General features: G+C 45.7%; 43 protein-coding genes and 2 CRISPR repeat arrays (1 of these 45 running past the window's edge). Of the genes, 20 read left to right on the forward strand and 23 right to left on the reverse strand.

Annotated elements, in window-relative coordinates; all coding sequences use genetic code 11:
- The first annotated feature begins 39 nt into the window (after positions 1-39).
- The 4 genes from RIC07_RS17515 (at position 40) to RIC07_RS17530 (ending at position 3,973) form a co-directional block, all read left to right on the forward strand.
- Positions 40-300, forward strand: a complete 261-nt coding sequence (locus RIC07_RS17515; RefSeq protein WP_446395648.1) for a hypothetical protein — start codon at positions 40-42, stop codon at positions 298-300.
- 3 nt (positions 301-303) lie between these two features.
- Positions 304-1,659 (forward strand): inorganic phosphate transporter, encoded by a 1,356-nt coding sequence (locus tag RIC07_RS17520; protein WP_446395649.1) that lies wholly within the window; start codon positions 304-306, stop codon positions 1,657-1,659.
- Between the two features lie 325 nt (positions 1,660-1,984).
- A complete protein-coding gene (locus RIC07_RS17525; protein WP_446395650.1) occupies positions 1,985-3,376 on the forward strand; it encodes an AAA family ATPase in 1,392 nt (463 codons plus the stop codon).
- Positions 3,377-3,973, forward strand: coding sequence for an RloB family protein (locus tag RIC07_RS17530; protein ID WP_446381944.1), 597 nt, complete (start codon positions 3,377-3,379; stop codon positions 3,971-3,973).
- Between the two features lie 315 nt (positions 3,974-4,288).
- Here RIC07_RS17530 and RIC07_RS17535 read toward each other — a convergent pair whose 3' ends face one another.
- The 4 genes from RIC07_RS17535 to RIC07_RS17550 all read right to left on the reverse strand — a co-directional run bounded on the left by RIC07_RS17535 (position 4,289) and on the right by RIC07_RS17550 (position 8,401).
- Complete coding sequence (locus RIC07_RS17535) at positions 4,289-4,906, reverse strand: hypothetical protein (protein ID WP_446395651.1); 618 nt, start codon at positions 4,904-4,906, stop codon at positions 4,289-4,291.
- 66 nt (positions 4,907-4,972) lie between these two features.
- Positions 4,973-5,968 (reverse strand): protein-methionine-sulfoxide reductase catalytic subunit MsrP, encoded by a 996-nt coding sequence (gene msrP / locus RIC07_RS17540; RefSeq protein ID WP_446395652.1) that lies wholly within the window; start codon positions 5,966-5,968, stop codon positions 4,973-4,975.
- A 678-nt stretch (positions 5,969-6,646) separates the two neighbouring features.
- On the reverse strand, positions 6,647-7,363 hold the full coding sequence (locus tag RIC07_RS17545; protein WP_446395653.1) for a DUF2259 domain-containing protein: 717 nt from the start codon (positions 7,361-7,363) through the stop codon (positions 6,647-6,649).
- Positions 7,364-7,471: 108 nt separating this feature from the next.
- Positions 7,472-8,401: an alpha/beta hydrolase gene (locus RIC07_RS17550; protein ID WP_446395654.1), complete on the reverse strand. Its 930-nt coding sequence runs from the start codon at positions 8,399-8,401 to the stop codon at positions 7,472-7,474.
- Between the two features lie 266 nt (positions 8,402-8,667).
- Here RIC07_RS17550 and RIC07_RS17555 point away from each other — a divergent pair, with 266 nt between their 5' ends.
- The gene (locus RIC07_RS17555; RefSeq protein WP_446395655.1) at positions 8,668-9,798 is read left to right on the forward strand and encodes an ADP-ribosylglycohydrolase family protein; all 1,131 of its coding nucleotides are present in this window, start codon (positions 8,668-8,670) and stop codon (positions 9,796-9,798) included.
- Positions 9,799-10,003: 205 nt separating this feature from the next.
- The gene (wecB, locus tag RIC07_RS17560; RefSeq protein WP_446395656.1) at positions 10,004-11,116 is read left to right on the forward strand and encodes a non-hydrolyzing UDP-N-acetylglucosamine 2-epimerase; all 1,113 of its coding nucleotides are present in this window, start codon (positions 10,004-10,006) and stop codon (positions 11,114-11,116) included.
- Between the two features lie 277 nt (positions 11,117-11,393).
- Positions 11,394-11,947: direct repeats of the CRISPR family, unit length 35 nt; unit sequence CTTTCCAAACACACTTCCCCGAAAGGGGATGGAAA.
- 485 nt (positions 11,948-12,432) lie between these two features.
- Here wecB and RIC07_RS17565 read toward each other — a convergent pair.
- The 3 genes from RIC07_RS17565 to mfd form a co-directional block, all read right to left on the reverse strand.
- Complete coding sequence (locus tag RIC07_RS17565; protein ID WP_446395657.1) at positions 12,433-13,074, reverse strand: hypothetical protein; 642 nt, start codon at positions 13,072-13,074, stop codon at positions 12,433-12,435.
- Entirely contained in the window at positions 13,074-13,706 is a 633-nt protein-coding gene (locus RIC07_RS17570; protein ID WP_446395658.1) for an AAA family ATPase, read from the reverse strand. The genes RIC07_RS17565 and RIC07_RS17570 overlap by 1 nt, the downstream gene beginning before the upstream one ends.
- A gap of 160 nt (positions 13,707-13,866) precedes the next feature.
- Positions 13,867-17,460 carry a transcription-repair coupling factor gene (gene mfd, locus RIC07_RS17575; protein WP_446395659.1) on the reverse strand — a complete coding sequence of 1,198 codons (3,594 nt, stop codon included), beginning with the start codon at positions 17,458-17,460 and terminating at the stop codon, positions 13,867-13,869.
- Between the two features lie 98 nt (positions 17,461-17,558).
- On the opposite strand from mfd, the gene RIC07_RS17580 reads away from it, so the two are divergent.
- Together RIC07_RS17580 and RIC07_RS17585 are read left to right on the forward strand one after the other, a co-directional pair.
- The gene (locus RIC07_RS17580; RefSeq protein ID WP_446395660.1) at positions 17,559-17,744 is read left to right on the forward strand and encodes a hypothetical protein; all 186 of its coding nucleotides are present in this window, start codon (positions 17,559-17,561) and stop codon (positions 17,742-17,744) included.
- A 35-nt stretch (positions 17,745-17,779) separates the two neighbouring features.
- Positions 17,780-19,111 carry a hemolysin family protein gene (locus RIC07_RS17585; protein WP_446395661.1) on the forward strand — a complete coding sequence of 444 codons (1,332 nt, stop codon included), beginning with the start codon at positions 17,780-17,782 and terminating at the stop codon, positions 19,109-19,111.
- Positions 19,112-19,171: 60 nt separating this feature from the next.
- Here the strand turns inward: RIC07_RS17585 and RIC07_RS17590 are convergent, their stop codons facing one another.
- From RIC07_RS17590 to RIC07_RS17610, 5 genes are all read right to left on the reverse strand, one after another.
- Positions 19,172-20,560, reverse strand: coding sequence for an amidohydrolase family protein (locus RIC07_RS17590; RefSeq protein WP_446395662.1), 1,389 nt, complete (start codon positions 20,558-20,560; stop codon positions 19,172-19,174).
- A 138-nt stretch (positions 20,561-20,698) separates the two neighbouring features.
- On the reverse strand, positions 20,699-20,995 hold the full coding sequence (locus RIC07_RS17595; RefSeq protein ID WP_044207192.1) for an Mpo1-like protein: 297 nt from the start codon (positions 20,993-20,995) through the stop codon (positions 20,699-20,701).
- A gap of 152 nt (positions 20,996-21,147) precedes the next feature.
- Positions 21,148-22,728 (reverse strand): mechanosensitive ion channel family protein, encoded by a 1,581-nt coding sequence (locus RIC07_RS17600; protein ID WP_446395663.1) that lies wholly within the window; start codon positions 22,726-22,728, stop codon positions 21,148-21,150.
- Between the two features lie 249 nt (positions 22,729-22,977).
- Positions 22,978-23,802, reverse strand: a complete 825-nt coding sequence (locus tag RIC07_RS17605; protein WP_446395664.1) for a M90 family metallopeptidase — start codon at positions 23,800-23,802, stop codon at positions 22,978-22,980.
- Between the two features lie 126 nt (positions 23,803-23,928).
- Complete coding sequence (locus RIC07_RS17610; RefSeq protein ID WP_446395665.1) at positions 23,929-24,291, reverse strand: hypothetical protein; 363 nt, start codon at positions 24,289-24,291, stop codon at positions 23,929-23,931.
- A 52-nt stretch (positions 24,292-24,343) separates the two neighbouring features.
- On the opposite strand from RIC07_RS17610, the gene RIC07_RS17615 reads away from it, so the two are divergent.
- Positions 24,344-25,093, forward strand: coding sequence for a hypothetical protein (locus RIC07_RS17615; protein ID WP_446395666.1), 750 nt, complete (start codon positions 24,344-24,346; stop codon positions 25,091-25,093).
- Between the two features lie 27 nt (positions 25,094-25,120).
- Here RIC07_RS17615 and RIC07_RS17620 read toward each other — a convergent pair whose 3' ends face one another.
- The 3 genes from RIC07_RS17620 to RIC07_RS17630 all read right to left on the reverse strand — a co-directional run bounded on the left by RIC07_RS17620 (position 25,121) and on the right by RIC07_RS17630 (position 27,691).
- Positions 25,121-25,570: a hypothetical protein gene (locus RIC07_RS17620; protein WP_446395667.1), complete on the reverse strand. Its 450-nt coding sequence runs from the start codon at positions 25,568-25,570 to the stop codon at positions 25,121-25,123.
- Between the two features lie 252 nt (positions 25,571-25,822).
- Positions 25,823-27,217 (reverse strand): MBL fold metallo-hydrolase, encoded by a 1,395-nt coding sequence (locus RIC07_RS17625; RefSeq protein ID WP_446395668.1) that lies wholly within the window; start codon positions 27,215-27,217, stop codon positions 25,823-25,825.
- Between the two features lie 21 nt (positions 27,218-27,238).
- A complete protein-coding gene (locus RIC07_RS17630; protein WP_446395669.1) occupies positions 27,239-27,691 on the reverse strand; it encodes a beta-lactamase hydrolase domain-containing protein in 453 nt (150 codons plus the stop codon).
- Between the two features lie 721 nt (positions 27,692-28,412).
- On the opposite strand from RIC07_RS17630, the gene RIC07_RS17635 reads away from it, so the two are divergent.
- A complete protein-coding gene (locus tag RIC07_RS17635) occupies positions 28,413-29,579 on the forward strand; it encodes an RRXRR domain-containing protein (protein ID WP_446395670.1) in 1,167 nt (388 codons plus the stop codon).
- Positions 29,580-29,633: 54 nt separating this feature from the next.
- Positions 29,634-30,269, forward strand: coding sequence for a hypothetical protein (locus tag RIC07_RS17640; protein WP_446343037.1), 636 nt, complete (start codon positions 29,634-29,636; stop codon positions 30,267-30,269).
- Positions 30,270-30,383: 114 nt separating this feature from the next.
- Here RIC07_RS17640 and rsgA read toward each other — a convergent pair whose 3' ends face one another.
- The 4 genes from rsgA to RIC07_RS17660 all read right to left on the reverse strand — a co-directional run bounded on the left by rsgA (position 30,384) and on the right by RIC07_RS17660 (position 37,690).
- Positions 30,384-31,445, reverse strand: a complete 1,062-nt coding sequence (gene rsgA / locus RIC07_RS17645) for a ribosome small subunit-dependent GTPase A (protein ID WP_446395671.1) — start codon at positions 31,443-31,445, stop codon at positions 30,384-30,386.
- Positions 31,446-31,978: 533 nt separating this feature from the next.
- Positions 31,979-34,762, reverse strand: a complete 2,784-nt coding sequence (locus RIC07_RS17650; protein WP_446395672.1) for a GAF domain-containing sensor histidine kinase — start codon at positions 34,760-34,762, stop codon at positions 31,979-31,981.
- A gap of 343 nt (positions 34,763-35,105) precedes the next feature.
- Positions 35,106-35,936, reverse strand: a complete 831-nt coding sequence (locus RIC07_RS17655) for a prepilin peptidase (RefSeq protein ID WP_446378150.1) — start codon at positions 35,934-35,936, stop codon at positions 35,106-35,108.
- 203 nt (positions 35,937-36,139) lie between these two features.
- Positions 36,140-37,690 (reverse strand): glycosyltransferase family 39 protein, encoded by a 1,551-nt coding sequence (locus RIC07_RS17660; protein ID WP_446395673.1) that lies wholly within the window; start codon positions 37,688-37,690, stop codon positions 36,140-36,142.
- Between the two features lie 1,071 nt (positions 37,691-38,761).
- On the opposite strand from RIC07_RS17660, the gene dndE reads away from it, so the two are divergent.
- From dndE to RIC07_RS17675, 3 genes are all read left to right on the forward strand, one after another.
- Positions 38,762-39,142 carry a DNA sulfur modification protein DndE gene (gene dndE / locus RIC07_RS17665; RefSeq protein WP_446395674.1) on the forward strand — a complete coding sequence of 127 codons (381 nt, stop codon included), beginning with the start codon at positions 38,762-38,764 and terminating at the stop codon, positions 39,140-39,142.
- A gap of 1,683 nt (positions 39,143-40,825) precedes the next feature.
- On the forward strand, positions 40,826-40,987 hold the full coding sequence (locus RIC07_RS17670; protein WP_446395675.1) for a hypothetical protein: 162 nt from the start codon (positions 40,826-40,828) through the stop codon (positions 40,985-40,987).
- Between the two features lie 587 nt (positions 40,988-41,574).
- Positions 41,575-46,323, forward strand: coding sequence for a hypothetical protein (locus RIC07_RS17675; protein ID WP_446395676.1), 4,749 nt, complete (start codon positions 41,575-41,577; stop codon positions 46,321-46,323).
- A gap of 423 nt (positions 46,324-46,746) precedes the next feature.
- On the opposite strand, the gene RIC07_RS17680 is transcribed toward RIC07_RS17675, so the two are convergent.
- Positions 46,747-46,920, reverse strand: a complete 174-nt coding sequence (locus RIC07_RS17680; protein ID WP_446395677.1) for a hypothetical protein — start codon at positions 46,918-46,920, stop codon at positions 46,747-46,749.
- A 134-nt stretch (positions 46,921-47,054) separates the two neighbouring features.
- A CRISPR array of direct repeats spans positions 47,055-47,592; the repeat unit is 37 nt; unit sequence GTTTCAATCCCTGATAGGGATTTATGGGAATTTAGAC.
- Between the two features lie 558 nt (positions 47,593-48,150).
- Between RIC07_RS17680 and RIC07_RS17685 the strand changes: the two genes are divergently transcribed.
- The 4 genes from RIC07_RS17685 (at position 48,151) to RIC07_RS17700 (ending at position 53,867) form a co-directional block, all read left to right on the forward strand.
- Positions 48,151-50,472, forward strand: a complete 2,322-nt coding sequence (locus tag RIC07_RS17685) for a heavy metal translocating P-type ATPase (protein WP_446395678.1) — start codon at positions 48,151-48,153, stop codon at positions 50,470-50,472.
- Between the two features lie 84 nt (positions 50,473-50,556).
- Positions 50,557-50,793: a hypothetical protein gene (locus tag RIC07_RS17690; protein ID WP_446395679.1), complete on the forward strand. Its 237-nt coding sequence runs from the start codon at positions 50,557-50,559 to the stop codon at positions 50,791-50,793.
- 122 nt (positions 50,794-50,915) lie between these two features.
- Complete coding sequence (locus RIC07_RS17695; RefSeq protein ID WP_446395680.1) at positions 50,916-51,479, forward strand: HAD-IIIA family hydrolase; 564 nt, start codon at positions 50,916-50,918, stop codon at positions 51,477-51,479.
- A 390-nt stretch (positions 51,480-51,869) separates the two neighbouring features.
- Positions 51,870-53,867 (forward strand): glycoside hydrolase family 10 protein, encoded by a 1,998-nt coding sequence (locus RIC07_RS17700; protein ID WP_446395681.1) that lies wholly within the window; start codon positions 51,870-51,872, stop codon positions 53,865-53,867.
- 18 nt (positions 53,868-53,885) lie between these two features.
- Here the strand turns inward: RIC07_RS17700 and RIC07_RS17705 are convergent, their stop codons facing one another.
- The gene (locus tag RIC07_RS17705) at positions 53,886-54,134 is read right to left on the reverse strand and encodes a hypothetical protein (protein ID WP_446395682.1); all 249 of its coding nucleotides are present in this window, start codon (positions 54,132-54,134) and stop codon (positions 53,886-53,888) included.
- Positions 54,135-54,199: 65 nt separating this feature from the next.
- On the opposite strand from RIC07_RS17705, the gene RIC07_RS17710 reads away from it, so the two are divergent.
- Together RIC07_RS17710 and RIC07_RS17715 are read left to right on the forward strand one after the other, a co-directional pair.
- Positions 54,200-54,772 carry a Uma2 family endonuclease gene (locus RIC07_RS17710; RefSeq protein WP_446395683.1) on the forward strand — a complete coding sequence of 191 codons (573 nt, stop codon included), beginning with the start codon at positions 54,200-54,202 and terminating at the stop codon, positions 54,770-54,772.
- A gap of 157 nt (positions 54,773-54,929) precedes the next feature.
- The gene (locus RIC07_RS17715; RefSeq protein WP_446395684.1) at positions 54,930-55,517 is read left to right on the forward strand and encodes a Uma2 family endonuclease; all 588 of its coding nucleotides are present in this window, start codon (positions 54,930-54,932) and stop codon (positions 55,515-55,517) included.
- Positions 55,518-55,612: 95 nt separating this feature from the next.
- Here RIC07_RS17715 and RIC07_RS17720 read toward each other — a convergent pair whose 3' ends face one another.
- Positions 55,613-56,761 carry a hypothetical protein gene (locus RIC07_RS17720; RefSeq protein ID WP_446395685.1) on the reverse strand — a complete coding sequence of 383 codons (1,149 nt, stop codon included), beginning with the start codon at positions 56,759-56,761 and terminating at the stop codon, positions 55,613-55,615.
- Between the two features lie 195 nt (positions 56,762-56,956).
- Positions 56,957-57,671, reverse strand: the 3' end of a protein-coding gene (gene cobA, locus RIC07_RS17725; RefSeq protein WP_446395732.1) for a uroporphyrinogen-III C-methyltransferase. It continues 815 nt past the right edge of the window; 715 of the gene's 1,530 nt are visible here — the last part of the coding sequence; the start codon falls outside the window, past its right edge; it ends in the stop codon at positions 56,957-56,959.

Genomic DNA, 57,671 nt, shown 5'->3' on the forward strand with positions numbered 1-57,671 from the left:
TCCTAGCAAAGTCGAGTTAATTAAGAGAAATAACGGCTTATGTGTAGCGTAAAAAATTGGATGCCTCCATTCTTCCGGCATCCCGCTATACCTCCTCGCCCTACGAGAGTTGAGGGCGAGGATTCCCGCGAATATGTTGAAGGGGATATCACTCAGTTAAGCGTCGATGCGATTGTCAATGCGGCAAACGTTTTGGAAGAAAAGACAACCATCGAACAAGTGATTTTTGTTTGTTTCTCTAAGCCATCCTATAACTACCATCGGCAAGCCATGCAGGACATTATCACAAATAAGGAATAACGAGTGATTTCAATAGCTCTAATTCAACTCAGTTTAACTGCCATTCTTGCCTTCTATGTCGCTTGGAATCTAGGTGCCAATGATGTAGCGAATTCCATGGGAACGTCAGTTGGCTCAAAAGCGGTTACTCTACGGCAAGCGCTAATTATTGCAGGTATTTTGGAGTTTACGGGTGCGGTTTTATTTGGTCAAGGGGTGGCGACAACGTTAGCAACGAGAGTGATTGATCCAACGTTATTTGCCCAAACGCCACAGGTGTTACTACTGGGGATGATGTCTGTATTACTGGCTTGTGGTTTATGGTTACAAATTGCTACCAGTCTCGGATTACCTGTCGCATCATCTCATGCTGTAGTTGGCGCGATCGCCGGATTTTGTTGGGTGGCGATTGGGGTGCAAGCGGTAGATTGGGGAACCTTGGGGCGTATTTCGTTAACCTGGATTATTACACCTGTTGTTAGTGGTAGTTTAGCCGCCGGATTTTATAGTATTATCAATACGTCAATTTTAAGGCAAAGGAATCCGATGGTTCAGCTACGAGAATGGATTCCTTGGCTAAGTGCGATTCTTTTGAGTATCTTTGGCGCGATTGTCATGCCAAGTTTATTTAATCGTCCGCTATTTGATGCTTTGCCCATTCCTACCCATGATTTACCGATTATTACAGTTTCGATTGCGGCTATTGTCCTGAGTCTGATTAGTTGGCGTCAGTTGGAACGTAGCCCCTTAATTCTACCTGTTAATCCTGAAGAATCGAAAGTTCAATCTATTCGCCGCTGGGCAACTGGAGAAGCGGAAATTGAAGCGAATATTGCCCCACCCCCTAATGCTGTGTCTCCCTTTCCCTCAGCGATTGAGCAACAACTGGCGCGGTTTCAAGTTATCAGCGCTTGCTTTGTGGCATTTGCTCACGGTTCCAACGATGTCGGGAATGCGATCGCTCCCTTAGCTGCGATCGCGTATATTGTTGCAACGGGTACGGTTCCACTCACCGCATTTAATATTCCGTTGTGGATTCTCCTCATTGGTGGTGCTGGTATCGTTGCAGGATTAGCTGTTTGGGGTAAAAAGGTGATTACTACCGTTGGGGAAAATATTATCCCTTTACAACCCAGTAGTGGATTTTGTGCCGAAATTGCCACAGCTACAACTGTTTTACTCGCCTCCCGCTTTGGTTTTCCGGTTTCAACGTCTCATGCTTTAGTTGGTGGTATTGTGGGTATTGGATTGATTCAAAATTGGCGCACGGTTCGCTTTCAAACCCTTAAATCCATTGCTCTGGCTTGGTTGATTACGCTACCTGCTGCCGCTAGTTTAGGGGCGATTATCTTTATTAGTTTACGTGGGATTTTTCTTTAGGCTCTTAAACAAGGGCGGGTTTTGTTGATCATTTATCGGCTCTTAATTAGCCTTAGTCCATTTTTGGTAAGAATAAGGTTCGACTCACCGCATTTAATAGTCTTGGGTGGATTATCATTATCGGTAGCGCTGGTGTTGTAGCCGATTTAGCCGTGGGGCAAACAGGTGCTATGGCAAGAGTGTGTATTGGGGTTGTTATGCCAAGCCTTCTACACACCCATCCTGACCAGGAAAGAGAAAATATCTCTATTGAAATACATAATATACTATAATCAGGCATAGCTTGTGTCAGAGAAAGATATTTTTGCCCGGATGGGTACTCACTATGCTAATTCGTTTTCGTGCAGAAAATATATTGTCTTTCCAGGAGCAAATTGAGTTCAGCATGATTCCATCCTTACAAAGGATTCATGCTCATCAGGTTTTTCGGACAAAGAAGAGAAGTGAAGTTAGTTTAACCCGTTTCGCTGCTATATATGGTGCTAATGCTTCTGGTAAATCAAATTTGGTCAAAGTAATTAAGTTTGCTCAGAATATGGTTGTGCATGGGCTAAAGCCAGAAGCTAAAATTCCCGTCCAACGTTTTCGCCTCAATCAGGATTGTCTCCATCGCCCTGCTCGGTTTGAAATTGAATTCAAGATGGGGAGGCAAATGTATGAATATGGATTTGAATTAGATTCTCAGTTTATTCACACTGAATGGCTGCAAACGTTTACGCGCCGAGCTGATACACTGCTTTTTCGTCGCACTACAGATAAGAATGGTAATGCACAGCTAGAATTTGGGGAATTTGCTGACAAAATTAGCAGCGAAGAAAATTTGTTTCTCCAGTTTGTTGGTAAAGGTACGCGACCCAATCAACTATTTTTACGTGAAAGTATTGAAAGAAATGTTAAATATTTTAGAGCCGCTTATGATTGGTTTCGTAAAGTTTTGACAATTATTGAGCCAATGTCAGAATATATTCCAGTTGAACTGCAAATGAATGAAGATGAAGCGTTTTCAGAATTTCTGGGTAAAGTTTTACGAGAGGCTGATACTGGGATTACATCGATTCAAGCTGAGGAAATTGCTCTGGATGATCTTGATCTTTCAGAAGAAGCATTAGAATTTATAAAAGAAGGATTATCGAATGCAGATGGAGTTTTCTTGAAACTAGCCAAATTGCGTTTAACTGCAATTAAAAAAGATGATCAAATTCGTGTATTGAAATTAGTACCTATTCATCAAACCTCTAATGGAAATGAAAAAGCTGTGTTTGAGATTCATGAAGAATCGGATGGAACCCAGCGATTAATCGATTTCGCCCCTTTGTTACATGAGTTACTCCTAGGAGAAGATGAACGTGTTTTTATTGTCGATGAATTTGATCGGAGTTTGCATCCTAAACTATCTCGAATGATTGTTGGTATTCATCTTGATGAGGCGAATGCTACCAAGCCAAGTCAACTGATTGTGACAACACACGAAACCACTATTCTGGACTTAGATTTACTGCGTCGAGATGAAATCTGGTTTGTTGAGAAGAAGCCGGAAACGGGAGCAGCCGATCTTTATTCTTTGCATGATTTTAAACCCCGTTACGATAAAGATGTCCTCAAAGACTACCTCTATGGTCGATATGGAGCAATTCCTTTTCTGGGAAATGTTCGTGCGTTACGATTAAGTGCAGCCAAAGATCAATCTTCTGGGATAGCTGAAGGTTCAGAGGTTTAAATGTCTAAGGGAAAACGTTCCTTCAAAAGACCTTCGCCAAAGCGTGAACTAGAGAAGGTTTATATTGTAGCAACTGAAGGTGAAAAAACGGAAAAAATATACTTTGAGTTCTTTAATGGTGTAGAGTATCGAAAGAAAATTCAAGTTAAAGTCCTACCCACCAAAAAAGGAAAATCCTCACCAAAAGCCGTAATTCAACGTCTCCAAGACTATGCTAAAAAAACCCGCTTAAAGCCAAAGGATGAATTATGGGTTGTTATTGATGACGATGAACGTCCCAAAGAACAGCTTCAAGCTGTAGCGAATGAGTGTAAGCAGAAGGACAATTATTTCCTTGCTATAAGTAATCCATGTTTTGAACTCTGGCTGCTATTGCATCAGGAGAATCCGAAGACGCCTCATAATGCTCATCTTTGTGAACAAGAACTAACCCGATTACTGGGTCATAAATATAACAAAAGTGATTATGATCTGAGCAAATTGACACCCCATATTAAAACAGCAATCCGTCATGCTAAACGATTAAATACTGAAGAAATTCCCAGTTCAGTCGGTACTCGCGTATATCTATTGGTGGAAAAGCTGAGCCAAAAATAGCCATTTCGATAGACTGAAAAATTTATCGCCCCCTTAGCTGCGATCGCGTATATTATTGCTACGGGTATAGTTCCCCTCAGTTTCCGTTGGATTTTTCTTTAGGCTCTTAAGCCAGGGCGGGTTTTGTTGATCATTTATCGGCTCTTAATTAGCGTTAGTCCCTAAACCGAATGCCACTGAGTTTAGAGTTTGTAGTAAGCGCTTTAGCGCTTCTGGCACTAAAGTGCCTACTACGAACCCAGCTTAAGTCAGTGACATTCTCCCTAAACCCGCCCCTACAATTGTCCATTTGATTGACTTGATTCGAGGGAATGCTTATTCCTTAAACGTTTCGGCGATATAACCAATCCGGTCAACAATATCGGCAATATTACTAATGTAATAATTATTTTCATTAACCGAGAGGGTCAGGTTTTCTAGCAATAAAAACGACCAGATTTCCCCATCTGTGATAATGCCGTAGACTTGATCTTGCTGGAACTTCTTTAGCGTCGCATACATTTCCGCGACACATTGCCCTAACCCATCAGATAGACTACTTTTTTTTACTTCGACGACTGAAATAATCGGCGAAATAAAATCAATCTCATCAAGACTTAAAGCGCAATCGTATTTGCCATTTAATGGGTGAGGTAAACCCGGTGTTTCCTCTGGATTAATATCAACGGGTGGTTCAAAAAAGATACCGAGATTATAAGTGTCGCTAGCTTCCCACAAAATATGAGATACTAAGAGACTGCCTCGGGTTGCTTCGTTATCCGATTTGGACAGGCTAATGCGAGACTTCATCTTTTTTACGGCTACCTGCAAATCAGGATAAGACTGATCTGTGGGGTGAAAGTTGCTAAATAAATTAGCGTCTTTCAATAGTGTGATATTAAAGATAGCTTTTAATTCAGCGGCTGAGTATTTTCTATAGTCACCAAAAGACATAATGTGCCTTCAGAGTTATTTGACACTCCCCGCTCTTGCATAGACGGGGATACTTTCTTCTCCAATTTAAGTGCGGGAGGTGGAATACAACTGTGCTACATATTCCCCATACCCGTTATAGGGAAGCGTTTCCCGTCTTTCCCAGGAAAAATTGGGTCCTTTACCAACAAACTTTTCCGTCGCTTGAGACCAACGTGGGTGCGGCACATCTGGATTGACATTTGCCTCAAACTTGTACTCAGAGGGAATTAACGTATTCCAAAATGTCGCGGGTTGAGTCTCAACAAATTCAATCTTGACAATAGACTTAGCCCCCTTAAACCCATATTTCCATGGCACAACCTCTCGAATTGGTGCTCCATGCTGTTTCGGCAGAAAATGACCGTAAATCCCCACGGCAAAAAATGCCAAATCATTCGCCATTTCCTCTATCGTTAATCCTTCGGTATAGGGCCACGGTAGTTTACCACTGAATGACCACGCTGGACCGATTCTAATTTGAGGATCATCGAAAGACGTAAACCGGACAAATTTGGCTTTAGATGTGGGTTCCACCTCTTCCATTAATAATCGCATCGGAAATCCTAGCCATGGCAATACCATTGACCAGGCTTCGACGCAACGGAAGCGATAGATACGTTCTTCGAGGGGGAATCTTTTGCGTAAATCGTCTAAATCGTAGGTGCGGGGATTTTTCACCAATCCGGTGACTTCAACCTTCCACTCATCTGTCGGTAAGGCTTGGGCGGCTTGCCATATCGATTTGCCACTGCCAAATTCATAGAAGTTATTATATTGTCCCGCCAGTAACTCATTGGTGATAGGGCGGTCAACATTCGCAAATGCGCGATTGGTGTTAAGGGATTTGACCGTTGGTTGATTGAGGGTAGCGGCTAGGGCTTTATTGGTTTCCGAGTCAGAGGAGGCTTGACATCCCAGGATGGGGAGAATACTCGCACCGACTAGGGTTTTGAGAAAGCGACGCCGATTGAAGTAAACGGCTTCAGGCGTGATTTGGTTTTCGGGAATTTCCCAGGATTGGGGAACGCGGATAAGGGTCATTGGGAAACAAGGTTGACGGCTGATGCAGCGGCGTGAATTGAAAGAACGCCTGTATACAAATCTTAACCTGTTTCCAGTCAAACGCTAAATAAGTGTTGAGGGTGAGGAGAGGGAAGGGGGAACAGGGAGCAGGGGAAGCTGGGGAAGCTGGAGGAGCAGGGAAATCAGTTGGTGGAAATCACCTCAATCTTATGAAGTTATATTAACAACCCTCAAACCCTTACAAATGACGAATGACAACCCCCACCTTTAACTTTAATTGTCCCAACCTACTTATACATAACAACAACACTCAACCTGCTCTCTGAGTGACTTCCTCTCAATAATCAATCCTAAATAGAGTTGCTCTAAATTCGGTGATTCAGATGCATTGCTCCCTACATTTCTAGTTGGAGGATGTATCAGTCTTCGCGTTGAGTGTTGTTGTTAGAAGTTTGGTCTCGGATAAGACAGATATTAGATTTAACAGAGTCTTAGCTTTCCCTCCTTTCTGGATTTTCAAGTGACATTAATATCTGTCATTGAAGCTTTCTCTTTCGCTTCAATTACTAATTTACTACTCTCTCAGAAAAGTACAACCCTTTGCAATATTTTTTAATGTTTCTTTTCTTTCCCTAACTTATAGACACATAACTTTAAATTGGTGAGAGTAGCGACTCTAGTCTGGATTCACTATGACTAATTCTCAAACGGCTGCAAAGAAAAGCTTTGCACTAACGTGGTTTTGACGACATCCTCGTGAGTCGGTTTCAGCATATCTAGCAGAACTACGATATTACTACGGTTAGGAGATAGCCGCACCTCTCGTATCCGATAGCCTTTCACGGCATCTCGATAGTTATTCAGACTACCCAGAGTCAAGCGCTGATTCTGATAGTTTATGATTAAGCGCATAGACGCCCGTTCGACTGGAGACGTGCCTCCCGATAACACGGAGGGGATACGCCTTTGTTCTAGACGCAGTTGTAACGGCTGGTTGTTTAAGCGAAATGTAACAGTTTCGCTGTCATCTGGCTGACGGGTGCTATCGATGACAGGAAGTTTAATACCAACTTTCAGCCGATTTAGTCCTAAATCTTGTCGGAGGGTTACTGTGTCTTGCAGCAAGTCGTTTTCAGCCGCTTGATTGCTGAGACTGTAAGCATCGCGATTATAGTCTGTTCGCAGACAACCATTTCTGACACAGGAATTATTGGGGATATTGATAATTTGCAGATGAGCTGTGGGAACTTCTGTGACTGAATCCCGGTAACTTTCTAGATGAATATAATGACGATTATCCGGGGAGAATCCGGCTAAGCGAACCGAGGTGTTGAGTATGGCTGCATATCCGGGGTTGAGGAACAGGATCACACTGGCTGCGATCGCGGGAGACACGAATGATGCTATTTTCATAACCAGAAGGTAAGTAGGTGGGGACAATTGAAGTTAACGGCGGGGATTGTCATTTGTCATTCGTCATACTCGTGAAGCGCCAAGCCAGCTAGATTTATGTAAGGGTTTTTAATGGAACTGAGACTGGAGGGCGACGGCGGCTTCAGCTAGGGCTTCTCGACCTTGATCTAGAACGTATGCCATGCCAACAAAGCCGTGAATTGTACCATCATAGCGAGTCATTCTCACCGATACTCCGGCTTTTTGCAAGCGCATCCCATAGGCTTCTCCTTCATCTCGCAGGGGATCATATTCAGCGGTGAGAATCAAAGCTGGGGGTAAATTACTCAAATCGTCCGCCAGTAAGGGTGAAGCTTGGGGATTTTGTCCGTCGGCGGCTGATGGGAGGTAATGATGCCAAAACCAAATTAATAACTCTGTGGTTAACAAGTAATCTTTGCCATTTTGCCGATGGGAGTCGGTGTCAAAGCCATACTGAGTTGCGGGATAGAATAGCACTTGATAACTTAGGGAGGGGAAATTGCGATCGCGTGACAGTAAGGCGACAACGGCGGCTAAGTTTCCTCCGGCGCTATCTCCACCAACAGCAATGCGTTTCGGATCACCATGGAATGACGCCGCATTTTTAGCCACCCATTCTGTGGCGGTATACGCATCCTCTACAGCGGCGGGAAATTTATGTTCGGGTGCGAGACGGTAATCCACAGAAACGACAATACAATCGGCTTGATTTGCCAAGGTGCGACAGATACTATCCACCGCATCCAAGCTACCGATAACCCAACCACCACCGTGGAAAAATACCAGAATCGGAAAGGGTGGGTTTCCGGCTGGTGTATAAATTCGGATCGGAATATCTACTGTAGAACCAGGAATGATATGATTCTCTACTCTGGCGACAGGTTCAGGTTTATGGGAAAATTGATCCGCTTGCGCTGCTTGTTCTCTCGCCGGGATGGGGTCAAGTTCATTTAGGGGAGGTAGTCCTAATTCTTTGATTTGGTTTAATATTAGTTGGGTTTGGTCATTCAATGGCATAATTAATTGGCTATTAAATTGGATATACTGATGATTAAAGGCAGGTTTTGTTGTTCAGTTATTGGCGATAATCAGGGCGGGTTTTGTTGTTTGGTTATTATCCGGACAAGTTCTTGACGATAATCAGGGCGGGTTTTGTTGTTTAGTTATTATCCGGACAAGTTTTTGACGATAATCAGGGCGGTTTTTGTTGTTCAGTTATCACTTGACGAGTTACTTCTGTCCCTAAACCCGCCCCTACAATCCGACAATAGGATGTCTTATTGATGACACAGTATCCTCAAAATTTCAATAACAATACTCAACTGTTGTATTGGCTGTTTAGAACAGAGAAAATTGACTTAAGTTGGGGACGTTTATTTGAACAGAAACCGATTCCTTTACCGCCAGCAATGAACTGGAATCGGATTGAAGGCATGATCTTAGGACTAGCCATTGGTGATGCGTTAGGGAATACTACAGAAAGTTTAACACCGCAACGACGCCAAATCCAATACGGAGAAATTCGGGACTATTTACCCAATCGCTATGCCAATTACCGTCCGGTTGGTTTACCCTCGGATGATACCCAATTAGCTATCTGGATGTTAGAGGAATTGAATGGGAATCACGGACTTAATCCAGACTGTCTGGCGCAGCGCTTTACTCAGGGACGTATTTTCGGCATCGGCTCAACGATGAAGGGGTTTTTACGCCATTACAAAAGTGGATTACCCTGGTTTAAATCGGGTCTTAAATCGGCGGGAAATGGTGCATTGATGCGAATTGCGCCCATCGTAATTCCCCATCTGCGTTCTCAAACGAAAGCACTCTGGGTTGATACAGCTTTGGCTGCTATGTTAACTCATAACGACTCGGCATCTAATGCAGCATGTTTGGGATTTGTGGCAATGCTGTGGCAACTTTTCACCCGATCAACTGTACCTGAACCAAACTGGTGGCTGGAAACCTATATCCAGTTCACTCAGGATTTGGAGATTGACTCATCCTATCGTCCGCGTGGTGGTACTTTTACTGAGGATAGAGGATATCTGTGGCAATTTGTGGAACGACGAGTGAGTCAAGCTTATCAGCAAGGATTGTCAGTTCGGGAGGCGTGCGATCGCTGGTATTCTGGTGCTTATCTTTTAGAGACAATACCCAGCGTTCTTTATATCCTGATGCGATATGCCGATAATCCAGAAGCGGCAATTGTGCGAGCGGTTAATGATACCAAGGATAATGATACCATTGCCGCCATTGTCGGAGCGGCGGTGGGAGCGTTACATGGAAAAGACGCCCTACCTCAACGCTGGCAAGTGGGACTATTGGGTCGAACGGCTGAACGTGATGATGGTACACTCTGGAGAGTTCTAGAGACAGCTGATCAGATCTGGTGGCATCATCAGGAATCATAAATTATGGAATTGTTTTCTCATGACCAAGCATAAATTATCTCAGAATCAGGGTGGGTTTTGTTGATACGTTATCGGTGAGGGAGGGCGGGTTTTGTTGAGGCGTTATTGGTGAGGGAGGGCGGGTTTTGTTGAGACGTTATTGGTGACAAGTTAATCGAGTTCCTAAACCCGCCCCTACAAGTGACTGACTGATGATTTATGAATTATGTATAAACCAACAATCTGTATTACATTAGGTACTCGCCCAGAGGCGATTAAACTTGCACCCGTGATCCAACAGTTTCAAGCCTGTGATCTGTTTAAGACTCAGGTGATTTTGACGGGTCAACATCGGGAAATGGTGGATCAGGTGATGCGGCTATTTCAACTAAAAGCTGATCGCGATTTAGAAATAATGCAAGTCAAGCAAACGCTGACCGATATTACCTGTCGAAGTTTGCGGGGATTGGAGGCGTTATTTGCTGATATTAACCCACAGTTGGTGATTGTACAAGGGGATACGACGACAGCATTTGCGGCGACTTTAGCGGCATTTTATCAAAAAATTCCTGTGGGTCATGTAGAAGCAGGGTTACGAACGGATGATTTGTTTAATCCTTATCCCGAAGAAGCAAATCGACGGTTGATTTCTCAGTTAGCCCAACTGAATTTTGCACCGACAGCTAAGGCGGTGGAAAATCTGAAAACGTCGGGGATTGTGGGGGAGATTCACCAGACGGGAAATACGGTGATTGATGCGTTACTGACGGTAGCTAAGCAGGAACCCCAATGTCCGGTTCCGGGATTAGAGTGGGACAAGTATCGGGTATTGTTAGCCACGGTTCATCGGCGAGAAAATTGGGGTAAACCTTTAGAAGATATTGCCCAAGCTTTTATTCAACTGTTGGATCAGTTTACGGATACGGCGTTATTGTTACCGTTACACCGAAATCCTACGGTTAGAGAACCCCTGAAACAAATCTTGGGTAATCATCCGCGAGTCTTTTTGACCGAACCTTTAGATTATGCCGAATTAGTGGGCGCGATCGCACGGTGTTATCTGTTGCTGACGGATTCGGGGGGATTGCAGGAGGAAGCGCCGAGTTTAGGGAAACCGGTGTTAGTGTTGCGGGAAACTACGGAACGCCCAGAGGCGATAGAAGCGGGAACCGCGAAGTTGGTGGGAACGAATCCGAGTCAAGTTGTCGCCGTCGCCAGTGAATTACTCGGAGATGCTAAGGCGTATCAGGTGATGGCTACTGCTGTTAATCCCTTTGGGGATGGTTACGCCGCCGAACGGATTTTGGCAATTGTCAAAGGATATTTGCTCAAGGGGTGACAATCGGGGATGGCGTTTTCAGCCGTTTTCGTGTATATTAATTACGATTAGAACCTTGACAATTCCATAATGTGGGAATTTTGTCGATCCGACTAATCGACACCAGTTGGCAAATCGCTGAAACTCTATAGTTTCCGTTAAGTGGTGTCGATGCCTGACTGGGAGAGGGTTTGAGCGATAGGTTTTGCTCAATTTTGGGCAGGATAAGGTGGGATTTTATGGGTGGTGTCGATTCGGCGGCTGAAACCCAGTCCCTGTATGGTTTCCTGAGCGAACTCTTTCCAAACACACTTCCCCGAAAGGGGATGGAAACTATGATAGTACGGAAACTCCTCTGACACAAGTGTCAGTCTTTCCAAACACACTTCCCCGAAAGGGGATGGAAACCGAACATGTCATCGTAAGCCATAACTATGCCTCAAACTTTCCAAACACACTTCCCCGAAAGGGGATGGAAACCCCAACTCGCCGGTGTGTTGTACAGAAAAAGTTACTTTCCAAACACACTTCCCCGAAAGGGGATGGAAACGCTACACAGACAGCTACTAGTTTTAATTCGTCTTTCATCTTTCCAAACACACTTCCCCGAAAGGGGATGGAAACTTAACCCTCCAAGTCCAAATAATAAGCGAACCTTCTGTAGACTTTCCAAACACACTTCCCCGAAAGGGGATGGAAACTTTTGTCCCGTTTATCGCGGAAATTTCTTCAATTTCCTGAGGCTTTCCAAACACACTTCCCCGAAAGGGGATGGAAACTCTTGGATTTTAACGTTTACCTTTGTACCCGTTTTCGACTTTCCAAACACACTTCCCCGAAAGGGGATGGAAATAAGAGAAAATTTTATATGCCGTAGGGTGGGCATTGCCCACCAGCCTTAAAGCTGTGTCTATCTACTCCTCGACATTTTCCCCCTCATCCCCTAACCCCTTCTCCCACCCTGGGGAGAAGGGGAACCGGATTCTCTTGCTCCCCTCTTCCCATTCCCCCCATGCAAAAAAAAGCGAAGCATCTGCTGGTCTCCCCCTTTTTAAGGGGGACGGAAGGGGGATCAAAAGGGGGACGGGAGGGGGATCAAAAAGGGGGACGGAAGGGGGATCTAATCGGGAGACGGAAGGGGGATCTAATCGGGGGACAAAATCCGGGTTAGCTACCCCTGTTATAACTCAGTCCGCGCAGGCGGACTTTGTTTGTGTAGCAGCGATTTCAATCGCCGTGGCTTTGTTTGTGTAGCAGCGATTTCAATCGCCGTGGCAAAAGGGGGTAATAAAGGCTGATTTGGTATTAAACGATGGGAACTTGGCAAAACCAAACCATCACAGTAACCAAGTCTTATTCGCAAAATCCGCAGGCTTTTCGCTATCCTTTTGAATTGGTCGTCCGAGAGGGCGGGCGGGAGATCTAGCGGGAGGACGTTTGGTTTCAACGGGTGGCGTTGGTTCTATCGGTCGCTTTTGAGTGGCTTTAAGCGATTCATTCTCTTGTTTCAAACTCTCCGCTTCTTGCATCAATTTCTCATTGGCTTGAGCGAGTTGAACAGCGGCTTTTTTGGCATCCTCAAATTCACTCTTTAAATGGTCGAGTTTCTTTAACTCACTTTGTAAGTTTTCAACGGATTCTTGCTGATGCTGTAATTGGGTTTCTAAGTCCGTAACTTGTTCCTTTAACTGCTGTTCTCGTTTCTCCGTTTGGGCTAAACTATCCTTTAAATTAACGATAGTGGTTTCTTGTTGTTGGGCTTCTTCGAGTGCCTGTCTCAATTCCGCAACCGTAGCTTCAAGGTCAGCTTTGGTGGGAGTTGAAGATTTACTGGTACTGGTTCTTCGGCGGGTTGCCATAGTTGATTCGTCCTCTGTTTCTGTATTCGGTTCGTTAGTATCTTCAATAGGTTGCTGATTGGAAGATGGCGATTTTTCTACCTCTTCCCGCAGCAAATCAGTTAACTTCTTTTTGGTCATTAGCACCCCCAATGATGGTGTAGTTCATCCGCCACCCGGCGATAATCAGCTTGGGCTTCACGGGCATTTTCTCCGCCCAATTGAGTAATCGGTATCCCCTGCAATGCGGCGCGTTCGTGGGCTTTGTATGTCCGAATAAAGGTTCGGAATGCGGGAACACCGAGTTCTCGGAGTGTGGTTTGCGCCTCTAACGCTTCCCGACGACTGCGAGAATCTACCCGAGTTAACAATACCCGATGGGTGGTTCCTACTGGTGCGATCGCACGCCGTACTGTTTCCATTAAAACCGCTAAGTCCATCGGTGCCGGAGGTGTGGGTAAAATAATATAATCTGCGATCGCGACTACAGCAGTCAAGGCGTCTGAACGCAGGGCGGGGGGTGTATCCACAACGGCTATTTCGTAATCTTTCAAGGTTTGTAGACGACTCAAGAGTTGAGGATTGGTTTCTTGGGCGATATCAAACCTGATTTCTCCCTCACTTCGTTCTACCCACCAACTGGCTGAACCTTGAGGATCAGTATCTACTAACAAAACCTGTTTTTTTTCCGCAAGTACGGCGGCTAAGTTGACTGAGGTTGTGGTTTTGCCAACACCTCCCTTTCCATTAATAATAGCGATTATATTGGTCATTCGTCATTTGTCATTCGTCATTTGTCTTATGTCATTTGTCTTATGTCATACTCGCGAAGCGAGAAGCAAGCTACGTCTTATGGTCAGGGCGGGTTTTGTACAAACGTTATCATCAATAGCGAAACGTGATTTCCTAAACCCGCCCCTACACATTCAACATTTATACCGCTTCCGGTAAGGCTCCTCGCATTTTGCTTAACCAGTCAATTAAATTCTCTAACTGTTTATTGGCTTTGAGAACCCCTAATCCCCGTACTGTTACTTTACCAGGAGAATAGACAAAGCGCGATCGCAAATGTTCGGGTAGGTTCTCTTTCAATAGCTTCCAGGCGGGTTCCTCCATGGGCGTTTCTAGGGCGATGTGCTGTTTACCCTCTGGTTTAATCCGACTAAATCCGAGAGATTTCGCCACCTGCTTCAGTTCCACAATCCGCAATAATTGTTCAACGGGTGCGGGTAAAGGACCATAGCGATCATGCCAATCTGCGGCAATTTGGACTAATTCAGACCGAGAATTCGCCGCCGCTACTGTCCGATAGGCACTCATCTTTTGATCCAAATCAGGAATATAATCAGCCGGGATAAAGGCGGTAAGATTTAAGTCAATTTGGGTATCATCCACTTGGGGAATTTCTTGTCCCTGAATCTCGCGAATGGCTTCTTGTAACATTTCCATATACAAATCAAAGCCAATCACATCCATTTGTCCCGACTGTTCCGCCCCGAGGAGATTTCCCACGCCTCGGATTTCCATATCCCGCGTCGCCAGTTGATACCCAGAACCCAATTGGGTAAACTCCTGAATCGCCCGTAATCGCTTGCGGGCGGCGTCAGATAGGGTTTCTTGTTTGGGATAAAATAACCAAGCGTGTGCCTGTACGCCGGAACGCCCGACTCGCCCCCGCAGTTGGTAGAGTTGGGCTAACCCAAAGCGCTGGGCGTCTTCAATCAGGATAGTATTCACACGGGGAATATCTAACCCGGATTCAATAATTGTGGTACAAATCAGGATATCCGCTTCCCCGCTACTAAAAGTAAGCATGGTGGCTTCTAATTCCCCTTCGGGCATTTGTCCATGGGCAATTGCCAGTCTCGCGCTAGGTATCATTTCCCGCAGTTTCGTGGCGACTTCTTCAATTCCCTCGACACGGGGAACTACATAAAACACCTGTCCGCCGCGATCTAATTCGGTGCGAATTGCCGTGCGAACGGCTTCTGGATTATAGGGGGCTAAATGGGTTTTAATCGAACGCCGAGAGGGAGGGGGAGTGGTAATTAAACTCATTTCCCGCACACCAGAGAGGGACATATATAAGGTACGGGGAATCGGTGTGGCGGTTAAGGTGAGGACATCAACTTGTGTTTTTAGGGTTTTAATTTTCTCCTTTTGATTCACGCCAAAGCGCTGTTCTTCATCGACGACTAACATGCCTAAGTCGCGGAATTTGACGCTTTTGCCTAAGAGTTGATGGGTGCCAACAACGACATCTAGTTCTCCAGTAGAAAGGCGGCGCTGAATTTCTTTCCGTTCCTGGGCGGTGCGGAAACGGTTGAGTAATCCCACATGAATCGGATAGGGGGCAAAGCGTTCTTTTAGGGTGTGGTAATGTTGTTGGGTAAGAATGGTTGTCGGGGCGAGAAAGGCGACTTGTTTGCCAGAGGTAATCACTTTAAAAATTGCCCGCAAAGCTACCTCAGTTTTACCAAACCCCACATCCCCACAAACCAAGCGATCCATGGGGCGATCGCTCTCTAAATCTCGCTTTACGTCTTGCACGGCTTTGAGTTGGTCGGGCGTGGGTTGGTAGGGGAAGGATTCCTCTAATTCGTCTTGCCAGGATGAATCTTCGGGAAAGGCATAACCGGATCGTTGACTACGTTGGGCATAGAGTTTAAGTAAATCAACTGCCAGTTTTTTAATGGTTTTGCGAACCCGATTTTTGGTCTTTTCCCAGGCTTTGCTGGACATTTTATTCAGTTGCGGCGCACGGCTATCGGCACGGCGATAGCGTGATAAAACCCCTACCTGATCGGCGGCAACTCGTAATAAGCCATCGGCATATTTGATGACTAAATATTCACGGGTTTGATGGTTAAGAGTGAGACTTTCTAGCTTGACAAATTGACCAATTCCGTGGTTTTTATGCACCACATAATCCCCAGGAGTTAACTTATTCGGGTCAACTTGTTTGGATGCCGCACGGCGTCGCTTCCGCACATAACTGGGAGTGGCGAGCGTATGCTGTCCAAAAAACTCGCGATCGCTAATTACAACCAAGCGGAATGTGGGCAGGATAAAGCCTTCCAATTCCGCTAATCCGGAATATTTTACCGCCACAGGTGTTTTCTGGCTTTGTAGTTTATCAATCGCCGGATAATCGCGGGGATTGGGAACAAACTGGGCGGGACAATCATGTTCCTGTAACAGAGACACCGAACGACTCGGTTGAGCCGAAACCAGCCAAACCGAAAACTTGCGATCGCGTTCACGGCGGACAATTTCTGCAAGTTTGGCAAATTGGTGGGGTGTGGCGGGAATCGGGCGGCTGGCTAAATTCACCGCCGTCTCATTTGTCGCTTCTGCTAGTTCCGATAAATAGAGTAAGGTTTGGGTGTGTAGGGGCGGGTTTAGGGATTGTTGTTTTGATGTTGATGATAACGTTTCATCAACACCCGCCCTGACTGCGGTTTGCGTGTTGAATAATTCAGCATATTGACGATGCAGAGGGGGAAGAGGATGGGCTAACGTATCTAAATGATCTTGAGCATGTTCCACCCAGCGATCGCAATGAGCGCGACATTGTTCAGGTTCATCAATAGCAATAACCGTATTATCGGACAAATACTCCAACACAGAAGCAGGTTGATCAAACGCAATCCCCAAGAAGCGACGACTCCCTTCCAGATGTCCCCCCGCTTGCCAGAGTGCCTGTTCCTCTTCCTGTAGATGGATTTCCACCTGTTGGGCTTGGGTATCACTGAGGGCATCAGTAATAATGGGGCTAAAATCAGTAGGGGTGAGTACCAGTTGCTCAATTTTATCTAGAGAGCGTTGGGTCGCGGGGTCAAATTCGCGCAATTGTTCGAGTTCATCCCCGAACCACTCCAAACGCACGGGTAATTCGGCAGCAACCGGGAAAATATCCACAATATCACCGCGCCGACTCCACTGACCTTCCATTTCAACCAGTGGCACTCGATCATAACCCAAGCGTGCTAATTGTTTATCGATTTCTTTCGTATCCCAACTTACGCCTCGGTTGATTGTCAGGCAGTAGGATGCAAAGGCGGCGACTGGTGGTAAATGGGGTTGGAGTGCCGCATGAGTGGCGACAATTGCCAGTTGTCCGTTGGGCTTTGTCTGTCCATTGTCCGTTGAAGTTTGTGGGTTACCCTGATCAGGATTTGACGAATGATCAATCACCAAATCGGCTAATACCTGCATTTGTCCCCAAGTCATTTCCGATTCTGGGTCAAAAGGTTCGTAGGGTGACGCTTCTGAGGTGGGATATAAATGAACCGTTTGCCAGTTCATGGCTTCCAGTTGCACCGCCCAGCGACTGGCTTCCTCCAACGTGGCGCAGATCACCAAAAGATTGCGCCCGGCGGCTTGGGCGATGGCAGATGAGACTAATCCCTTAGGTAGACGGGCAATCCCATTCAGGTGTAAAGACGACTGACGATTCAGTTTAGAGAGGAGTTCACCCGTCAGGGGCGATCGCTCCAGAGTCCGAATGATAGAAGAGAATGCCATGATTCACCGCACGTTATTAGAAATAGACAACCCAAGCCGCCATCCATCGGCTTATCTCATTGTAGAAGCCTTGCTCACCTGAGAGGGTGACAAGGGATTTGAGGGTACTACTGGGTGTCGGGTGTCGGGTGTCGGGTGTCAGGTGTCGGGTGTCGGGTGTCGGGTGTCGGGTGTCGGGAAAAATTGAACTTTACTCAGGGAGTAACCAACAACTCTATTGTTTAGTCCATCTATCTCTACAGTCAAAAGCCAGAACTCAAGTCATGCTTGATACTAGAACCTGAGAATACATTCTCCCTCATTCCCAGCCATTACACTCATGTCCTCTGTCTCTCGCGAAATTGTCTTTATCCTCTTGCTCATCGGACTCAATGGTATCTTTGCTATGTCAGAGATGGCGATTGTCGCTGCTCGCAAGGTACGCCTGCAACAGTTAGCCAATCAAGGCAATTCTAAAGCTCGCACGGCTTTGGAGTTGACTAATTCCCCCAATCAGTTCCTCTCCACCGTTCAGATTGGCATTACCCTAATTGGTATCCTCGCCGGTGCCTTTGGCGGGGCGACGATTGCTGAACAACTTGCCACTCAGTTAAAGGAAATTCCCCTAATTGCATCCAAGGCGGATGCGATCGCGTTATTTGTTGTCGTGGTCATAATTACCTACCTGTCTCTGGTTATCGGGGAACTGGTACCCAAACGATTGGCACTCAGTAACCCCGAATTAATTGCCACGGCGGTAGCCGCCCCGATGAAATTTGTGGCAAAACTCACAGCCCCTGCGGTTCATTTACTCAGCTATTCCACGGAAACGGTACTGCACCTGTTGGACATCGCCCCCTCTCAAGAACCGACGGTAACCGAGGAAGAAATCAAGATTTTAATGCAGCAAGGTACCGAAGCCGGAACCTTTGAGAAAGTCGAACAAGACATGGTGCAGCGAGTATTCCGATTAGGCGATCGCCGGGTGAGTAGTTTGATGACGCCTCGTCCCGATATTGTCTGGCTAAATTTAAACGATTCCTCGGAAATGAACCGCCATAAGATGATGAATAGTTCCCATACCCGTTTTCCGGTTTGTCAGGGGGGGATTGACAATGTACTGGGTGTTGTGCAAGTCAATACCTTACTTGCCCATTGTCTCGCGGGTCATCCCCTGGATCTGACCTGTTGCTTGCGACAGCCGTTATTTGTCCCCGGAAGCACAAGGGCGCTGAAAGTATTGGAGTTATTCAAGCAATCGGGACCTCATTTAGCATTGGTGGTGGATGAGTATGGGGTGATTCAAGGATTAGTCACACTCAATGATATTTTAGAAGCCATTATTGGTGAAATTCCCTCTTTTGATGATGCGGATGAGTTGCACGCGGTACAGCGAGAGGATGGTTCCTGGTTAGTTGATGGCATGTTATCCGTTGAAGAGTTCCGCAAACTATTTGGCATTGACGAGTTACCGGGAGAGCAACGGGGAAACTATCATACTTTAGGCGGTTTTGTGATTACTCATTTAGGTCGCATCCCCACAGCGGCTGAATATTTTGAATGGGGAGGGTTACGGTTTGAAGTGATGGATATGGATGGCAATCGGGTGGATAAGGTATTGGTGATACCGTTGCACAAAGAGTATTATCACCGTCCCAATGATGTGTATTAATAATCTTTTTTGTAGAGACGTTGCATGAAACGTCTCTACTAATCGGGTCACCCTATTGTTTTAAACGCTACCAACCATGGGTTTTTCTGGCAACGATTGACGTAAACGATCGCCATATAAGGCTAACGCATTCCCGCCTAACAGCAGTCCCAGATGTTCTCGATCATAATCGGCAACAGTTGCGGCATCTTGGACACATCCGTGCAGCACACCATCCCAGTGACCATAATCCCCAGAGAAGCAGGTTAAATGCTTACCAATTTCACCCATCGCCACGGGCAAATACGCCGGACCCGGATCATCGGATTCAAAGGAGGTAAAAATTTGACCCCGTTCAAAATACTCGAAGGGATCACGGTGACGCAGGTCATAATGTTCATACAAGCTAGCATCCTCAATCTTCGTCGGATCATGTGCCGCATTCCACAACAAATCAAACAGGTTTTTCGCCTGAGAGATAATGTTGACATTATCGCGTCCGCCTTTTTCTTGAATCATCAACTTGGTGAATTCCATTAAAGACGGGCGATAGGGATGTTTGGGGTCAAAGTCGCGAATCCGCTTTTCCCAATGTTCATGGAACGCATGGGCTAAATCCGGTAGCCAACCACAACCGCCTTCTAAGAAGCCAACGCGCAGGGTGGGGAATTGTTCAAACGCCCCATCAAATACCATCCGGGCTAATGCTAACTGTTGCTGGTTGCGTTGGACAAAAATGTGGTTGAGGACAAAGGTTTCTAGATGATCCGCAATTCCGCCCACCATGTAGGAACCGGGTCCACCGTGAATTCCTAAACCAATATCCAAGTCTACCGCCGCCTGTAAAATCGGACGGAAGTCAGGATGGCTAATTGCCTTACAGGTGCGAATTTCAGGAAACGCATCGGGGGCTTTGGGATGGGGAATCGGCATATTGGGCGCAACGGCGACGCTAATCATCCCCAGTTCGTTGACGCAGCGATACATTTCCTTAACCGCTTCATCTACATCCTGAAGACAAATAACCCCAATGGGTTTGAGGCGATTATCGTACCCTCGGCAATCATCTGCCATGTAACTGTTATAGGCGCGGCAGAGTGCGATCGCAAAGTCTTTATCCAGAATACTCGAAAAGATTAGATTCAGCGTGCCAAAGATAACATGGACATCAATCCCCTCTTGATCCATGTGTTGAATCCGCACCCGATTGAACATCGCACCCAATGTGGTATCTGGATGCAGATTGCGAAAGCCACCTTTCCCTAACCCTTGAGGTTGGGGAAACATCCGCAGGAAGTCATTTTTCCCGGTTTCGGGATTGAAGTCGATAATCTTTGCCCGTTGATCACCGAGACTATCAATCACCAAACCGACGCGATCGCGATACTCTGGTTCTAGATAATCCCGCATAATCATCGGATTCTCTAGCTTATGAGCATCCGCATCGATCACTAGCAAGTCTTGATACATTCTCACTCCTCAACTTGTTGATGAAGGCTTAAGTCTTTAATGTTACTAAATGTTACGGATTCGGGCTATGGGACAAGAAGGCTCCAAGGGGTAGAAGGAAAAAATGCCCAAGGGATTTAGTATACCCATCACCCCCAATCACCCCTTCCTGGCTGGGCGCAAGCCAAACCAGTTCTCGAATGACCAAGACAGGGATGCGAGGATAGTGATACCCGGATATTTGCGAAACGCGGGTTCATTCTTCTCAAAGAACGCATGTCCCCCCAAAGCAAAGACTTGGGTGAGGATGACGCAAATCAAGGTTAACCGCCAATCATAGAATAGTAGGATAACGGCTGCGATCGCGAGTAGGTTGGTGAGGTGGTGCAGCCTCTGATTAATCGGATGCCGATGAGAGGCGATGAAATGGGCTTTGGCTTCTTGGAAGTTGTTCAACAATGGGACTCTCCTACAGTGACACTCAACTCAGCCAGCTTAAAACATTTTAGTGCCGTGGCACACCTAATTGAGTGGATTAATAGTACGTCAAGAAACCCTAGGGACGCAAGGCTGAGTCCTTTACAGTTTCTGGGCGTAAACATCTTAAATTATTCTTCCTTTTTAATCGGAGCCGGACAGAGAATACCTTCGGAGCGCAAGGTATCCATAAACATCTTCCGCAGAATGCGCTGGATTTGAAGATGCTTTCCTGGCTTTGCCTTCGTCAATGTCTGTAGCAACAAGTTAGACTCCCCTAGACTTTCCACGCCATCAACTTGTGTGGGTTCGAGTACATCGGGATAATTGGCTTTTAATTCCTGTCCTACCTCCTCAACGACTTGATAGACTTGGGCTAAGTTGGCATTATAAGGTATGCAAACTTCCACGACGGCAAAAATGTATTCTTTGGAGTAGTTAATCACTGAGCCAATCGCACCATTGCGAATAATCTGTAATTGACCATTAGGATGTCTGAGACGAGTGGTTCTCAGTTCAATCGCTTCCACCGTCCCCTCGACGACTTTCTCTTCCACGTTCCCGGCTTCAATATAATCCCCGACTAAATAGTAGTTTTCAAACAGAATAAAGAAGCCACAAACCATATCGTTAACCAGTTCCTGGGCGCCAAACCCTACCGCTAGACCAATAATACCCGCACCCGCTAGGATAGGAGTTGGATCAATATCAAGAGTATACAGGATAGAAACCCCAACGGTGAAATAAATTAAGTATTGCAATATACTGCGAAACAGTGGAATCAAGGTTAAGCGTCTGCTTCTTTGCCTCTCGGTCAATTTTTTCTCTTTAAAGACTAATTCTTCAGCCAGTAAATAAACCACATCATAAAATACCCGGCTCAAGAATATCAGGGTAATAATTTTGATAATTCTCAACCCCAAATCGGATAAGTTAGCGATTAATTGAATCTGCTGAGTTACCAATATCGCTATGCAAGTGTATAAAATTAATTCCAAACACCGCTTCAAAAAAGGGATCAGGTGGCGTAGGCGATCGTAAAATCTTAATAGGTTATCCGGGCTAGAGTATCTGATACTGAGAGCATCTAGGATATCCACGATCGCGGCTGCCGCTTTAATGATAAGTAATCCAACCGCGATGATTAAATAGATGCGTAGGGCGACAAAAATATAGTCAGAAATTACGGCGGGTAAATTTAGAAACAGACTACAGCAACCGATTATCCACAGCCAACTTCCCCATTTGATTCTTTTATAAAGTTCGGCAAAAAAAGCATCAATGCTTTCATCATCGGTGGTGCTGCTGTCTAGGTTTTTGGCGCGAGTGTTAGCTAATTTGAGGCAGTATTTGATCAAAGCTAGAGCGATCGCCGCTAAAATTACCGCACCAATACTTTGAGCCATGCCAACTGCCAAGGCTAGCCAAAATCTGGGTGGAATAAGCCTAATCAAGTCCAGTGTATATTTTTGTAAGTCTTTGCCTTGATAGATCAGGAAAAAATTAACACCGACAATCAAAATACACAGCACCGAGCAAGTCAGTAGTAACAATCCGGTGATGTTCCGACGCATCATTTTGACTCGTTGCGCCTCGATCTTAAATAGTGGGTATTTAATCAAGAGTTTTGACGACTTACCCACAAACCAAATCAAAACCAAGAAAATGATAATTACCAGACTGACTTCAGCTAAAATGATTAATGCGTTCATAATTTTTCCTCAGCAACACTACCCTAAACTATTTAATTATGATTATAATGACATATTTTTTAGGTAATTTGGTGTCAAAAAGATTAGCCGAGGTTTCGGCATGAAGAAAATAAAGGTTCTTTACTTATCCTTTTATGGTAGCAAAAAATGGCATAAGCCCCTAGTTCGGAGCCATTTCCCTATGAATTGGGATGCTCACCCTATACCTCCTATTCTGAGAATAGTGCAAGATCACAAAGCCCTTTTTGTTCACGTCCACTCTAGTGGATTTAACTTATAATAGTGTTTTAATTGCCGATAAAGTGCAGCATGTTTCCTCACCATTTGCTCAGATTTTTCAAAAAATGTCTCTGTCGCTACAGCAAAAAATTCGGCGGGGTCAGTCGCACCGTATTTATTCATCACTGTTTTTCTCCCGCGTTGAGCATCACGTTGTAATTGCTGATACTCTTGGGTAAATACCTGCGCCCACGTCCGATAATCAGCCTTAGAGTCCAGCTTCGGTACACCGTTAATCATCCCATCAGTTTGATCAAGTTGATGGGCAAATTCATGGAGAACCACATTATGTCCATCCTGCCAATTTTGGATATCATATTCGATTTGCTGCCAGGATAGGACAAGTTGATCTCGTGTCCAAGATTCCCCCAGTCTCACTTCATCTCTTTCTTCTACAATATAATCACTGATTCGCTTTGTTGGTTTGACCCGATAGGCGCTGGGATACACCAAAATTGAAACTAAATTGGGGTAATAGTCCCCTCTATCATTCAGTAAAAGCAGACAAGCTTGAGCAGCAATCGTCAGTTTTATTTCTTCAGTAATCTGTAATCCTCTACAGCCAATAAACTGTTTTTCAGCTAAAAAAACAGCCATGTAACCTTGGAGTTTTCGTTGTATGGATTGAGGTAGACGGTGATAGAATGGCAAAGTTTGCTTGATAACTGTTTGCCAACGCCGAGGAAACGATTTATTTTTGATGCGGTTCCGTCGCCATTTAGTCAGAAGTGGACTCAAGAGAACCCCAGCGCAAATCCCAACAATAATTACTAAAACAATAATAGCTTCAACCATATAATTTATTTTAAGTTGTAGCCCTCACCGGATGCCCGTCCCCTTTTTGATCCCCCTCCTGTCCCCCTTCACAAGGGGGAAGCCAAATGTTGCTTCGCTTTTGGTTCCATGGGGGAAGCCAACGGATTACTGATACTCCAGGAAATCATGGAGAATTTCATCGGGTTCGTCATCGATGTCTTTCCAATCCTTAGATACCTCAGATGCGATCGCGGATTGTGCGGATTGTTGGGTTGGGGTAGTATTAGCCTTTACCTGACTCAGCGCCGCTACGTGTTGGCTGAGGCGGTCAACTTTTTCGGCGAGGGTATCCAATTGTTCAACAGTAGCATAGCGTTTGGCTTCTTCGCCTAGCTGGAAAAATTGAGTCAAGATTTCCACAATCGCTGAGTCAAGGGAGTCAATTTGGTTTTTCTCTTGGTAGGTTATCAAAGATTGGTAGAGGGAATCGGAAATAGAAACACTAGGAAGCTTTTTGTTAGAATTCATAAGTTTTGCCCTTCAAACTAGAGTACAATGAGGTAATACAGCTAATTCACTCGTGAAAACTATCATTATATCGGGACTGGTGTTAGCCTTCGCGATCGCCTGTCATTCTCCCTCTCCCTCTGAGCCTAAAGCTTCCATCAGTACAGCTCAAAGCAGTACGGACAAATTAGCGTCGAACCTTAGCCAAACGACTTCTGGTTCTGAACCCTCAATCGTTGACGATAACCCAACCGTTGGTAGAGTCAAAAGTATGGTTAATGGTGACCTAATGTGTTACGTTAGCCTGGTTGATGAAAATAATAGTGAACATGAAATCGGTGCAACGTTTGAGATCTGTGCCAATTCTAACCTATTTCTCAATCAAAAAGTACGCCTTGTTTATGAGAGAATTCCCGTTAATGATTGCCAAAGTATTGAACCCTGTGGTAAGACCCGAATAGAGTCTCTGATTACCAAAATGGAGACGGTTAGAGACGGAAACTCACAAACATTAAGTAATGGTGAGTGGACAATCACGATTGGGAATCGAGAGTCTTGGTCAGGAGTGAATAGAACAGGAAATCTGAGCTATCGGGGATGTGATTCCCAAGGTAACTGTATTGATTTAACAGACGGTAAAGTGACCTGTCGCGATGGACTCTGTACAATAGGATGGAGAAATGGGGATTATTTTTATGTAATTGAACAACCCATCGATAATCCAGAGCGTCCTGAAGTATCGGAGAATTCAACAAGACTTATTGTCCGTAAAGGTTCTGAGGTCATCCTAGAAACTACAGGATTTCAAATTGTCTCGCCTTAGCCTTTGCCATAATCCGAATTATCTCCATTACTCTTTAAATTCTGTACCTTTTAAACGTCCCTGCCTAACTTCAGCTTCCGAACTATCCGCATAAATACTCGTCGTAATCACGCGATTCGTGACCTCCTCTAAATAGGAACGCAGTGTCTCATCGAGTTCCTGAAATTCGGGCCACAGGGTTTCATTAACAAAGCTAATGGGAACACGAGCCATTACTGTGGTATATTTTTGCCGATAATAGCGATAGGGTTCAATCCCGTAACGACGTAATAACGCTAAAAATAGCTTCTTTGACCACATATCCGTCAATGTGAATTTGTATTCCACCGGCGGATCAAGCTTTTGCACATCGGTGAGCTTTTCACGGATACGGTCTAGGGCGTTCGCCGCCGCCACTTTTTCTCCCGTTGTAGTTGCACCTGCAAATAAGGATTCAATGCGTTGTAGTTTTTCAATCAGCTTTTGTTCTTCTGTCAAGATGATTCCCTCTCGGCTTCAATTCAAATTGACCACCGATAATATATCATGCTGCGAGAATAGTGTAACGTAGTAATGTAGGGTGGGTTAGGCGGCATCTAAATCGAAGCGATAATCATTTAATGGAGTATCCGCCGTAACCCACCGATGTTAACGGAAAAATATATTATTGAATCAATATTTCAGCGTATTAGCGTTACCTGTAAGGGCACGGCAATGCCGTGTCCCTACGAAATTTACCGACTCTTAATTTTATGCGGGTTGTTGAACGGGTAAATCGGCACTCTTCCAAGCACTCCATGAACCGGGAATATTGATGACATTCTCAAACCCATGCTTTTGCAGCAAACTGGCAGCAATAGACGCCCGATATCCACTCCCACAGTAAGTGGCTACGGTTTTACTTTTATCTAACTTATCCAGTTTTTCTTCGAGATGGGGGACATAAATATGTTCAGCGCCAGGGATGCAGCCACTGTGAAATTCTTTGTCAGTTCGCACATCTAACACCGTCAGCTTTGAGTCTTCCTTGTGCTGATTCAACTCATGCACCGTCCACTCACCCAAGTGCTGCAAGGGTAATCCAGCATTCTGCCAACTTTTCATCCCATCATGGAGATATCCGGCTAAGTTATCGTAACCCACGCGGAATAATTGTTCGGTGACGAGTGATAAATCCCGCGCACTATCTACGACTAATAACAGCGTTTTTTCGGGTGGAATCATCCAACCCATCCAGGTAGGAAACGCAGATTGCAGGGCAATGTTAATCGCACCCGGAATATGTCCGCCGCCAAATGCTAGCATTGAACGGGTATCGATGACAATGGTATTTTCATCTGCCATCTTCTGTTGGAATTCTTGAGGGGATAAGGGTTGCAATGTTGGCACACACCCTTTAATTGGTGCGCCTTTTGCGTTCACTTTCTTTAAGCGGGAGTAGTGAGTGGGGGGTTCTGGCATATCGCTCAAAATCCACTCGACAAATTCGGCTTCGGTTCGTTCTTTATAGGCGTCACTAAAAATCCGTTCATTGCCAATTGTACTCTGTCGGCGATCGCCTATGGATTTACCGCAGGCTGAACCCGCACCGTGACAGGGATAGACTTCGACGCGATCGCCTAATGGGACTAATTTGTCGAATAATGAGTGATACAGGTGCGCCGCCTGTTTTTTCTCAGTTCCTGTACCGACTAAATCGGGACGCCCCACGTCCAAATTAAACAGCGTGTCTCCTGTGAGTACGCCAAAGGGTTCTTTCCCCTGTTGAGCATCATGAATTAATACACAGATATGTTCTGGTGTATGTCCCGGTGTATGCAGGGTGCGGAGGGTAACTGTACCCAGTTGTAATTCGTCTCCTTCACTGAGTTGCTGTATCTGGAACTGATAATCCTCACTCTTTCCGCCGTAAATTGTGGCGTCAGTACGGGCTTGAAGTTCCGATGCGCCGGATACAAAGTCGGCGTGGATATGGGTTTCCAGAATATGGGTAATTCTCACCCCCCGCGATCGCGCGATTTGCAAATAGATATCGACGTCACGACGCGGATCAATAACGGCGGCTACACCCGCTTTATCATCCCCGACTATATAGGATAGCTGTGCCAATCCTTCGGTGTTAATTTGTTCTAAAACTAATGCCATGATTCTTGCTCCGATTAACCATTAACTCGCTGAGGAATGCTGTGAAATATAATTTTTGAAGAAGTCTTTCATTTGAGGGGATTTCTCACAATCAAAACCCATGCTTTTCCCTTTGTCCATGGCTTGTTCTGCGGTCATTCCTTCGCGAGTTGCCACATACATTAATGCCATCATCCCCGAACGTAACCCACTCTTGCAGTGAATTACGGCTGGCTTGGGCAGTTCCTCGATTTGTTGGAGAACTTGGCTTGCCAGTTCCTCGGTTAGGGCATCGGGTTTAACGGGGATATTGACATACTGCAATCCGGCGGCTTCGGCTTGCTGCTGTTCATCGCTAGCGAATCCTTCTTCGGAGGGCGATCGCAGATTCAATACCGATTTTACCCCCTCTTGAGCCGCTTGTTGCAATTGCTCCGGCGTCACCTGATTGGTGGCTACGGTTAAGGTATCGTTGATCTTTTTAGCGTTTTCCATGAACGTCTAACTCCTTGTTAAAATGCCGATAGTCTAATTGAAATGGGTATAAATAAACACATTGATTCAGGATCGATATCCCCAAAGAACTTCTTGATCAGACTTGCAGAGATTTCATCCTAGGTGTCCCCATTCAATGTCACATTAGACACACCAATTTATTCTGAGGTCGGCTATTTATAGTCCATTCATAGTCTTGGCTGAAAATTGGCATAATTCATCTAACCTGAGAAGGAGATTTATTTCTGTCTAACGATAGTTGTAATTCTGAGATTAGGCTATTTTATTAGACGCTTCGGCTGTGAGTTAACAGGCGACTTCAGCTAAACGTCACCTCGCTCATGATACTAGCAGAAATTATTGTCAATAGAGTGATCTATTTTTTCTTGACGCGGAATTTAATGTAGAAATTATCTGAAAGTGTTAGCCTGAAAAGAGAGGGTGTTTGAATTAACGCCAAACCCAAATTTGAAGCGTGGCGGATATGTTCATTTAAGCATTCAACAACCCTAACCTAGCTATTGCTTGAGGTTAGGGATTGCAAGACAAATTGCAATTTAAACCGTTGAATACCGCATAGAGTCTCGGTTTGGTACAGACATCCGGATACTTCCCTAGTCCGGATTAAATCTAAAGCCTTTTGTTGGGCTGTTGTTAAGTCAAGACATCTTAACCGAGATGGCGGGAAGGGACTATACACTCACTCGTGAGGTTTATCACCATGCTACGAGTACCAGTTCTATCAAAATCAGGCAAGCCGTTAATGCCGACTAAACCCAGCCGCGCTAGGCGTTGGCTAAGGGACGGTAAAGCCAAGGTTGTACACAACAACTTAGGATGCTTTGCCATCCAGCTAACTTTTGAAACAGGAGAGGAAACGCAACCTATAGCCGTGGGTATAGATCCAGGTAAATGCTATTCGGGGATCGGGGTTCAATCAAGCCTCACTACCCTCTGGATGTCTCATCTAGTGTTACCGTTCAAAACGGTCAAGGAACGGATGGAACTACGGCGGGTCATGCGTCGAGCAAGACGTGGTAGACGGATAAACCGGAAGCTACCTTACTCTAAACGTTGCCATCGTCAAAAGCGCTTTAATAACCGAAAGCAAGCCAAATTACCTCCCTCAATTCGAGCTAACAAACAGTTAGAGTTACGGGTAGTCAAAGAGTTGTTTAAGCTGTTCCCCATTAGCGCTATCCACTATGAGTTAGTCATGGCTGATGTGGATAGAACCAGTGGTCGTAAATCGGCTCGTAGGAGTGTCGGATTCTCCCCGGTAATGGTGGGTCAGCGACAGATGCTAACTTGGTTGTCTGAATTAGCTCCGGTGATAACCCATCAGGGATGGCAACGGGACGGTAACGGCACTAGCCAGCTTAGACAGTGGCTAGGGTTAATCAAAGACAAGAAAAACAAGGACCAACAAACACCAGCAACCCACGCCGTTGATGGCGTCGCCTTAGCCGCGTTTGAATTCATCCAGTGGCGGGAATGGCACTCTGATAATGCCAAGCATGGTGGATGGTGTGGTGATGTTCAGATCACACCTGCACCATTCGCAGTAATCCGTAGACCACCAATCAGCCGTAGACAGTTGCACCTATGTGTTCCATCCAAGGGCGGCAAACGGCGCAAGTATGGCGGTACAGTTACCCGTCATGGCTTCAGGAAAGGTGACAAGGTTATAGCTGAAAAAGCTGGAAAGACCTATATCGGCTGGTGTTCTGGAGACACTAAAACTCAAGTTTCGGTCAGTGATGTTAATTGGAAACGACTAGGGCAGTTTACTGCCAAAAAAGTCCAGTTGTTGCAGCGAAGCACGGGGTTAATCGTCGTGCCTTCAACTGGATTGTCAAGCCTAACCGCATTGAGCGGCACGGCTTGACCTCTATCCCTCTCCGACCTGCTTCGCTGAGGTCGGAGTCTCACGAGGTTTACGATGAATATCAACCTACCCAATAAAGCCGTTATTGGAGCAGTAGTGATTGCGGGTTCAACCCTGTTGGCACTCGGAACCAGTCCCTTGTGGGGCGAAAAACCAACAGAGGCATCGACTCTACTATCGAATGGTAATGCTGGAATCACAGCGAACACCAATCAAGAGCTTGCCCAATCGCCTCCCGATACACCTAGAGGTCGAGGACGCTGGGGACATGGACATGGACATGGACATGGACACTCAGATCGAGGACGTTGGGGACATGGACGAGGGCGACAGGGACACCGAGGTTTGGGCAACCGAATGTATAACCCAGATAGCGTGGAAACTATCACGGGTGAAGTAGTTAGCGTAGACCGATTCACCTCCAATCGCGGACGGTCTCAGGGTATGCGTATGCAGATGAGAACGGGTAATGAAACCGTTTCTGTCCATTTAGGTCCAGCTTGGTATTGGCAAAACCAAGGGATGACCATTGAACCAAATGACCGAATTCAGGTTCAAGGTTCCCGAGTCAATATGGCAGGAAACCCCGCCATGATTGCGGCTCAAGTCCAAAAAGGAAACCAAGTCCTGAGGTTAAGGAATGAAAATGGGGTTCCGGTTTGGAGTCGGAGACAATTGCCCCAGAATTAATGCCGAGTTGCATTAAGGAAAGTCGGGGCGGGTTTAGTCGCATCTGGGTAAACCAGAAGCGATAGTTGTCAAACCCGCCCCTAAATGGGCGCTATGATGTTCTGCGATTTGGCATCAGTGTTTGTGTTGATTCCTCAGGGCTTTAGTGATTTTTTTCCACTTTTCCTTCTCGGCTAAGGAGGCTTTTTGGTCTTGTTTCCTGGCTAAATAGTGAAGTTCTTTTTGCAGTTTTTGATAATTCAGGAAACGCTGATCATCAAGGGTGCCATTTTCCAAGGCTTGTTGCACAGCACAACCGGGTTCGTCTTGGTGTTTACAATTGCGAAAACGACAGTGCTGGGCTAAGGTGTCGATATCGGTAAAGGTATCGGCTAAACGTCCCTCGTCTGCCCAGATCTGAAGTTCCCGCATCCCTGGAGTATCGATCAGCAAACCTCCTGAAGGCAGGGGAATCAATTGGCGATGGGTGGTGGTATGTCGCCCTTTGCAATCGCCTGAACGGACTTCTCCAACCGCTTGCACGACTTGACCGATTAACTGGTTCACCAACGTCGATTTGCCGACGCCTGAGGAGCCGAGTAAAGCAACAGTTTGTCCGGGTTTTAGGTAAGGTGTTAGGGCTTCTAATCCCTGATTTTTGACCGCACTTAAAATAATCACAGGTACACCAAAAGCGATCGCTTCAACAGCCTCTCGCTTTTCAGCAATATCCTCGCCTAAATCCGCTTTATTGAGGACAATTACAGGATTCGCGCCGCTTTCCCACACCAGAAGCAGGTAGCGTTCAATGCGCCGCAGATTAAAATCCTCATCCAAACCAGAGACCAAAAATATCGTATCGATATTGGTGGCAATAATTTGGACGTCGGTTTTTGTGCCAACGGTTTTCCTCGAAAATTGACTTTTCCGGGGTAAAATGCCATGAATTATCGCCTGTTTACCTTCATTGGTGAGGCGAATCACCACCCAATCTCCTACAGCCGGAAAGTCCTGGCGTCCAGTTGCTTGGTAGCGCAGTTTGCCGATAACCTTTGCTGAGAGTTCGCCTTGTTCGGTGTAGAGACGATAAGTATTTTTGTACTCTAGGGCAATTCGACCAATGGTGTAACCCTCTTGCCATTGGGGATTGAGGCTGTTAGCAAAAAATTCACTCCAGCCTAATGAGTCTAAATTCATTGATTTCCTCAGTGTCTGTTGCTTGATTTGAGCAAGGCGCACAGAGGACTTTTGACGTTCGTTAGCCTGAGAAACGACGCGATCGCGTCAAACTCTCTGTGGTTGCCTTGAGTTGTGTGATGGGGGTGGAAATGGTTACAAGCTCAGACATAGAGTTATCCTTCTGGGTATTTCCCGATTACAGATTTATGTATTATACTACAAAAAAACTACAGTTAAGTAGGTGGACACAATTAACGTGAACGGTTGAGATTAGGGAACAGGCAACAGGGAACAGGGAACAGTAAGGGTTTGAGGTTGATTTACAAAACTTAATACAGTACCGTTTTCTTTTGTCTGACTACTTATCTCAGATTTTGCACCTGATTCAGCCGAGTAGAAACGGGTGAGATTACTAAGTCATTATGACTTAAGTAGGTTGGTGGAAATAAACTCAACCATGTTAAGTTATGTTAACAAGCCTCAAACCCTTACAAATGACGAATGACGAATGACGAATGACGATCCCCACCGTTAACCTTAATTGTCCCCACCTACTTAGTAACAGGTAGCTTAATTACAAACTCTGTTCCTTGAGGATGATGGGAATGACATTGAAGCTGTCCCCCGTGTTTATCTACGACAATCTGATAGCTAATCGACAATCCTAAACCAGTTCCTTGACCGACAGGTTTGGTCGTAAAGAACGGGTCAAATATTCGAGATTGAACCTCTGCCTTGATGCCAGCACCGTTGTCAGCAATACGAATAATTACCGAATTGGTTTCAACGAATTCTGTGTGAATCCAAATCATCGGTGAGGGGTGATGATTTATTGGGGATAGGTGATTGCTATTTCCTCTGTTGGCTGAAGGTAGTCCTGATAAATAGGCAGGATTATGAGCTTCGTCAAGGGCATCAATGGCATTGCTTAGAATATTCATAAACACTTGATTGAGTTGACCCGGATAACATTTGACTAACGGCAGTTGACCATAGTCTTTAACCAGTTGAATCGGAGGACGATTTCCTTTTTGGGTCAGTCGATGTTTTAAAATTAGCAGAGTGCTATCGATGCCTTGATGAAGATTCACCTGCTTACACTTAGCTTCATCAAGTCGGGAAAAGTGGCGTAAGGATTGGACAATTTCACTGATGCGGCGAGCGCCTTCTTGCATTGAGGCGAGAAGTTTGGGGAAATCGGTGGCAATAAAGTCTAGGTCAATATAATCGATGTATTCGGCAATCTCAGCAACGGGTTCGGGATAGTGTTTGCCATAGAGTTGGACTAGGTGCAGTAAGTCTTGAGTATAGTCAGAGGCGGGAGTGATGTTGCCGTAGATGAAGCTGGTGGGGTTGTTGATTTCGTGTGCCACCCCTGCCACGAGTTGCCCCAAACTAACCATTTTTTCATTCTGTACCAGTTGGGCTTGGGTGCGTTGAAGTTCTTGCAAGGCTTGTTCGAGTTGCAAGGCTCTTTCTCGTTCTTGCTGAGTGATTAAGTGCAAGGCTTCTTGGGAACGTTTGCTCTCGGTGATGTCAGAAAATGAGGTGACAACGGCGTAGGGTTGGCTGTCTCCGGGATTAAACAGAGGTTGAGAATTCATGCTAATCCAGGTGATATCATGTCTTTGTTCTTGGCATATTTGCTCCTTCTGTCGTAATTTCAGCCCTCCGCTTTTTACCTTGTTTCCAGCAACAGGTGAGTCGTTTACTGGACAAGGTAGGAGTGATGCTTCAGGTGGGGAAATTCCCATAATTACTCTTACTTGGGGCTTTCCTGTGCGTAAGGTTACCATCGCGGGATGGTTTTGGCTGGGGAAGGGAGAACCATCTTCCTGAATGATTTGTCCCCCCCAGTTCATCCCGATTTGTCCGAGTATCTGTTGAGCAGAACGTCCTAAAATGTTTTCAGCACTGAGATTACAAGCAATAATCTGACCGTCGGCTTGCTGGAGGATAATTCCCTCAGACATGGCGGTGACGACGGAACGATATCGTTGTTCGCTGACTCGTAGCTCTTTCTCTATCCGTTGCCGCTCGATCAGTTCCGCCTGTACTTTAGAATAGAGTTCTGATTGTTGGAGTGCGATCGCGACTTGGGTGGCTAATTGCTGTAATAGCTCGATTTCGTAGGATTGCCAGTGCCGTTGACTACGACAGTGATGGACGATTAATAAACCCCAGAGTTTTTCTCCTAAAATAATGGGTACGACTAAGTTGGCGATGACTTGGAAGGGTTTAAGTAACTGGAGATGACAAGGCTGTAAACCTGCGGTATATATATTAGCGATCGCACTAACTCGACCTTGCTGATAGAGTTGAGCGTAGTCTTTGCCAAAACAGGGGTCATGTAGAGTTGTATTCAGAACGGCTGTCCAGGGTTCCCCCACTGACTCGACGACGATTTGCCCACTCCAGTTTGGATTGAAGCGGTAAATTAATACTCGGTCTGTTTCTAGGAACTGTCGCACCTCGGTGACGGTGGTGTCAAGAATTTCATCCAGTTCTAAGGATTTGTGAATCCGTAAGGCAATTGCCCCGAATAATCGTTCCCGTTGTTGCGCTGCGACGCGATCGCTGATATCTAGTAGAGTACCGAATAGTTTATGCACCTGACCTTGGGCATTGAAAATCGGTTCTCCTTGGGCGAAAAGATGGCGGATAAACCCATCAGGGCGCAGGATACGAAACTCTAGTTGGCAGGATTTCCCCCGAACAAGCTGGTGAACTGTTTTTTTCCAAGCTTTTCTATCATTGGCATGAATTTTTTGTCGATGTTCCGATAGGGTGGGTGTGGGTTGTCCTGGAGAGAGTCCATAAATGCGAAAGGTTTCATCCGACCAAGTAATGTTTTGGGTGGCTAAATCGAATTCCCAGCTTCCCACATGGGCAACGCTTTGAGCTTGGGCAAGATGGGTTTTTTCCTGCCAGAGTTCCGCTTGGGCTTTTTGACGTTTTTTAATTTCGGCTTCGAGTTGGGCGGTGCTGGGGATTGTCAGGGCTTGGGGAAGTAGTCTGATGAGTTCCCCGGCGGTTACTACGGAAACCAGGGCAGTCACGGCTTTTATCCAACCGGATAACCAGTAATTTGGATGCCATAGTGTCCAGATTTCCATAATATGGGTCGTACCACAGGCAATGATGAACCCACTAAATAACCAGAAAATCCAGTTAAATGGGACATCGCTTCTCTTGGTGACAAAATAGGTTAGCGTTAGGGGAATGGAGTAATATGCCAATGCGGTAAGAAAATCAGAGATTAGGTGTAATCCAACTAATTCTGGCTTCCAGAGGTAGCAATGTCCGTGGGGAATGAAAAATTCTGCCAATACCATGGTGGTTATAAAAAATTCTTAAGAAAGATTATTAAAATGGTAGATTCAATGATTATGCCGTTATTTATACTCTACTCTTTCTTTATCCGGCAAACGGGACAAATCATTAAGTAGGTGGGGACAATTAAAGTTAACGGTAGGGATCGTCATTCGTCATTCGTTATTCGTCCTTTGTAAGGGTTTGAGGGTTTTTAACATAACTTCATAAGGTTGAGTTTATTTCCACCAACCTACTTACTCTTCCTTCCTATTCCCTATTCCCTATTCCCTATTCCCTATTCCCTATTCCCTATTCCCTGTTCCCTGTTCCCTGTTCCCATACTTATTCAGCAAGCCCTACTTCTTAAACGGCAAATGATAAGGGAAAAAATAACCGCAGATAAGCTGATAGAATAGCTTCTCCCCAAAAAACCGTCAATCCTGCACCTAACGCCAAAAATGGTCCAAAGGGCATTGGTTGTCGCCGATTCAGCCAACCCATCGCCATGGCACCGCCGCCAGCAAATGCGCCGACTGCACAGGCTAAAAATCCAGCTAATAGTAAATACTTCCATCCCAACCAAGCCCCCATCATCGCCGCGAGTTTGGCATCTCCTCCGCCCATGGCGGTTTGCCCAAAGACGATAGAACCGACTAGGGTGATGATGTCAAATAACCAAATTCCCAACACTGCACCGCCAATTCCGGTCATGAGTTGAGCCGATATATCGGAAAGTTGAGCGGTTTGGAAAAAAGCGAATGCGCCTTGAAAGAGTATACCTGCAACTAATCCGGATTGGGTGAGGGAGTTGGGGAGTGTCATGGTATCGAGATCAATTAAGGATAGGGCTAGTAACCAGCTTAAAAATGCCCAATAGCCAAAGGTTTCTAGGCTTAAACTATAGTGTAGAAAAACTAATAAAAATAATAGTCCGGTGATGGCTTCGACTAGGGGATAACGCCAAGAGATGCGACTACGACAATGACGACAGCGCCCTTTTAACCACAACCAACCGAGGATGGGGATGTTCTCTCGTTTGCCGAGTTTGTGTAAGCAATGCGGACAACGGGAGGGGGGGAACAGGATGGATAAGTTGGCGGGTAGGCGATAAACGACGACGTTGAGAAAGCTGCCGATTGATGCGCCGAGGGCAAATACGATTAAAGCGGTGATGATGATAATTAAAGTATCCATGGTGAATCATGTTGTAGGTTGGGTGGAGGAACGACACCCAACGAGTTGGACGTTAGGCATTGTTTACTAGCTTTAAGTTGGTACGATTTAACTTATAATATTTTTTGGCTAGACTTTGAGGGAATGGGGGCAAAGGATTAGGGCGCTAAAGCGCAACTACAAGCGCAACTACAAGCGCAACTACAAGCGCAACTACAAACAAACTATTCTACTCTCCATAACCAGGATTTGGAGTTGGGTTCTTCGGTTAGTTGATGATTGGTTTGAATTCCTTGTTTCAAGGTTTCTGTGGGTCGATAGACAAAGATGGGGGAAAAGGTATCTGGAATTTGGGGATTTCCAGGGGGTAGAACCATCTGGAGATGAACGTCTGGATTCAGGGAATGACTGAGAGAAAACATAATTCCCGGAATTTTATCACTAACCACGAGGGGATTTTTGGCTTGATTGACAATTTCAGCTACTTGGGGATTATATCGACTTTTACTATGACTTTTGTGCCACCACACCGGAAATTGGGCGCTGACGATACAGGAGACAATACCACAAAACAAGAGTGCGATCGCGCCGTATTGCCAGCGCTTCAGATACCTTGTCTTGCCGTTGATTGCGGTAGTTTTGGCGGTCATCAAGTACGCTACTGCTATCTGAATTCCTAAATAACTGGGAATGGCGTATCGAGTAATACTAGAACGACGCCCCCCTAAAATGACATCGGGTCCAATCAGCGCCATTCCGGTAACACCAATTAAGGTGATAATAAATACCCAAGCGTTGAGGGGGGCTTTGCGGTAAAGGTAGTATAATGCATAGCCTGCTAATAAAGCACTGAGATAATGCAGTGGACTCAATGGGCTGGTTCCTTGATTCACATCAAAGAAGATTCGACTCAGATTTAATCCCCAAAATAAGGGTAAAAATCCTTCTCGGTTCAAGTTAACCGAGGCGGTATTGTCTACGAATTTGGAAAAATGGCTAATCACAATCCCTAGCCAGGGTAAAAATAGGAGTAGCCCGAATAGAGACGATAATAAATACTTCGTTAGTTTGCGACTCCAGCGAAATCCTTCGGTGACTAAAACATAAATACCATGTCCAATAGAAACGAAGGCGGAAAAGGGATGGGTATAAAGTCCCAGCGCCACAGTTACTCCATAAATTCCCCAACTCGGTAAAGTTTTTAATCGCATGGCTCGCAGTAATGCTGCACTTGATAATAGAATGGTCACTGTCCACAAACTATATTCTCGTGCTTCTTGGGCGTACAAGACATGGAACGGGGAAATCGCTAGAATCGCAACACCCACCCAACTTACTGTCGATAATCCGAAGAGTTCCCAACATAACCAGTACATACAAGGAAATGCCAGAAAACTGATTAACACGGATAAGAAGCGAATGGTGACAACTGAATGACCGAAGCGTTGCAACCAGAACCGTGCCATTAGATAATAGAGGGGGGAATGTTCGGGATTCCCGGCTAAGGCGTTAATCGTGTCATTGAGATCTTTTTCTGGCGTGGGATACTGATATCGCTCTAAGAAGGCTGCAACTGGAATCACCTCACCGTCGAACGCCTGCTGGATAACTTCGGTTTGGGTATATCCAGAGATTCGCATTGAGGTCATTGTCTCATCGTACCAGTAAACCTTGCGATCGAGGTTATAGAAGCGGAAAAATATCCCTAGTACGATTACGGCAATCAGTAAATTTCGCCATCCGGTTGGACTTAACGGTAATTTTTTTAACATCATTCATCAATCTCACCCACGCGCCTTATTATAGGGTCTGCTGAATAAGTCTTGTGGTGGGGAGAGGGAATAGGCAATAGGCTTTCTTGAAATGGTTTAAACCCTCTGTCGAGGGAAAATTCGGCGCTGAGGTCGGCAAAAATTCCAGGATTCAAGAGGGTGGTAGTGTAAAAACCTTGCACTTGTTGGGTCGGAAAATGGCTTGAAATCCCTATCTAGTCTACCTTACACACTTAAGAAAAATTTGATTAGATATTTGATAACACTGATTTCGCTGAGTAAGGAGGAACGGTAGTGGTGGGGACTTGGCAGGTTATTCCCACTGATTTCACAGAGGTAGAGGTGTTAGCTCTCCATGGGACTAAGGATGAAAAGATGATTGCCCCCGGATAAAAAATGATTAGCTTGTGGGAGGACTATTTCCTCGTCTGTGTCAATCTGTGTGCTTCACTATTTGCTGTTCTATCTGTGCTATTCCGTCTGTGTAATCTGTGTTTTTGTCAAGCCTTGGTCATGATTTTTATCGTAAATTTAAAAAAATACATGCGTCCAAGGGAACATTAACAGTGAGGCGAAAACTAGAAATTATACAAAGTTTTACTAGAATTTAAGGGTTTTAGCTTTGTCTAGATGATTAAAACTTACAAAAAACCCACCATAAATACTATACCTGAAAACCGCACAATTGTCTCACAATCGCCGTAACCCCTGAAAATTCGTAGATTATTCGGGAAAAGGGGTCAAAAACGAGCAATTATGACGTTTTGTTGAGACAAGACTCTGATTGGAAAATTTAAACCTTTTAGGGAGGAAGGAATAGTTTAAATTATCAAAACTTGACAAGTTGAGCCAAAACGATGTTGAGTCAAGCTACAGATATGTCAGTAGCGAAGGAGAAAGAGTAACGGGGTATGTTGTGAATCGTGGTTATTGCCAAGAGAGCGATCGCCTGTAGTCATATCATTTAAGGTGAATGGAATGGCGGTGGTCATTTTGATATGATGAATTGTTCCCTGTGACACACCGAGCGAAGTCGAGGTGTTCCCCTGTTACCTATTCCCTGTTCCCTGAAAAATGGAAATTGAACGCTTTAAACTTTCAAAATCAGCCAAAGACCAACTAACCAAACTCAAACGCTACACTAAAATTGATCAGTGGAATATTCTTTGCCGTTGGGCGTTTTGCCGTTCCCTGGCGGAACCGACTCAACCTTCACCTGTCCCTATTCCGGCTGACTCGAATGTGGAAATGACATGGCGGGTGTTTGGTGGCGAATTGGCTGATATTTTGTTAATGGCGCTGAAACAACGCTGTCATAATGATGGTTTAGGGTGTGATAAGGATACTCTGACTACTCAGTTTCGCCTTCATCTCCATCGGGGGATTGGGTATTTAGCGGGTGATCCCACGATTAAGACGATTGAAGATTTTATTGAAATTGCGAATAAGCAATAAATTTTCTTGGTTCTTTACCTGTCTAAACCCTTGCATCATGCATGTCTGGTTATTTTCGATGACATTATTTGTGATGTGTTCTGTGTTTGTTAACTCTGTAGGGGCGAGTTACAGGTTACGGTTAATAGGGGTCTATAGGTCGGCATATTTTCCCATGATGAAATAATACCTAAATTTCGCGATCGCGTCAAGCCCTAATCCTTTTTCTTTCAGGGCGATTATCCCTTTGATGGGCAATGTTCACCTGAATATCTGAAGGGGTTCATCTGTGAAGAAAGGAGATGAACCCAGGATTTTGGTGGGTTACGGTGGATAGCTAATTAAAGGATTGGTTGGGTCAATTGATTACCACCTAACCCACCCTACGGGTTCCGGTTAATAGGGGGCTATAGGTCGGCACATTTTCCCATGATGAAATAGTACCTAAATTTCGCGATCGCGTCAAGCCCTGCTCCTTTTTCTTTCGAGGCGATTATTCTTTTGATGGACAATGTTCACCTGAATATCGTTTGGGGTTCATCTGTGAAGAAGGGGGATGAAGCCAAGATTTTGGTGGGTTACGGTGGATAGCTAATTAAAGGATTGGTTGGGTCAATTGATTACCACCTAAACCACCCTACAGGTTTCGGTTAATAGGGGTCTATAGGACGGCACATTTTCCCATGATGAAATAGTACCTAATTTTCGCGATCGCGTCAACCCCTAATCCTTTTTCTTTCAGGGCGATTATCCTTTTGATGGGCAATCTTCACCTGAATATCCTTTGGAGTTCATCTGTGAAGAAGGGGGATGAATACAGGAGATTTAGAACCCACCCTACTGGCGTGGCACAGCTAAAATTGTGGATTAGATTTGACCATTGAATCGGGCGCAAGTCTTTGCGCCCCTACGGTTTCGGATCTATATGACGGCACATTTTCCCATTATAAAATAGTACCCAAATTTCGCGATCGCGTCAAGCCCTGCTCCTTTTTCTTTCGAGGCGATTATCTTTTTGACGTGCAATGTTCTCCTGAATATCCTTTGGGGTTCATCTGTGAAGAAGGGGGATGAAGCCAAGATTTTGGTGGGTTACGGTGGATAGCTAATTAAAGGATTGGTTGGGTCAATTGATTACCACCTAACCCACCCTACAGGTTTCGGTTAATAGGGGTCTATAGGACGGCACATTTTCCCATGATGAAATAGTACCTAATTTTCGCGATCGCGTCAAGCCCTAATCCTTTTTCTTTCGGGGCGATTATCCCTTTGATTGGCAATGTTCATCTGAATATCTGAAGGGGTTCATCTGTGCAGAAAGGAGATGAAGCCAGATTTTGGTGGGTTACGGTGGATAGCTAATTAAAGGATTGGTTGGGTCAATTGATTACCACCTAACCCACCCTACAGGTTTCGGTTAATAGGGATCTATAGGACGGCACATTTTCCCATGATGAAATAATACCTAAATTTCGCGATCGCGTCAAGCCCTAATCCTTTTTCTTTCAGGGCGATTATCTTTTTGATGGACAATGTTCACCTGAATATCGTTTGGGGTTCATCTGTGAAGAAGGGGGATGAATACAGGATTTTGGTGGGTTACGGTGGATAGCTAATTAAAGGATTGGTTGGGTCAATTGATTACCACCTAACCCACCCTACGGGTTCCGGTTAATAGGGGTCTATAGGTCGGCACATTTTCCCATGATGAAATATTACCTAATTTTCGCGATCGCGTCAACCCCTAATCCTTTTTCTTTCAGGGCAATTATTCCTTTGATGGGCAATGTTCACCTGAATATCGGTATGATTGAGGATTTTTCCTATTCTCCTATCAAATTACGACTTGTCTTCCTGGTGAATTAACTTTCAACAAAGAATAAATTATTAGTTAAAGATTGAGATTAGAGAACCGGGAACCGGGAACCGGAAATAGTAAAAACTTGAGGTTTGTTAACATTTATTAATACAACAGACATGATTTATGTCCAGGGACTTAAAGTTACCATGAACTTGTAGGCAATCGCCATTGTAGTTGTTTAGAATATCGGTTGACTAGATTATCGGTGAGTAGAGAATTCTCCGCTCGACTAGCGTGATAACTCGATCCTGATTCTAGCGAAGAAAGACGTTGCCGTGTCTTGATTCCAGGCTAGCTGTTTGAGTCACAGTGAAATGACTTATTCTTTTAGCCAAGAAATAAGACGGCGAAGGGAACCGCATCTCCTCAACAGGTGTAAGACAGATCTACCTCAAAAATCCGGACAGGTATAACAGGTTTGGGTAAGTAATAGCGTATCACCGTCAATGGCACGATAGGTCTATTCCTGTTTTCTGATTTTAGTTTAACCCTCAAAAAACCTGTCAAAAAAGAATTATTAATTTAGGGAAATCTACGACGGTGATCACAGCTTACCGTTCAATTTATAAGTAGTCGGACTATAGAGAAACCTATGACTCAAAAATCATTGCTAGAAATCTTTGAATATATTTCCTTGGCGGGTTCTGCTGTCGGGACTGTCGTAGCGGCGACATCTCAGCAGGTGGCTTACGCCGCAACGCCGTTAACCGTGGCGCTGGCGCTGAACCTGTTAAACCGACGCAATACGATACAGCAGACACAGGATAGCACCAGAAGTGCGATCGGGGAAACCTATCAACTGATTCAATCCCTGCATCAACAAGTCCAAACTATCCCCACGCTGAATAATCAACTCAATAGCTTAGACCAACAATTTAATGCTCGACCCGAAAAAACGGCAATTGAGGACTTAAAAGCCTCCCTAAGTGAATTAACCGAGCAATTCACCCAACTGACTCAAACCTTTAATACTCGCCCGGAACTACAAACCATTGAACAGTTGCAAACCACTGTCGCCCAATTGACCGAACAGTTCAATAGGCTCAATACTCAGTTCGAGCAGCTACCGACTGAGCCAGAGGTAGACTTAAGTAGCATTGAACAAGCCATTTTTGAACTGACAGAGCAATTTAGCCAACTCTATCAACAATTCCATAGTCGTCCCGAACTTGAGAATATTGAGCAAACTCAGGCGGCTATTTCCCAACTCCATGAACAACTCGGTACGATTACGGTTCGCCTGGATCACTTACCTGCAACATCCGAGGTAGACTTAAGTATGATCGAAGGCGCGATCGCGGAAATTACTAGCCAAGTTGACACCTTAACCACTCAAGTTAACACCCTACCCAGCGCCACGGGAACCGATCTCACCGGAGTAAACACCGCACTTTCAGAACTCACCGAGGAATTTAGCCAACTTCAGCACCAGTTCCAGACTCGTCCAGAATTGCAAACCATCGCCCAACTTAGAGATCACGTTGCAACCCTGAGTCATCGCCTAGATGAGTTACCCACCGCACCCCTAACCGACTTAATCAGCGTCGAAGGTGCGATCGCCGAAATTACCAGTCAAGTTGACACCTTAACCACTCAGGTTAACACCCTACCCAGCGCCAGCGACACGGATCTCACCGGAGTAAACACCGCACTTTCAGAACTCACCGAGGAATTTAGCCAACTCCAAGAACAGTTCCAGACTCGCCCGGAATTACAAATCATTACTGATCTGAGTGAACAACTCGAAACCCTCAGCACTCGCCTGGATCAACTTCCCACCGCACCAGCAGCTAACTTAAACGGTTTAGAACCCGTTATTGCTCAGATTACCAGTCAAATCGAAACCTTAACCGCACGAGTCAATACCCTCCCCCTCTCCGGCGAAACCGACTTCACCGAAATTGAAGAAGCGATCGTGCAAATCCATGGTCAAATTAACACGATCCAGCAACAATTCCAGAATCGACCCGAACTGCAAATTATTGAGCAATCCCAACGTGCGATCGCAGACCTAACCGAACAACTGGAAACCATTAGCCAGCGCCTAGAACAGCTTCCCACCGCACCCGGCGAAGAGTCAACCGCGATCGCCGAAATTACCCATCAACTGGACACCTTAACCACTCAAGTTAACACCCTCTCCCCAATTCCCGACACCGATTTGCTTGGGATAGAAGGCGCGATCGCGGATATCAGCGAACAACTGGAGACATTAAGCGCACGAGTTGATCATCTCCCCGTAACCGCCACCCCTGAAGCCACCGACTTCAGTGAAATCGAAACCGCGATTATTGATTTTAATCAACAACTGGGTCAACTCCATCAACAATTTACCACCAGACCCGAACTAGAAACCATTGAGCGATCGCAAACCGAAATTTCCCAACTGGCGGAACAATTTGCCATCCTCAATAGCCGCCTAGACCAACTCCCCACGACATCAGAAGATGGCGTAGGAGAAATCATTACCGAGATTACCGATCAAATTGAAACCCTCAGCCAACGAGTTGACCAGCTTTCCCCAGTTTCCCCAACCGATGTCAGTCAGTTAGAACAAGCCATTGCTGACATTACCGCACAAATCGACAACTTAACCCAGCAAGTCAACACCCTCTCTACTCCGTCAGACACCGATCTATTTGACGCAGAAGACACCCTAGGTCAAATCCAAAGTCAGATTAACACCCTGAATCGACAGTTCCAGACTCGACCGGAACTTCCCGAACTTGAGCAAACGCAAACCGCGATCGCCCAATTAACGCAGGAACTGGAAACCCTAAGCAACCGCCTGGATCAGTTATCCACAGCACCAGAGGGTGATGGTAATGTCACCGCACAAACCATTGCGGAGATCACCGATCAGATTGAAACCTTAACCGAACGGGTGAATACCCTATCCACTCCCCCAGAAACCGATGTCAGGGGAATCGAAACCGCGCTTTCAGAACTGACTGACCAATTTAGCCAACTCCAGCAACAGTTCCAGACTCGTCCAGAACTAGAGGAAATCGAGCAATCTCAGAATGCGATCGCCCAACTGAGTCAGCAACTGGAAACGCTTACCACGCGCCTGGATCAGTTGTCAACCACACCAGAGGGTGAGAGTAGTCTCCCTGAACAAACCCTGGTTGAGATTACCCGTCAACTTGACAGCTTAACCACACAGGTAAATACCCTATCCACCCCCACCGAAACCGATGTGAGTGGCGTTGAAACCGCGCTTTCAGAACTCACTGACCAATTTAGCCAATTCCAACACCAGTTCCAGACTCGTCCAGAACTTGAGGAAATCGAGCAATCTCAGAATGCGATCGCGGATCTAACTCAACAACTGGACACCCTGAGTACCCGCCTAACTCAGATACCGACGACGCCAGAGGTGGATCTGAGTGGGATTGAACAAACCATTGCCGAAATTGCGGGTCAAATTGACACCCTAACTCAACGAGTGGATACCCTCAGCACTCGCCTGGATCAGTTATCTACTGTTCCAGAGGTGGATCTGAGTGGGATTGAACAAACCATTGCCGAAATTGCAGGTCAAATTGACACCCTAACCCAACGGGTGAATACCCTCTCCACTCCCACCGAAACCGATTTGAGTGGGGTAGAAGACTCCCTGTCTCAACTGGCGGAACAATTTAGCCAACTCCAGCAACAGTTCCAAGAACGTCCAGAACTTGAGGAAATCGAGCAATCTCAAACCGCGATCGCGGATCTAACGCAACGACTGGAGACTCTGAATATTCGCCTGGATCAATTACCGATTATTCCAGAGATCAATCTGGGGGGAATTGAACAAACCATTGGCGAGATTACGGGTCAAGTTGAAACCTTAACCGCACGGGTGAATACCCTCTCCACTCCCACAGAGACGGATTTGAGTGGCGTCGAAGCGGCGCTGTTTGATCTGACTGAACAAGTCAGTCAACTCCAGCAACAATTCCAGGAACGTCCAGAACTAGAGGACATCCAGCAATCTCAACGTGCGATCGCGGATCTGACGGAACAACTGCAAACCCTGAGTACCCGCCTAACTCAGTTACCGACAACGCCAGAAGTTGATCGGAGTGCGACGGAACAAACCATTGCCGAGATTACCGATCAGATTGAAACCTTAACCGAACGGGTAAATACATTATCCACTCCCGCCGCAACGGAAACCGATCAAAGCGGAATCGAAGCCGCATTGTCGGAACTTGCGGAACAATTAAGCCAACTCCAGCAACAGTTCCAGAATCGTCCGGAACTCCAGGAGATGGAACAGTCGCAAATTATGATTGGTCAACTGGCTGAACAACTGGAGATACTGACGAATCAGCTTGACCAAACCTCAGCGACGCCGGGAGTCGATTTGATGGAAATCGGATCAGCGATCGTTGATGTTCATGATCGCCTTGATGAATTAACGGCGCGTTTCGAGCAATTTCCGGGGACACCCGCCACCGAACCCGCACCGATTCAACCCACTCTTTCCGATTTAGTGGAAGAGGAGGTTGTCGCACCTCCGCCTCCCATCCCCACAATCCCCGCACTGGAACAAATTCAGCAACTTCCTGAAAATGAGGCGATCGCACCGCTTACCGATAAGTTAAAATCCCTGAACGAACAGTTTCACAATCAGCCTGCGACTCAAGCGGTTGAGGGATTAAAAATGACGCTGATTCAGTTAACGGATCACGTCAACGTAATCACATCTCGTTTAGGAGGTTTACCCACAACGCCAGACTTGGATCTGAGTGGGTTAGAACAAGCGATTACCGAGGTTCACACCCAACTCGACGCCTTCAACCAACAGTTTAATGAACGACCGGAAGTTCAAGCCATTGAGCAGTTGCAAGAGGCGATTAATCAGTTAGGTGAGCAGATTTATACCACGCTGGTGCAATTTACTGAAGAATCGGAATCAATGTCCAAGAAGGAAAAAGATGACGCCCTCAAGGATATCGATTTCCAGTTAGATGCGATGGAGTTGTGTCTAGAGAACCTACCCATGCTGGCTGACTTAGACTTCAGTGGGGTGGAAGCCGCGATCGCCGCGATCGAGGAAAAGCTTGATAGCTTAACTCAAACCATCGCCGAGAATCAAGCTGCACTCTTTGAAGTGGATCTCAGTGGTGGAGAGGAGGCGATCGAAGACATTAATCGTCAGATTGAGGCGCTCAATCAAAAAATCAGTTCCCAACTGGATAAAGCGACGATGAAACAATTGGAAGACGCGATCGTTCATCTAAAAAAACAGCTTGAGGCGGTTACGTTTAAATTAGAAACCTTACCCGTGGCGTCAGATGATATAGACTTTGGGGGAGAAGAACCAGATATCTCTGATTTACAGTGGTGATTTGTCATTCGTCATTTGTCATTTGTCATTTGTCCTTTGTAAGAACCGTATAATCGTAGGGTGCGTTAGGCGTAACAACTCATATTTATTATCCTATTAATGGGAATATCGCCGTAACGCACCATGATTTGGACCATTGGTCATTGGTCATTGGTCATTGGTCATTTGTAAGAACCGTATAATCGTAGGGTGCGTTAGGCGTAACAACTCATATTTATGATCCTGTTAATGGGAATATCGCCGTAACGCACCATGATTTGGGTCAAATCACAGCTATATCAGGACACAATAAATGTTAATCGGGGCGGGTTTAATCACTTATGGGTGCAATCGAAAAGATAGTAGTGAAACCCGCCCCTACACAGTTTGTCGGTTGGGTTGAGCGAAGTCGAAACCCAACTTCAACTGTTAGATCAAGTCCGGTTAATTAACCCGAATAACAATGCTGTCGTGGATTATAATTGTAGGGGTGCAAGGCGTGCCATTGGTATTAACTGAAGCCAGAAACCCCTCACCCCCAGCCCCACTCCCACTCTGGGGAGAGGGGAGCAAGAAAGGTGTTATATTCCAGACATAGGCAGCTACATCTTTTATCATTAATCATTCCGGTTCCCCTTCTCCCTTGATGGGAGAAGGGGTTAGGGGATGAGGGTGAAACACTTGCCAGTATTAATTCTCACCTTAAGTTGACACGCATGGGCATTGCCGTGCCCCTACGGTTTCTTATCTTTGTTTCAATCCCTGATAGGGATTCAGGGGAATTTAGACTATCCCTAAGAGCGATCGCGCTTCCATCGTCAAGGTTTCAATCCCTGATAGGGATTTATGGGAATTTAGACAGTAGAATCTATACTATAATAACGCCCATCAAATCGTTTCAATCCCTGATAGGGATTTATGGGAATTTAGACAGTTTACATACAAGGATGACGCTAACAAGCATCGGTTTCAATCCCTGATAGGGATTTATGGGAATTTAGACTTTCCTATGCCAATGAAACGTGAACTATACCCGTCCGTTTCAATCCCTGATAGGGATTTATGGGAATTTAGACCTGAAAGGTGAACTGAAAGGATTTAGCAAAAGCCTGTTTCAAGCCCTGATAGGGATTTATGGGAATTTAGACCGGGTTTTATTATTGCCTATGGTGCACCGTCGGCGTTTCAATCCCTGATAGGGATTCAGGGGAATTTAGACAAAAAATTATTGGACTAAGTTTCTCTTTATGTATGTTTCAATCCCTGATAGGGATTCAGGGGAATTTAGACTGCCGACCTCTGAAACGCTTACTGTATTTAGTTTTCAAGGTACAGATCCGAGAACCTCCACTTAATATATCATTTCCAGCTTCAGCCGACAAGAGGTATCCAAAAACCAACCCATTCAAACCCAGTCCCAGTAATGCTTTCAGCGTTTCCGAGAACCTCACACAGAGGCAAAATCCCTCAAACCCAGATGAGACAAGAAATACAGCCCAAAACTCAGACTCGCCAAAAAAAACACCTACCCCCTCTCGGATTTCATCGAAATTTGGGGTTGGTAAGGGGGCGAATGGAAACCCCTGTCATTTATGTATGGGGCGGGTTTAGTCACATCTAGGTGCAACCGAAAAGATAGTTGTAAAACCCGCCCCTACACAATCTCCCTTGACTCTCCCTTCGACTGGAGACTTTATCCTATAAATATACACCATTCAGACGTGCCATTGCTCCCCTGTATCAACTTCAGCCACACCCCTCGCCCATCCTAGTTTTCAGCTAGGAGAACCCAGAGCCCCAGACGCCCCATGGCGCGTCTCTACAAACTGCTATTACCAGGAGTTAACCATGGAAACTAGCCATCTACGACTACAAGGAATGGGTTGCGCCTCTTGCGCCACCACCATTGAACAAGCCATACAAGGTGTTCCTGGCGTTGTTGACTGTAATGTTAACTTTGCCATGGAACAAGGAACTGTAACCTATAATCCCAAAGCGACAAATTTGGACACCATCCAAAAAGCCGTCGCCGATTCAGGATATGGGGCGCATCCCTTAGATACCACCCAAATGGGTGAAGACACCGATGCCGAAAAAGCCGCACGGGAAGCCCATCAAAGGGATCTCAAACGTAAAGTTATCGTCGGCGGCGTTATTAGTCTCCTCCTCGTCGTTGGTTCACTTCCGGCGATGACAGGGTTACACATTCCCTACTTTCCCTCCTGGCTGCATAATGCTTGGGTGCAACTGGTTTTAAGTACACCTGTACTCTTTTGGTGCGGTCAATCCTTCTTTATCGGCGCGTGGAAAGCCTTTAAACGCCATGGCGCGGATATGAATACGCTGGTAGCGCTGGGGACAGGTTCTGCTTATTTATATTCTCTATTTGTTACTTTTTTTCCTGGCTTTTTAATCGCCCAAGGCTTGTCACCGGATGTCTATTACGAACCCGCTGCCGTGATTATTACCCTCATTTTATTAGGGCGACTGTTGGAAAATCGGGCAAAGGGTCAAACCTCAGAAGCGATTCGTAAGTTAATGGGATTACAAGCGAAAACAGCGCGGGTAGTCCGTAAAGGGGAAGAGGTCGATATTCCCATTGAACAGGTGATCGTCGATGATGTTATTGTCGTGCGCCCTGGGGAAAAGATTCCCGTCGATGGAGAAGTAGTTGATGGCGCTTCAACGATTGATGAATCCATGGTAACGGGTGAACCTATCCCGGTAAAAAAACAAGCTGGGGATGAAGTGATTGGCGCTACGATTAATAAAACCGGGAGTTTTAAATTCCGCGCCTCACGAGTGGGAAAAGATACCGTATTGGCGCAAATTGTCAAATTAGTGCAAGAAGCGCAAGGGTCAAAAGCCCCGATTCAGAAACTCGCGGATCAAGTGACAGGCTGGTTTGTACCCGTTGTGATTGCGGTTGCGATCGCGACGTTTGTGATCTGGTTTAATGTCATGGGAAATGTTACCCTTGCCACGATTACGACGGTTGGGGTTTTAATTATCGCTTGTCCCTGTGCCTTAGGATTAGCTACCCCGACATCAATTATGGTTGGCACCGGTTTAGGCGCAGAAAACGGCATTTTAATTAAAGGCGGAGATAGTTTAGAACTCGCCCATAAACTTCAGGCAATTGTCCTGGATAAAACAGGCACAATTACCGAAGGAAAACCCAGTGTAACTGACTATGTTACCGTAAAAGGAACCGCCGATCGTAATGAAATAAAACTCCTCCGATTAGCCGCCGCTGTGGAACGGCTTTCGGAACATCCGTTAGCTGAAGCGATTGTTGATTATGCCAAACTCCAAGGCGTTGAATCACCTTTACCTGATGTGCAAAACTTTGAAGCCGTTACGGGAATGGGGGTGCAAGGAGAAGTGGAGAATCACCTGATCCAAATTGGAACTCAACGCTGGATGAATGCATTAGAAATTGAGATCCAATCCCTCCAAACCCAGAAACAAACCTGGGAAGCGGCGAGCAAAACAACGGCTTGGATTGCTGTGGATGGTAAGATTGAGGGATTAGTGGGCATTGCTGATGCGTTAAAACCTTCTTCTGTGGAGGCGGTAAAGAAACTGCAACGCCTGGGGTTGCAAGTGGTGATGCTGACAGGGGATAATCAACAAACAGCAGACGCGATCGCACGAGAAATCGGTATCCAGCATGTCTTTGCCGAAGTGCGCCCGGATCAGAAATCCGATGTCATCCGATCCCTGCAAACCGAACCGATCAAGAAAAATCCAAATCATGCCCTAGAAAAGCGTGAATTATCAAACCGGATTGTTGCCATGGTAGGCGATGGAATTAACGACGCCCCAGCCTTAGCCCAAGCGGATGTGGGAATTGCCATTGGTACGGGTACGGATGTGGCGATGGCGGCTAGTGATATTACGTTGATTTCCGGTGACTTAAACGGGGTTGTCACCGCGATTCAACTTAGCCACGCCACGATGCGAAATATTCGCCAAAATCTCTTTTTTGCTTTTGTTTATAACACAGCCGGGATTCCGATTGCGGCGGGAATTCTTTACCCGTTTTTTGGTGTATTGTTGAATCCGATTATTGCCGGGGGAGCCATGGCGTTGAGTTCTGTTTCTGTGGTAACAAATGCGTTACGGTTACGGAATTTTCAGCCCAAAATTATTAGCGATCGCCTGTAGGGGCGACCCGCTGAAATCAATGAATAACTCGAATCTATTCAACTTTATCGGGTCGCCATTTACTAACAAAAGAGGAATCAAAAAATGTCAACCAAACCAAAAATTTTAGCCTATCTGATTAGTTTAGGACTTTTAGGCGGAGTTGCTGCCAACCCAGCGACGGCTGAAATGCCAGAACCTCAGTCCCAGCCAACCAGCCAGTTCCGCCAAATTGAGCAACCGTTACCGCTAAAAGTGGGTGTCACATTAGGGGGGTTAGCCTTAATTAGTGCCGAACTCTGGTGGTTTTTGTTGAGCAAAAATAAATCTAATAAATCCTGATTGAATAACCGGCGCTAAAGCGCAACTACGAACTAGCTAAAAGTCGATGTCGCCGACTTGGGCTTGGTGGTTTAATAGAAATAGTTCTTTGAAGACATGAGCCGAGGCACAGAAGAGGCGCGATGAGTTTATTACTATTAGATATGGACGGTACGCTCCGGGAACCACTCAGCGAACAGCAGTACTTCCAACATCCCCAAGATCAACGCATTATTGCAGGTGCCGAAATTGCCGTTCGCGCCTACAAAGACGATTGGATTATGGTGGGTATCACCAACCAAGGCGGAGTTGCTGCTGGTCATAAGTCTATGGAAGAGTGCGTTAAGGAACAGCAATATACACTTGAGTTATTCCCAGAACTGAGAGAAATCTACTTCTGCCCTGATTTTAAAGGTACAACGTGTTTCCGCGTTACTCGTGATAATGTTCATAACCACAGCCAAACCAAGTGGTCTGGACAGTATCGCAAACCGCGATCGGGTATGTTGCAACTCGCAATGGTCAGACACAAACACACTCCGTCAAATTCGCTGTATGTGGGTGATCGCCCCGAAGATGAACAAGCTGCCCAACGAGCAGGTGTTTCCTTTCAATGGGCAGAGGATTGGATTAAGCAACATCAAGACGCGATCGCTGACAATACGGCAAGCGATAGACAGGTGATAAAAGACGGGAACCGCGTCTAGTCACGTTTGCCGTTAAACTGGGTCTTTTACTAAGCTGATTAGAGTAGAGGCGATCGCACTCATCCTTGTAGTGCGAGCATCTTGCTCGCTACCTATTCCCAATTTAAATGCGTGACAGCTTACAGCACTTTCCGCTCTTATGGGATACGTTTGATCCCCCTAAATCCCCCTTAAAAAAGGGGACTTTAACGGTAGCAGGGTGTGTTAATACAGCCGTTACCGCTGTATTACATAAATTAGCTGACTGAGGAGAGTACAGGATAGGAGAAGCTGCAAAAATAATCGGGCGAGAGGCTGACGTTGATAGGGATGTCCCGGATAATCGAGATAAGGCATCGAATCCTACCTATCAAACACTTCTAGCATTATCTATCCAGGTTACCAATCCTTATGGCAGCATCAACTCCGCGTTTCCCCGATATCCAAAACCACTGGGCGCGTTCATTCATCGAAGGGTTAGCCCAGGCGGGTATGATTAGTGGCTTTCCGGATGGGCGTTTTCGTCCTGATGATCCCATGAGTCGGGCGCAGTTTGCGGCGTTGTTACAAAAGGCTTTTTCTAAACCGAGTAAACGCCCAAATGTTCCGTTTGTGGATGTTCCCAGCAAACATTGGGCAACTGGGGCGATTAGTAAGGCGTATCAAACGGGGTTTATGTCGGGGTATCCGGGAAATCGGTTTCGCCCAGAGGCGAGTATTTCTAGAGTGGAAGTGTTGGTGTCTCTGATAACGGGATTGGAGATAAGTACCAGTGGATTAGCACAGGTGAAAGCCGCCCTACCGGAACTCTATGACGATTTTGGCGACATTCCCAGCTATGCTATTGATCGGATTGCGATCGCAACCAATACGGGGATGGTGGTGAATTATCCCCAGGTTAAGCGGTTTAACCCCCTCAAAGCCGCCACTCGTGCGGATGTCGCCGCGTTTATTTACCAGGCGTTAGTCTATACGGGTGAACTTGACGCCATTGGTTCAGACTATATTATCGTGCGTCAGAAAACCCTGAAACTGAGCCATCAACGGGAGTTTCGCGGGGTGTGGGTGGCGACTGTCTGGAACATCGATTGGCCCCCCCAACGAGGCTTATCGGTTCCCCAACAGCAACGGGAATTGTTACAAATTATTGACCGCATGGCTGAACTTCAGTTAAATGCGTTAATCTTACAAGTCCGACCGACTGGTGATGCTTTTTATGCCTCTGAGTTAGAACCCTGGAGTGAATGGTTAACTGGCATACAAGGTCAAGCTCCCGATCCTTATTATGACCCCTTAGAGTTTGCGATCGCGGCTTGTCATCAGCGCAATATTGAACTCCACGCCTGGTTTAATCCCTACCGCGCCAAAACCTCTTCCCAAGGTTCTGTCAGTGTCGCCCCTCACATTACCGTCACTCATCCCGAATACGTGTACAAATATGGCAATCAGCAGTGGATGGACCCTGGGGTCAAAGTGGTTCAAGATTTAACCTATAACGTAATTATGGATGTGGTGCGGCGTTATGATGTCGATGGCATTCATCTAGATGATTATTTTTATCCCTATCCCATCGCGGGTGAAGCGTTTCCCGATGATAAAACCTATAAGGCTTATCAAGCCGAAGGCGGCACTCTTCGCTTAGGTGATTGGCGGCGGGAAAATGTGAATCAAATGGTGCAGCGCCTTTATAAAGGGATACAGGCGACAAAGAAACATGTTAAATTTGGCATTAGTCCCTTTGGCATTTATCGTCCCGGACAACCGCCTCAAATTAAAGGATTAGATCAATACGAATCCCTGTATGCTGACCCAAAAAAATGGTTAGAAGCAGGATGGATTGATTATGTTGCCCCACAATTATACTGGCGCATTGATCCCCCAGCCCAAAGTTATCCCGTTCTCCTGCAATGGTGGACTGAAAATAATCCAAAACAGCGCCATATTTATCCCGGTAATCGGTTAAGTATGTTGGATAATCAAGATTGGTCTTTCTTAGAATATGAACGGCAAGTTGATATTACCCGCAACCTTGCCCCCCAACTCTCCTTGGGCAATATTTTTTATAACATGAAAGTCTTTAATGAAAATCGTTTGGGAGTCGTTGAAAAGTTCCAATCCTCTGTTTATAATCAACCCGCCTTATCTCCAACCATGTCGTGGTTGAGTGATACACCGCCAGCGATTCCGGTTCAGGTGAGAGTAATTGGAAATAAGCTGATTTGGAATGCTGCCGTTAACGCCAAGATTCGCTCTTGGACAGTATATCAGCAGCAAGGCGAGAACTGGACATTGCACAAAATTTTGCCAGAGGAGATAACCGAGGCAGAATTAGCACCGGGAACCTATGCGGTGTGTGCTGTAGACAGACTGGCGAATGAAAGTTTAGGCGTTGTAGCGTCTATTCAATAGTGCCGATGCTAAAGGATGTCAACATTGTAGTGGACTGACACAGCTAAAATAGGGCTTTGTTTGTAGTAAGCACTTTAGTGCTATAACGCCTAGCTGGAGAGGGCTGAAGCCCTCACTACGAACCAATTCTAATCCATCAATTAAGGTGTGCCACGCCAGTAGGTTGGGTTGAGGAACGTAGCCAAAGCCTTCTCGTACTCCGGAAGAGAACCCGAAGGGTAGAGTAACCCAACACCCAGCCGTTCCACCAACACCAAAACGTTCCATCAACACCCAGCCGTTCCACCAACACCAAGACGTTCCACCGGAACGTCTCTACTAGGGCAAAAATTATGAATACTGTAACCTTAAATTTAGACACCATTCCCTTAACTGACGAACAGTTCTATCAATTATGTCAAAATAATCGCGAGTTTAACTTTGAAACGACGGCGCAGGGAGAATTAATTATCATGGCACCCGTTGGCGGAGAAAGTGGGAATCGAGAATCTGAACTGATTGCTGATTTGGTCATCTGGAACCGACAAACTAGCTTGGGTTATACCTTCAGTTCCTCTACGATATTTAAGTTACCCAATGGTGCGAAACGTTCCCCAGATGCGGCTTGGATTCGTCGAGAACGCTGGGAAGCACTCCCCCCTGAACAACGACGCAAATTTCCCCCGATTGCACCGGATTTTGTCATCGAATTAAGGTCAGCCACAGACGATTTGCAACTTTTGCGTGACAAAATGCAAGAATACATGGATGCTGGAGTGCAATTGGCATGGTTAATTAACCCCCAACAGCAGCAAGTGGAAATTTATCGCCGGGGACAGCCAGTAGAAATGCGAAATCTGCCGACAGAACTATCGGGTGAAATCCTATTACCGGGATTTAGCTTAACTTTATATGCCTATTTATAAAGTTAGGGAATTTTAAAGCTGATTTAAGCTAAGTAGGTTGGTGGAAATAAACTTAACTAGATTAAGTTATGTAAACAAGCATCAAACCCTTACTGTTCCCTGTTCCCTAATCTCCACCGCTAACTTTAATTGTGTCCACCTACTTAGGGAAAAGATTATGAATACTGTAACCTTAAAATTAGACACCATTCCCTTAACTGACGAACAGTTCTATAAATTATGTCAAAATAACCGCGAGTTTAACTTTGAAACCACGGCGCAGGGAGAATTAATTATCATGGCACCCGTTGGCGGAGAAAGTGGGAATCGAGAAGCTGAATTAATTGTCGATTTGGGAATCTGGAACCGACAAACTAGCTTGGGTTATACCTTCAGTTCCTCTACGATATTTAAGTTACCCAATGGTGCGAAACGCTCCCCAGATGCGGCTTGGATTCGCCGAGAACGCTGGGAAGCGCTAACCCCTGAACAACGGCGTAAATTTCCCCCGATTGCACCGGATTTTGTCATCGAATTAAGGTCAGCCACAGACGATTTGCAACTTTTGCGTGACAAAATGCAAGAATACATGGATGCTGGCGTGCAATTGGCATGGTTAATTAACCCCCAACAGCAGCAAGTGGAAATTTATCGCCGGGGACAGCCAGTAGAAATGCGAAATCTGCCGACAGAATTATCGGGGGAAACCCTATTACCGGGATTTAACTTGAGTTTATCTACGTATGTAGAGGATGCGCTTGGTTAAGCCGATGAACTAAACTGCTATGCATTTCAATAAGGTATTCCTAGCGAGCAAGATGCTCGCACTACAAGGATGAGAGCCATTGTTGACCCTAAACCTTATTGTTTATCCTCTGGCTTCTGCTCCTTGGCTTTTACTCTCTTCCTCACTTTACTTGGCTTCGGCTTTGTGGCTTCTGGCTTCTGCTCCTCTGTCGTAGGTTTCGGCTCTTTGGCTTCTGGCTTCTGCTCATCTGTACTAGGCTGTTGCTCTTTCGTTTCTACCTTCGGCTTTTTGTATGGCTTCTGCCGTTTTATACTCGGCTTCTGCTCTTTGCCTTCTGACTGCTGCTCTTTGCCTTCTGGCTTCTGCCTTCCCGTACTCGGCTTCTGCGGTGACTTATTCTGCCGTTTCTCCTGCTGTACGGCTGTCTTGTCCGCCTTCGACGCCTTCAAAAACTTAGGTGCTTTATCCAAGGGTGGTGCTAACAGAGCATCAAACTCAAAAAGATTCCGAGTGGGCAAAAATTTAGCCTTGACTTGAATAAATGCCGGATGTCCTTGCTCCTCTTTGGGGGTTTTGGGATTGAATCGGAATGGCTTAACCGGAGAATCTTTCCACATCAACGGTAGGTGAGACGCCTTCATAAACCTCACCTTTTGCGCTGGTTCGGCTTGTTTGATATAGTCTAAGCGATCGCGATTGAAATTACGGAAAATCGAGACAACGGGTCCTCGACAAACAGGTATAAATTGCCACAAGCCACGAAGCTGAAACTCAAAATCGTCCAATTGTGCCGCAACACCATCGGGTTCTCCTTTCGAGAATCCTACCAACTGAAAGGAAATCTGATGCGACTTGGTGCGCTGAGGAAAGTGGGTGACTCTGGGGTAAACGATTAATCGTTGAGTCGCTTCGCCAGTGTTTTTGATTTCCAGTTTCAGAGCGTTGAAAGCCTTGCGTAATCGAGAGGTATAAAACAAGGGATAGTCTCGACCCGCCATAGTAAGCATAGCCCGCCCCTCGTCTGACCAGCTAACATCACCGACGACGATTCCAATCGCTTGGAAGATAATTCCATCATTTTCTGATTCCTTTGTTTCTTCCTCAGGAGTGTCAGATTGTTCAGGTGTGTCAGATGTGTCAGATGTTTCAGATGTGTCAGATGTATCCGATGTTTCAGGTGGTTCAGGTGGTTCAGGCTTTTTAGGTGTGTCAGGTGTGTCAGGTGTTGCTGTCGTCTGTTCGAGTTCTGGCTCTGTCATCATGGCTGCTGCTGACTTTTTCGTTCAGGGTAGCATTAGAAGCTATATTCCGTCGCCAATTGCGGTACGTTGATTCAATTACAACCGACTGAAATTCTTATCCAGTCGTGTTTGGACGCCTGTAAGCGGTTTGCTGGGGGCGTTGAATCTCTGGCGAATTATGGCAATTAGTGCGGCTGCGGTTTCCAGAATGCAATTTTATGTTTGATTTACCCATTGTACTATGGCTTGGATTAACCCTTCTAAGGTATACTGTTGAGCCTCTACATCCACTCGCCCTAAGAGTTGTTGACAAGTTTTAGAGGTTTGTGGACCAATGGAGGCAATACAGACATTTTCCAAAAGCGAGAGTGGATGATTACTGTTTTTGTCCAAAAGCTTCCTAAAATTTTTGACGGTTTTAGAACTGGCAAAGGTAATAATATTGACGGTATGATTTTGCAACGCTGCCGAAGCTGGGGGTGCTATTTCCCCTGGACAGGTTGACTGATAGGCTGCTACTTCCACAATAGTAGCACCCTGGGCAGTTAAGTCTTTGACTAGAACTTCTCGTCCCCCAGTTTCTACACGCGGAAACAGGATAGTTTGTTCCGCCAAGGGTTCCGGAAAATGTTCAACTAGAGAATCGGCGACAAAATCTGGGGGAATAAAATCTGGATGTAATCCCCGTTCCTTTAAACTAGCCGCCGTTTTCTTGCCCACAACAGCAATTTTGACGCCGGATAACGCACGACTATCTTTTCCTAGTGTCAGCAATCGTTCAAAAAAGTACTTAACGCCGTTACTTGAGGTGAGAATTAACCAATCAAAATCGGATAAATTAGTAATGGCTTGATCTAAGGCGTCCCAACTCGACGGCGGTGTAATCACCAAGGCGGGCATTTCAATCACCGTTGCACCTTCTTGTTCTAAC

Source organism: Coleofasciculus sp. E1-EBD-02 (assembly GCF_040218245.1).
Classification (GTDB): domain Bacteria; phylum Cyanobacteriota; class Cyanobacteriia; order Cyanobacteriales; family Coleofasciculaceae; genus Coleofasciculus.

What these genes read in the sequence shown, in the direction of transcription:
- RIC07_RS17515 (WP_446395648.1), top strand. Translation starts at nt 40, where the DNA reads ATGTGTAGCGTAAAAAATTGGATGCCTCCATTCTTCCGGCATCCCGCT.
- RIC07_RS17525 (WP_446395650.1), top strand. Translation starts at nt 1,985, where the DNA reads ATGCTAATTCGTTTTCGTGCAGAAAATATATTGTCTTTCCAGGAGCAA.
- RIC07_RS17530 (WP_446381944.1), top strand. Translation starts at nt 3,377, where the DNA reads ATGTCTAAGGGAAAACGTTCCTTCAAAAGACCTTCGCCAAAGCGTGAA.
- RIC07_RS17535 (WP_446395651.1), bottom strand. Translation starts at nt 4,906, where the DNA reads ATGTCTTTTGGTGACTATAGAAAATACTCAGCCGCTGAATTAAAAGCT.
- msrP (WP_446395652.1), bottom strand. Translation starts at nt 5,968, where the DNA reads ATGACCCTTATCCGCGTTCCCCAATCCTGGGAAATTCCCGAAAACCAA.
- RIC07_RS17545 (WP_446395653.1), bottom strand. Translation starts at nt 7,363, where the DNA reads ATGAAAATAGCATCATTCGTGTCTCCCGCGATCGCAGCCAGTGTGATC.
- RIC07_RS17550 (WP_446395654.1), bottom strand. Translation starts at nt 8,401, where the DNA reads ATGCCATTGAATGACCAAACCCAACTAATATTAAACCAAATCAAAGAA.
- RIC07_RS17555 (WP_446395655.1), top strand. Translation starts at nt 8,668, where the DNA reads ATGACACAGTATCCTCAAAATTTCAATAACAATACTCAACTGTTGTAT.
- wecB (WP_446395656.1), top strand. Translation starts at nt 10,004, where the DNA reads ATGTATAAACCAACAATCTGTATTACATTAGGTACTCGCCCAGAGGCG.
- RIC07_RS17565 (WP_446395657.1), bottom strand. Translation starts at nt 13,074, where the DNA reads ATGACCAAAAAGAAGTTAACTGATTTGCTGCGGGAAGAGGTAGAAAAA.
- RIC07_RS17570 (WP_446395658.1), bottom strand. Translation starts at nt 13,706, where the DNA reads ATGACCAATATAATCGCTATTATTAATGGAAAGGGAGGTGTTGGCAAA.
- mfd (WP_446395659.1), bottom strand. Translation starts at nt 17,460, where the DNA reads ATGGCATTCTCTTCTATCATTCGGACTCTGGAGCGATCGCCCCTGACG.
- RIC07_RS17585 (WP_446395661.1), top strand. Translation starts at nt 17,780, where the DNA reads ATGTCCTCTGTCTCTCGCGAAATTGTCTTTATCCTCTTGCTCATCGGA.
- RIC07_RS17590 (WP_446395662.1), bottom strand. Translation starts at nt 20,560, where the DNA reads ATGTATCAAGACTTGCTAGTGATCGATGCGGATGCTCATAAGCTAGAG.
- RIC07_RS17600 (WP_446395663.1), bottom strand. Translation starts at nt 22,728, where the DNA reads ATGAACGCATTAATCATTTTAGCTGAAGTCAGTCTGGTAATTATCATT.
- RIC07_RS17605 (WP_446395664.1), bottom strand. Translation starts at nt 23,802, where the DNA reads ATGGTTGAAGCTATTATTGTTTTAGTAATTATTGTTGGGATTTGCGCT.
- RIC07_RS17610 (WP_446395665.1), bottom strand. Translation starts at nt 24,291, where the DNA reads ATGAATTCTAACAAAAAGCTTCCTAGTGTTTCTATTTCCGATTCCCTC.
- RIC07_RS17625 (WP_446395668.1), bottom strand. Translation starts at nt 27,217, where the DNA reads ATGGCATTAGTTTTAGAACAAATTAACACCGAAGGATTGGCACAGCTA.
- RIC07_RS17630 (WP_446395669.1), bottom strand. Translation starts at nt 27,691, where the DNA reads ATGGAAAACGCTAAAAAGATCAACGATACCTTAACCGTAGCCACCAAT.
- RIC07_RS17635 (WP_446395670.1), top strand. Translation starts at nt 28,413, where the DNA reads ATGCTACGAGTACCAGTTCTATCAAAATCAGGCAAGCCGTTAATGCCG.
- RIC07_RS17640 (WP_446343037.1), top strand. Translation starts at nt 29,634, where the DNA reads ATGAATATCAACCTACCCAATAAAGCCGTTATTGGAGCAGTAGTGATT.
- rsgA (WP_446395671.1), bottom strand. Translation starts at nt 31,445, where the DNA reads ATGAATTTAGACTCATTAGGCTGGAGTGAATTTTTTGCTAACAGCCTC.
- RIC07_RS17650 (WP_446395672.1), bottom strand. Translation starts at nt 34,762, where the DNA reads ATGGTATTGGCAGAATTTTTCATTCCCCACGGACATTGCTACCTCTGG.
- RIC07_RS17655 (WP_446378150.1), bottom strand. Translation starts at nt 35,936, where the DNA reads ATGGATACTTTAATTATCATCATCACCGCTTTAATCGTATTTGCCCTC.
- RIC07_RS17660 (WP_446395673.1), bottom strand. Translation starts at nt 37,690, where the DNA reads ATGATGTTAAAAAAATTACCGTTAAGTCCAACCGGATGGCGAAATTTA.
- dndE (WP_446395674.1), top strand. Translation starts at nt 38,762, where the DNA reads ATGGAAATTGAACGCTTTAAACTTTCAAAATCAGCCAAAGACCAACTA.
- RIC07_RS17670 (WP_446395675.1), top strand. Translation starts at nt 40,826, where the DNA reads ATGATGAAATATTACCTAATTTTCGCGATCGCGTCAACCCCTAATCCT.
- RIC07_RS17675 (WP_446395676.1), top strand. Translation starts at nt 41,575, where the DNA reads ATGACTCAAAAATCATTGCTAGAAATCTTTGAATATATTTCCTTGGCG.
- RIC07_RS17680 (WP_446395677.1), bottom strand. Translation starts at nt 46,920, where the DNA reads ATGATAAAAGATGTAGCTGCCTATGTCTGGAATATAACACCTTTCTTG.
- RIC07_RS17685 (WP_446395678.1), top strand. Translation starts at nt 48,151, where the DNA reads ATGGAAACTAGCCATCTACGACTACAAGGAATGGGTTGCGCCTCTTGC.
- RIC07_RS17690 (WP_446395679.1), top strand. Translation starts at nt 50,557, where the DNA reads ATGTCAACCAAACCAAAAATTTTAGCCTATCTGATTAGTTTAGGACTT.
- RIC07_RS17695 (WP_446395680.1), top strand. Translation starts at nt 50,916, where the DNA reads ATGAGTTTATTACTATTAGATATGGACGGTACGCTCCGGGAACCACTC.
- RIC07_RS17700 (WP_446395681.1), top strand. Translation starts at nt 51,870, where the DNA reads ATGGCAGCATCAACTCCGCGTTTCCCCGATATCCAAAACCACTGGGCG.
- RIC07_RS17705 (WP_446395682.1), bottom strand. Translation starts at nt 54,134, where the DNA reads ATGGAACGTTTTGGTGTTGGTGGAACGGCTGGGTGTTGGGTTACTCTA.
- RIC07_RS17710 (WP_446395683.1), top strand. Translation starts at nt 54,200, where the DNA reads ATGAATACTGTAACCTTAAATTTAGACACCATTCCCTTAACTGACGAA.
- RIC07_RS17715 (WP_446395684.1), top strand. Translation starts at nt 54,930, where the DNA reads ATGAATACTGTAACCTTAAAATTAGACACCATTCCCTTAACTGACGAA.
- RIC07_RS17720 (WP_446395685.1), bottom strand. Translation starts at nt 56,761, where the DNA reads ATGATGACAGAGCCAGAACTCGAACAGACGACAGCAACACCTGACACA.